Here is a 57671-nt window from a genome sequence, read left to right as displayed (position 1 = left end):
TTTTGTCGTGGATTTACAATTAAAATCAAAGAAGTTGAAGAAAAAGGAGACTGAAATATTAAAAATGTTGCAAACGATTCCTGAACTGGAAAGTATAAAATTTGATTAAGCAACAGAAAGAGAACAAATCGTTCAATATTTTTCACTTAATCTTTAAAATTATAAATTGTAAGTCAATTCATAATATATTATGATAATTCTATACTACTATAGTGAAATATTTGCCGATAAATATGGTGTTTGCCAAAAATTAAAAGGGAATCTGGTGAAATTCCAGAACTGTACCCGCAACTGTAAGTGTTGACGAAATAAGGATAACCACTGTCCAATTTTGGATGGGAAGGACTTAAAGTAGAATGATACACGAGTCAGGAGACCTGCCATATTTATAGCGACTTATTTTCCTCGGGAGTTGGGAAGATTCGTACACATTGGTAGATTAATAGACAATTAATGATTTGGTCTGTTCTGCTATCAGCGTATTTTTAGGACTGGCTAACAATATGTGATTTACCATTTAAGATAGGTAAAACATCTATTTTATGTTAGGGGAATCTGTCTTAAGAAAAATGGTCAGTACCTTTAATTTTAATTTCTTCTCTCCTGTACTTCATAGTGGTAAATATACATGAAAGTGGAGAAATGATGGAGAAAACAATTTCTGTAAATGTATCAAGAACCTATCAAACTAAACTAGTATTACCTCCAGATACGAACCATATGGAAACTATTTTTGGAGGAACCATCTTATCGTATATTGATGAAATTGCTGCTATTTCAGCAATGAAGCACTCTCGAAAAGTCGTAGTAACTGCGTCAATCGATGCTGTTCATTTTGTTTCCTCTGCAAAAGTTGGCGACATTTTGACTTTAGAGGCATTTGTCCTTTCAACTGGGAGGACATCAATGAAGGTTTATGTAAAGGTCGAGTGTGAGAATTTAGAGGAGGAAGAAAAACGATTAACAACTACATCCACCTTAACAATGGTAGCACTTGATGAATACGGAAAACCGACACCAGTGCCAAAAGTTATGCTGGAAGCTGATTGGGAAAAAGAGTTATTACTCAAAAAACAGCCTTAAAATATTTGTATAAAAAATGGAGTCGTTCTTTACATTTATATGACGACTCCATTTTATTTTTATCATAATGATAGGTTACTATAATAAGAATCTTTCCTGATCTTCCTTTGATGGGATCATACAGCTATCCCTTTTACCAAACCAGCGATAACGATTTTTCGCGATAATATCGTAGATCAAATTTCTTATTGGTAGTGGGATAATTCGAAAAGCATATCCCCATTTCCATAATCCATTAAGACTTCGGCAAACTCGTAATGCCGCTTCCGATTTTGTGTACAATTTGCCACCCTCAATAAGTACAAAGCTGTCAATTAAGCTGTTTACTCTATACTCCATTAATAATTTTTCCCCAACTTCGCTTTGAAGAGAAGCAAATTTAAAATATTTATTTTGGTCCCTTTTTATAATAAATTGTACGCTTCCATTACAAAAATTACATACTCCATCAAATAGTATAATTCCAGTCAATTGGTCACCTTCTTTTATAGGATGAAAGGAAATAATGAGAGTGAAAAATTTTATAACGTTTATATTTATTTTAACTTAGAAAAAAGCTTAATAAAAAGCAGTAGATTTTTACATGAAAACTACTGCTTGAAATATTTTCTATGTTTTATTTCAATATAAAAAGGGTATATTACCACGGAGCTTATATGTTAATTATTTTCCTCTCCATTCAGTGGTTTTCGGCACATGCTCGAATATTTCACCACTTTCAAAAAAGTCAACTAAACGAGTAAGCCATTGATAATAATCCGACCAAATTTTCATTTCCTTTAATAATTCATTGATTTGATCTTCTGCTTCCTGTGATAATTCTTCATTATCTTTTAACATCAGCAGCTCACGTGTTAATTTTTTTTCAAAAATTTTATTGCGGTTAATCGTTTTTCTCCAATTTGAGGTGAAAATTGAAATAAAGGTTTCGTAATAATCTGTTTCTACATCATAAATATCTTTACGAACCCCTTTTTCAAAAACTTTTTCAGCAATATTAATATCTAGCATCTCTCTAACAACTTGACTCATTCTTGTTTTACTCATTCCAGTTGCAGTGGATAGCTCATCTAATGTCATTGGTTTTCTATTCATATAAATAATACCAAGAATACGACCGACTGTAGGGGAAACTCCATACGTCTTCATATTATCAGCAATTTTTTCAATATATTGTTCCTTAGCTTGATCAATGACTCGCAAGTGCTTTTCTTCCATAGGTAGTTTGCTCCTTTAAATACCTCATATACAAAGTCAATGTATCATATATCCAATGAAAAATAAAATCTTTTCTGAATGAGGAAATGAAAGCAATAAGGAGGAATAGTAAGAAATGAGAGGATGATAGTCTTTAACTATTTATATTAATGTAAAATTGATGCAATATATGCAATCTATAAACTTTTTATTTTACAAACTTTACGTTATACTTAAATAGTGACATATACGAAAAAAATTGCATAGTATACCAAATGGTTAATTGTTCCAACTGTTTCATTGGTAAAATTACGGAGGTGTATCGATTTGTTAAAATTTGATCATGTTACAAAGATATATAAGGGAGGAAAAAAAGCGGTTGATGACTTAAATCTTGAATTTAAAGCAGGCGAATTTATCGTTTTTATCGGTCCAAGTGGTTGTGGGAAAACAACGACGATGAAAATGATTAACCGTTTAATAGAACCAACAAGTGGAAGTATTTATATTAATGGAAAAAATATTTTAGAAAAAGATCCCGTACAACTTAGACGTGAAATTGGCTACGTCATTCAACAAATAGGTTTATTCCCTCATATGACCATTCAACAAAATATATCACTCATTCCAAAACTATTAAAATGGCCGGAAGAAAAGCGCCGTGACCGAGCAAAAGAACTGCTCAAACTTGTAAATATGACAGAAGATTATTTAGATCGCTATCCACATGAACTAAGTGGTGGACAGCAGCAAAGGATCGGGGTACTAAGGGCTCTAGCTGCAGACCAGCCATTAATCTTAATGGATGAACCATTTGGTGCATTGGATCCTATTACAAGAGATTCATTGCAAGATGAATTCAAAAAATTACAGAAATCATTAGGAAAAACAATTGTTTTCGTTACGCATGATATGGACGAAGCATTAAAATTGGCAGATCAGATTGTTATTATGCGTGATGGGAAATTAGTCCAAGTAGGGTCTCCTGATGAAATATTACGTGAACCTGCGAATGATTTTGTTGAAGAATTCATTGGAAAGGAACGTTTACTTCAAGCGCGTCCAAATATTCAAACCGTTGAGCAAATAATGAATTCGAAACCAATAACCATAACAGAAGATAAGTCATTATCCGAAGCTATTCAAATTATGAAAGACCGTAGGGTCGATTCTCTTTTAGTCATTGATCGTTATCAACTATTAAAAGGTTATATAGATGTAGAGATGATCGATCAAAACCGTAAAAAAACGAATCTAGTTGCTGATGTACTTGAAACGGAAACCTTAGCTGTACAAAAAGATACATTGGTGAGAGATACGGTTCGAAAAATTTTAAAAAGAGGAATGAAATACGTACCGGTTGTAGATGAGCGGCATCGACTTGTTGGAATCGTAACTAGAGCAAGTCTGGTCGATATTGTCTATGATTCTATCTGGGGAGAAGCAGATGAAGAAATCCATTCAAAACATGTAGGATAGGAGGGAGTTTGATGGATAGCATTATTCAATTTATAAGTAGCAACTGGAGTGAATTACTGTTTAAAACATGGCAGCATTTCTATATATCAATCATTGCCGTTTTTCTTGGGATTATAGTTGCTGTACCACTTGGTATTGCTTTAACAAGAGTGCCAAAGGTAGCAGGTGTCGTAATGGGAATAGCCGGCGTTGTTCAAACCTTTCCTAGTCTCGCTATTTTAGCATTTTTTATTCCTATACTAGGTGTTGGAAAGGTTCCAGCCATTATTGCTCTATTTTTCTATTCAGTCCTACCCATCTTAAGAAATACCTATATTGGTGTAAAAGGAATAAAGGCCAACCTATTGGAGGCTGGTCGTGGGATGGGTATGACTGGATGGGAAAGAATTCGCTATGTAGAATTCCCTCTTGCCATTCCCGTGATAATGGCAGGTGTACGTTTATCAACGGTTTACTTAATTGGCTGGGCAACACTTGCATCATTTATTGGTGCGGGTGGTCTTGGGGATTATATTTTTAGTGGTTTGAATCTTTACCAAACTGAATTTATTATTGCAGGTGCAGTACCAGTTACGATCCTTGCACTATTAGTAGATGTTTTCTTAAGTAAATTAGAAAGTTGGGCAACGCCAAAAGGAATTCGAAACCTGAAGGAAGCTGCGTAGAAAGGGGTATGGAGAATGGGAAGAAAACGAAATTGGATAGTTGTGTTCGTTTTGTCAGTCTCATTGATCATAAGTGGATGCTCCTTACCAGGCTTAAGTGCATCTTCGGATCAATCGATAACGATTGGCATGCATAATACAACTGAATCACAAATATTAGGTTTTATGGAAAAATTAATGATTGAACATTATACAGATTTAAAAGTAGAACTAGTTAATAATCTAGGATCTTCGATTGTTATGCATAAAGCAATGGTGAATCATGATATTGATATATCCTCGGTTCGCTATACGGGAACAGACCTTCCTGGCTCATTAGGAATGGATCCTGTCAAAGATCCGAAAGAGGCACTAAGAATTGTTCAAAAAGAATTTAATCAAAGATTTGACCAAACATGGTTTGATTCATATGGATTTGCCAATTCTTATGCGTTTACCATCACAAAAGACTTCGCTGAAAAAAATCAGATTGAAAAGGTATCAGATTTGAAGCCATTAGTGAAAGATTTGAGCTTAGGTGTCGATAATTCATGGCTAAAAAGAAAAGGTGACGGTTATGAGGGATTTGTGAAGGAATATGGGTTTGAATTTGGACATACGTATCCCATGCAGATTGGATTAGTCTATAAAGCAGTACAAAATGGGAAAATGGATGTTGTCTTAGCCTATACAACAGATGGACGGATCAGTGCGTATAAGCTAAAAGTACTTGAAGATGATAAACATTTCTTTCCACCATATGATGCTTCACCGGTCGCTAGTAACAAGGTATTGAAAGCTCATCCTGAACTAAAAGGTATTTTGCAAAAATTAGTTGGGAAAATAAGTACGGAAAAAATGCAGGAATTAAACTATGAAAGTGATGGCAAAATGAAAGAACCTTTAGTTGTAGCGAAAAAGTTTTTAGAAGAAAATAATTACTTTGAAGAATGAGGAGGTGCTAAGATTGGATACTTTACAAGGTGTTTTAGACTACTATGTTCATAATGGCAGCTATGTTTGGGAACAATTTTATCGCCACTTTCTTATGTCTGCCTATGGTGTCTTATTTGCAGCTGTTGTAGCGATTCCACTTGGCATAATCATCGCACGTTATCGTAAACTAAGTTCATGGGTCATTTCACTAGCAAATATTATTCAAACCATCCCAGCTCTAGCCATGCTATCAGTATTAATGTTAGTAATGGGGTTAGGGACAAATACTGTGGTTTTATCCTTGTTTCTCTATTCACTTTTACCAATTCTTAAAAATACTTATACTGGTATTACCAATGTGGATAATTTTTTATTAGAATCAGGTAAGGCAATGGGAATGACGAAATTTCAGGTACTAAGAATGGTAGAACTACCTTTAGCCTTATCAGTAATCATGGCTGGTCTTCGTACAGCATTGGTCATTGCCATTGGAATTGCAACTATTGGAACCTTTGTTGGTGCAGGGGGCCTTGGTGATATCATTGTTAGAGGAACCAATGTTACGAATGGCTCATCTATCATTTTAGCAGGTGCAATTCCAACCGCTTTAATGGCTGTAGGTGCTGACCTCATCATGGGTTGGTTAGAACGGAGCTTATCACCAGTGAAAAAGAAAAAAGGGTTGAAAATTGAATATAAGGAAGCAGCATAATTGAATTAATAAAAAAAAGATGTACCATCCGGTGCATCTTTTTTTATTAACGATCATCAAGTATATACCGTTGGTTTTTTATTCCTATAATGTAGAGGATATTTTTCAACCTTTGAAGAAGTATGATATAAGGGTAATATGAAAATTTTGGAGGATAAGATGATTAAAGATGCTTGGTTTACTGTTCAACAAATAGATGAATACACATTTGCCATTAGTGAATATGGGCACTGGGAAAAAGTACACTCATTTCTTTTATTGGGTCAAAAAAAAGCAGTATTAATTGATACTGGACTTGGAATTGATCGAATAAAAAGAGTGACAGATCAACTGACCGTTTTACCTATTGATGTTGTTACTACTCATGTACATGCTGATCATATTGGAAGCCATGGGGAATATGAGAGAATTTTTGTTCATAAAGATGATAAGGATTGGTTAATAAATGGAATCCAAGGCTTAACCATTGATCAAATAAGAAGAAATTTGTGTAGAGATATTACAATTCCGATACCAAAAACGTTTGATCCTGATACATATCAACCGTACCAGGGAGAGCCGACAGGCATATTGGATGATGGTGATATTATTGAGTTAGGTAATCGAAAATTAGTGATTTATCATACACCTGGACATTCTCCAGGGCATCTAGCCATTTTTGATGAAACCAATGGTTATTTATTTACAGGGGATCTACTCTATGATCAAACGCCAATATATGCTTTTTATCCTTCTACCAATCCTGTCGATTTAGTTTACTCATTAGATAAAATATTAGAAATTCCAAATGTGACTAGAGTTTTTGGTTCACATAATACTTTGGGACTTGAGGCAAATATTTTATTTGAAGTAAAGAAGGCGGTTCAAATTCTTCGAGAAAATGACCTTATTAAATTTGGAACAGGCACCCATTGCTTCAATGGCTTTAGCATAAAATTTTAGTAGAAGGTGATTTTAATAATCAAAGCTTTAAAATATATAGGAGTAATTGCTGCGATTTTAAATATATTATTATGGCTTATATTGAATTTTTTTAATCCTTATACTAATCACAGTGAATTTGGCCTATTGATCATTACTTTTATGATGCTATTTCTTCCTGCTTGTTTAGCCATTTTTGCTTTTCTATTGTCTAAACCATTTTTGTTATGCATATCATTTTTATGGTCACTACCAATTAGTTTATATTTAGTCTTGACACCTAGCATTTTTGCAATAGCTGGAGTTACATGTTTGCTTTATTTAATAAGTTATCTCTTAATTGGTAAATCATGATAAGCGATGCTAAAAAGGGGAAGATGTAAGATGAAATTAGCTAAATTTATTGTACTGTTATGTCTAACTAACTTATTACTAGGAGCTTGTTCCTCTAAACCTATGGAAAAAAAAGAAGAGCCAAGTCTTCTAAGAAGAGCGGGTTTGTATTAAATAATAAAATGGTAGATGGGTTAAAGCAAGGAAAGATCCTCGATACTCCACTAGATTTAAGTAAAGTGTCCACAATGGCTGATATTGAAAAAGTGTGGGGTAAACCAGATGAAGCAATCGATCATCAAGATCTTCAAGACTATATTTATATTAAAAATGGTCAAAGTATGATGATCACAGAAAATATAGAAGAAGAACAAGTTCAATACAAATTTTCTTTCTCAATATCAATAGCAACCACTAGGGATGAAATACTGAAAAAAATGGGTAAACCGAAAGATGTTCATGCAACAACTATTTTACAATATTACTATAATGGCTACAAAATTCAATTTGAAAAAAATGATAAAAACAATTGGTTGGTATACTTAGCAAAAAGTATTTAAAGGGAGTTGAAGGAAGTATTTATTGTATTCTGTGACTTAACATTAAAGTTAAGTGAATTAAATTGTAGATATCTAGTCCCTGAACCTATAGAAAAAAATGTTGTTAAAAGCATAAACATATTATGTAGGTGAGGCAGCGGATCTTCATACGATAGATGGTTTTATTGTGAACTTATCCTCATGTATCTTAATTCGAAAAGAGGCTTTGAATCAATGAATAGTAATATTATTTTAGGGATAGTATTATTAGCGCTGAGTTTGTTTCTTAAGCCATTATTGGCGATTGTGGGGCTGAATGAAAGGTTGTTCGGATTACACTGGCAAGGTGAAACTGTGTTTTCATTGAGTCCATTTTTAGTTCGGATTATTCTAGCAGTAATTGGGATTATCTTGCTTATCATCGGAGGTATGCAAGTTTCAAAGCAGAAGAATAAATAGTTAAAAGGGTGGAGAGAACAACAATTAATTTTGCTATAATATTGAAAATTTATAACCAAGGTATTGAAGACCGTGCTGTAACCATCTTCGTAGGATTGAACTTTATAAGACCATTTGAGCTTTTATACAAACAACATACTTTAGGAAACAGTTTGTTAATTATTCTCTTTTGACTGTCTCCTTTTAATAATTATGACAATTATAATTATTAAAATTAGGTCAATACATAATTTAGGGATAGAAAATACATTCATTACGTGAAAAGGTGCTCTGTTAACATATACAGCCTTTACCCATTCTTGTTTGTTAATTTCAACTGCAATTGCAGAGGTGGGAGAAATACCATTAATTTCATAATATTTAGTACCAATAGGAAAATAATTTGAAGCATTCCCATAATATTTACCAGTCATATCATTAGGCTGCGTTTTCACTTTTCCTATGTTTCTTCCCAACTCATTTTTATTTACTGGATCCTCATGTTTAACTTCATAGACTTTACCTTTCCAGACAACAAAAGGGTATGCCCACGATAAAGCATGTGCCATCGATGAAAAAAGAAAAAGTAATATTATAATTAAAGGAACAAACTTTTTCATAATGACCTCCTATGATAAATTTATTACACATTTTACTTGAAAATATATATATTAATTAGTTTTATTTTTCGAATTTTATAAAATTAGAAATTTGGAGGTAGTGGGAGATGAAAGAATATAAAATTAAGACCTATGATGAGGCAGTTCATATAATAGAGGAGATTGGAATTTTGCCTTTAGCTCCTTTAATACCAGATTATCCTTCGCTTAGTAGCATGACACAAAAGGAAAGTTGGCATTCAGATACTGATTTTGACCCATGGATTTGGCGAACTAAATTTTCTGCTGACGGGGTTGCAGCATATGGAAAGTTTATAAAAAAGAAAAATGTATTCATTTCTCGTGAGTGGTTTCCTGTAGTAAGGGCAATCCTTGGCTCGAAATACACCGTAAATGAAAGATATAATGACGGATATTTCTCTAAGGAAGCCTACAATCTATACAATATAATTGAACAAGAGGAAGGTATCGATACAAGATTATTAAGACAAAAATCAGATATGAAAGAAAAGGAAAAAAAGAAATTATTTGATCAAGCATTAGTTGAATTACAAGAAACTTTAGATATTGGTATTTCCGGTATTAAAGAAAAACAAAATATAAATGGTGAAAAGAATGGATGGAGCAGCACCTCTTTTGAAACGATTGATTATTGGATGAAGAAAAATGGACTTGAACAAGATCATTGGGAACGTGAGGATGCTAAGGAAAAGCTTAAACATCATTTTTTGAATATTGGATGCTCAGAAGTGGCAATGAAACGAATTGAAAAGATATTTTCACTTGAATAGAAAATAATATGATATTTGGTACATAGAATCTATTTGAGTGTATAGTGGTTAGTGTTGAATTTATTGTAGGTCGGTGTAATATGCAGTTAAATTTTGAAACAGAGAGATTAAACATACAGCCATTTAAAAATGAAGATGCATATAAAATAAAAGAATTAGCAAATGACGAAGTTTTATCTAATATACTGGGTCTTCCATATCCATATAAGTTAGAACATGCACAAGAATGGATACTTACGCAGCCAGACGTAATAGCTGCGGGTAGTGAATACCCTTTAAAGATAGTTCATAAACAATGGAATGAAATAATAGGTACGGTCACTTTAAGAATAGATAAGAAGAACAATAAAGGTGAGCTTGGATACTGGATAGGAACTGATTATTGGGGCAATGGTTTTGCTACTGAATTCGTTAGTAACTTTGGATTTAACGAATTAAACTTAAATAAAATTTATGCGTCTGTATTATCAAAAAATAAGGCATCAAAAAAAGTATTAGAGAAATCAGGATGACAAAAAGAAGTCACTTTAAAGCAAAATAGATTTTTGTTAAATAAATATGAAGATGTAGATCTATATGGGTTATTGAAAGTAGAGTATATAACGGAAAATCCCTAGAAAAAGCTATAATAGGTATTTTAAGAAAAGTCAATAAAATGAATAAACAGGTTAATGAAAAAGATATTTTGGGGATAGGGTATCAATGTATGGCGAGTTCTTATCCTTATAAATACTAATATAGGAATACGTAAAATGAATAGGATAATTGTGAAATCTATCATTCTTTGATTTGATAGAGACGGAATTTAGCTTACTTGTACAATATGAAACTTTACATGGTGGTGATTATGTTGGAACCTAAATGGCTAAAATGGGCAAAGCAACTCCAATCCATTTCCCAGGCTGGACTTACCTATTCAAAAGACGTGTATGACTTAGAGAGATTCGAAATGATTAAAAAGTTGAGTATTGAAATTGTCTCACAATACACGGATATAGAAGAGTCAGTTTTAAAGAATGTATTTGTAAATGAATCTGGATATGCTACACCTAAGGTAGATATTCGCGCGGTAATTTTTAAAGAGGATAAAATACTAATGGTTAGGGAAAAGACTGATGGGAAATGGGCACTACCAGGAGGTTGGGCAGATATTGGTTTAACCCCAAGTGAAGTTGTAGTAAAGGAAGTAGAAGAAGAATCTGGATATGATGTACGAGCAATAAAAATGATCGGTGTGTTTGATAAGAAATGTCATCCACATCCACCATCACTTCATCATACGTATAAGCTTTTTATCCAATGTGAAATTACTGGTGGTAATCCAAAAACAGGAATAGAAACTAGTGATATAGATTTTTTTGCAGAGAATAACCTGCCTCCGTTATCAATGGAAAGAAATACGGAAAATCAATTAAAGATAGCATTTAGACATTTGTATAATCCCTATGAACCTATTTATTTTGATTAAATCAAAATTATTTACATAAAAAAAGCGGGTGTATGACGATGGTCCAAGAGAAAGGCAGGAATGACTTAAGGGTTGCAATTATCGGAGGTGGCTTCGGATTAAGGGTTCAGGCTCCTATTATTCATTGTCATCCAAAAATGAAGGTTTCTTCTATTAGCACAATGAAACGTCATCAAATACCAAATGAATTAATGAGTGGAGAGCATAGACCAGCCCATTATCATAATTGGATGGAGATGTTAGATCAGGAGGAGATTGATCTTTTATTCGTTAGTTCTATTCCGATTCATCATTTTGATATGGTAAAATATGCAATAAAAAAAGGTATTCATGTTGTATGTGAAAAACCATTTATGATAAATAGTGAGGAATCGAAACAATTATTAACATTATCTAGCTATTATAATATAAAAGTTGTCGTTGACTTTGAATGGAGGTATCTTCCTATACGTCAGAAGGTCAAAAAAATTATTCAGAACGGTGGCATTGGAAAGATTCTTCACTTTGACTACCATATTTCTAGTCCTGGATATCAGAATATTCGGTCAATGAAAAAAGGCTGGATGGGTGAAAGAAATAAATTTGGAGGTATGCTAGGTGCTTTAGGCAGTCATATGATTGACTGTATGAAATGGCTAACAAATGATGAAATTGAAACGATGAATAGTTATCTATTTACCCATGTTCCCGAAGGTGGTGGAGAAATGAGGGATGCAGATGATGCTTTTTTTCTACATGGAAAGTTGAAAAATCATACGAGTTTTTCCCTGCAGCTACTATCGGGAATAAATCATGGGTTTGGATCAGAGTTAAAAATATATGGACACTTAGGTACCATTAGGTTATCAAATGATAATAATCTATTTTGGGGAAAAGTAAATGAAGAATTAAAACAGGTATTTATTCAAACGGATGAGAAAATACCTTCACAATTATCAAATGAAGCAAGTGCATATTATCCGGCATTCTATCCTTTTATAGAAAAGGTATATGAATATATTACATTGAATACATTTGATGAGGATTTACCAACCATAATAGATGGACATGAAAATCAAACTGTATTAGATAGAATACTATTCAAATAATTTCTCAAACAAGTTGAACTTAGAATATTATAAATGAGGTGAATGATTTTATGTCACTTATGAATAAAAATAAACCGCGAATTGTTGTAAGTGAATCAATTTCATTAATCGACTCACCTGTAAAAATAACGATTCAAGATGTGAAGCCTGGAAAGAAAGTAACAATTAAAGCAAAAAGGATTGCAACTGGATTAAAAAGGCTTGAACTAGAATCATATGCAATATTTATTGTTGATCGAAGTGGAAAAGTAGAACTTGATAGTGAGGAGCCAATAAGCGGTAGCTATTCAGGCGTTGATGGAATGGGTCTCTTTTGGTCACTTGAATTGACGAAAATAGAGGAGTTAAGTTTAAATAGTGAGTATAATGTAGCTCCCTTAGCCCCACAAATTTTTACATTATATCTAGAAATTAATCAGACAATTGTTCACGAAATCAAGATAACGAGGCTTTGGAAATCGGACAATATTGCTCGTCATGAAATAAGAGAAAATGGGCTAGTAGCAACTTTGTTTTGCATGAACGATCGAACTCCTTTGCCGGCTATTATTGTTTTAGGAGGTTCAGAGGGAGGGATCAATGAATATCTGCCAGCTCTATTATCCTCCCATGGTTTTACAGTTTTCGCTCTAGCCTATTTTGGTATGGAGGATTTACCTAAGCAGGTAGTGAGGATTCCACTGGAATACATGAAATCGGCTATAGATTGGATAAAGTCTCGACCTGAAGCCATTCCTAATTGGATCGGTATTCATGGAACTTCCAAAGGGAGTGAATTAGCACTTTTGACTGCGAGTTACTTTCAGGAGATTAAGGCAGTTGTATCATTAAATGGTTCTGCTATCTCATTCAGTGGTATTGTGCCATGGAGCGAGGATGAGAAACTTCCCCCGGCATGGACGTATAAAGGAATTCCAATCCCATATGCTTCACCAAAGAATCCTATAAATGTAGCACTTGAATGTATCGAAATGAGGCAGAAAGGTGTGGGTGATCCCTTAGAAAAATGGTACAATGCCCTTTGTTCCGATCCTGAGGTTGTTGAAAAAGCAGTGATTCCAGTTGAAAAAATAAATGGAAATATTCTATTAGTCTCTGGAAAAGAACGATTGAATTTTTTCATGAAAGTTTAGAAACTAACTAAAAAATGGGAGGATATGACGAATGTGTTTCCTCTCTTTTCAAGTTATTGCACTGTTGATTGATAAGTAATCCAAGTCGGAGAAGGTTCAAAAGGAAAAGAATTTAATATCTCCATGGCGTATTCATCGGTCGTATCAAACTCTCCCTCAATAAATTGAAAACCTTGTTCAACAGCAAAGACTACTTGTTTTAAAACAAGCGTTTGAAGTAATTTCTTATCCTGCTTATTTTTACAACCGCACCATCCTAGCTCCAAGCTAGTATCTTTGTTAGATTCATGTAAAAAAGAATAAGCTAGTATATCCTTAGAGTCCCAACTAAGACAAATATAACTTCCATCTAGAATAACATCATCATTTAAAAGTATGTTTTCCCATTCATTGAGGTCCATTTTTGCGACTGGATTACATATATGGGTTTGTTCATAAATGTATCTTACTAAGTGTAATAATTTATCCATTAATTCGCGATTTTTTATTAATTCGTGCAATGTTGTTATATTAAGCTTGTCTTTCTTAACATGAAAAGGGGCTAATTTCTTAATCTCCTGAACATTGATATTTGGCATATAGGTTCTTCTAATTTCGTGAAAATCATTTGTTTCAAATAATGTCTTTAAATGTATAGCTGTTTCCCATATCGAGGTTTGAAAAGGATATGTACCTATATTTAGTGTTTTAAGCTCGGAAAGTAATTTGTGCTCAATATTCCATCCACGATAAAATGGGTGTAATAAAATTCTAAAATACATACAAAAAGGATGGAATGAACTGGTCCAAACAATTAAAATCCCGACCAATTGATTATTTACATGCGCAGAAACGGTAAAAATTAGCCTTGTACTTTTTAACAAATTAAGTAGAGAATTTTCTTCATGACATAAAGAGATCAATTCTCTTAATTGTACTTCATCAACTTCTTCATTTTGCTTTATGGTTAAGTCCATTTTTAATCTCCAAAACTTTGCATATCATAAACTTTTTTGAGTTTTAATTCCAAAGGCAAGCCATCTTCCATCAATATCTTCTATAACAAATTCTTTATTATTGTAATCAGTATCTATTAGTGGTCGAATGATTTTTACATTTAAATCATTAAATTCTTGTTGAAGCTGTGTTTGGTTTTCTGTAATAAAATAAGCATCGTACCCATAACCGTACAGTTTTCGATTCGGCACTACCGCTTGCCCATTTGACTTAGTTAAAATGATCTCGGTGGCATCACGATATAAACATATGTGAGGCTCCACCGTATCCAAATAATGAACAGCTTGAAAGCCAAGCTTTTGTTCGTAAAACTTTGCAGTTCTTAAAATATCTGGAGTCGGAAATACACAATGCGACATCAATAACCCTTTGTTCATGATAATATCTCCTAGCTTTTTCAATATGGTACACTAAGTAATATCTATACTTTTGAAAAAATGTAAAAACTTATAATTTTATATTAGTTTATTTTCTATTAAAATTGAAGTGCTTTTATAGTGGCTACTCTTGGTTTGGTATTGATTTTAAAGAACCGATGTTGGGTGGATATCAGTAAATTACAGGAAAGAAAATAAAGGATTTAGAATTATTTGAGGCATTACTAAGCTTTGATTCTTTTACAAAAATAATACCTTTAATCGAAAGATCAGATGATTCACATATAAGGGATCGGTCATTTAAATGGTTGTTGAGACGCTATGAACTGTTTGTTAAATACCACGGTAAAAGGTTTAAAAAAGCCGAAGAATTCTTATACTCTAAAGGCTTATATTTTCATGTAATATAGTTACATCATTCATAAGCTATTAACGATTAAATAGCATATTTGATAAATCTCCAAAATAGGGAAGTGATTGGGTGATTGACAATAAAAGTACTTGGTCGGTCATTTTTAGCATCTTGGGAATCATGTAATATATCATGAGTTATCGAATATTTGATAACCCGACTTTTAGTGAAAAAATGATAATAGCAATAATCATTTGTGGTAGTTTAGTATCAATGTTTTTAAGTATTGTATATGGAATAATAGGTATGAAAAAGAAAGAAAGAGGTCCTTTTAAATATTTAGGCATAACCATCATATTTCTTTTCTTTGTAGGTATAGCATTATCACCGATTTTTATGGGGTTATTTGGATTTAGGGAACCTTAAATTTGAATTTGTTCATACACCACTGCATTACTTGTGTTTAGTTCTACTTAAAAACAATATTCACTTCAGTCAATAGTTTCGCATATCCAAAATCGAGTATGGTTACCAATTCTCGATTTTGGATGTTTGTTATTAATTAATTGCTAGTCGAAGATGAGGCGGCTACACTAGCAGCAGAAATTGCCGCAATCGAAGCAGCTTGTTGTGCTTGTATAATTGCTTGAATATTAGTAGCTGTTCCAATGGACAGAAGATCTTTGTCTTGGATTTTATCCTTCACGAGCATTTGAATAGAGAATAGTAAGCTCATCTCTTTATACCAACGGAATAGTTTTTTTTCATTTAGAATTGAATCAATCGAAATTATTTCATAAATGTATTTTTCAGGCTCGTCTAACAAAGCCAGTACACCAATGGTGGAAAAATGAATTCCTTTAATTTTTAAGTTATGCTTGCGGAATTGCTCATATAGATTTACGCAGTTTTCTGCTAATCTTTCACGGTTATTATTTTCTCCATAAGTAAGTATATGGGATAAAAATTGCAAATCATTTCCTTTACGGAATACTCGGTCTCCTAAATAGTGATAGAAAAATTCAATGTTTTCCATTTGATGTTCAATGGAATAGTTTATATTGGAAAGTAATACGGCTAAAGGATAATCATCATTCGATGTAAGAAAGAAATGCTTGCTTTTCATCGCCTTATATAGCTTCATCGCTAGACCTGCTTGTTCACTTCTATCCATGCCTTCCTTTGGGTGAGTTAATAATGTATATGCAGCTAAATAAGTATATGGTCCCTTGTGAAACCCTTTTTTAGTTAGAGCGTTATAACATTCTTTTAAATCACTGAATGCCTGAATCGGATCGGGAAATTGATTAATTAATAAAGATGCTAATGTATATCTCATCTCTGGATTTATACCTGAATACCACTTTATGTCTTTTTTTAGAAAATCAGATACCTTTAGAAATTCTTTAGGTTCTAGTTCCTTGCCAGATATCATAAACTGTGAAGCAATACTCATGCGAATTCGTTTATCAATACCCCAACTAATTGCATTTGTTAAGGCATCGAAAGAAAATACGAATTTTTCTGCTTGCTTTGCTATGTCCTGAAACATGAAAGCTCCTCCAATTTGTTAATTTGTACTTTTATTTACGTAGGTAGGTGGAAAAAAGTTTCAAATGAGTGATTGATCAAATCTGTTATAACCTATAAAAATACTTGGAATAATTCTTGACAAATTTATCCTCTGAATATATGATATTCACAATGAAATAATTCTTATCAAGAGAAGCCGAGGGACTGGTCCGATGACGCTTCAGCAACCTCTACATCAAGTAGAAAGGTGCTAATTCCAGCAAGCATAGTCTTGAGAGATAAGAGAGATCACATGAACAGTAAAGTCCTCTTTTCTTTTGAATGGAGGGCTTTTTTATTGCTAATTTTTCATTAAACCTCTAAAGGAAGGGATAACTTATGAATAAAATTGTCATTCTTTGTGGGAGTCCTCAAGAAAAGTCAAAAATTGAAGTAGTTCTTCGGCATATTCAAGCTATACTTGAAAGCGAAGGTTTTTCTATAACATTTTTATCTGTTTTAGATTTTTCTCCGGTAAACTTAATAAAGGGGTATTATAATAGTATAGAAATAAAAAAATTTACAGAAGTGATGGAGGAAGCAGATGGAGTTCTAATTGGTTCTCCAGTTTATAAAGCTTCCTATACAGGAGCTTTAAAGTCACTCATTGATTTATTACCAGAGGGTGCATTAAAAGGAACACCTGTATTTCCATTAATGGTAGGAGGAACAGGTGCCCATCTTTTAGCAATAGAATATGCACTAAAACCACTAATCAATAGTTTAAAAGGAAAGCCGACGCATGGGATATATATTTTAGATAGCCAAATTGATCGAATGAGTAAAGATAATCCAATTATTGATGTGGAGATCATAAATCGACTATATGTACAGTTAAATGATTTTGTTCGATCCATTCAAATTAAAAATCCGTTTATTGCATAATTGAAGACGTTACTGTGTTATTAGTAAAAAAGTACTCATCTGAATCATTTATTTTATAAGTAATGACAAATAAAGGGGGGATTTTATTGAAAAAAAGAATTAGTGAAGAATTAATGAAGATCGAAGAAACATATCAAGTGAAGATATTATATGCTTGTGAATCTGGTAGTCGTGCATGGGGGTTTCCTTCTAAGGACAGTGATTATGATGTTCGGTTCATTTATATTCATTCAAAAGATTGGTATTTATCTATCGATCAGAAACGGGATGTGATAGAATTACCTATTAATGATTTACTTGATATGAATGGATGGGAATTAACAAAAGCTCTGAGGCTTTTTCGAAAATCAAATCCTTCGCTTCTTGAGTGGTTGAATTCTAGTATAGTTTATTATCAAGCTTATTCAACAATTGAGAAAATGAAAAGTCTATCCAGTCAAGTTTTTGTTCCTACCGCTTCCATGTACCATTATTTAAATATGGGTAAACGAAACTTTCACAATTTTATGGAGAAAGAATATGTGAAAATTAAAAAATATTTTTATGTACTTCGCCCTATTTTAGCATGTAAATGGATTGAAACATACAACACTTTCCCACCAATAGAATTTGCTGTGTTGCTTGAACAAATGATTCAAGAGGATGAAATCAAAACATCCATTAGTCAATTGCTTGAAAGAAAGCAACATGGCGATGAAAGCGACCAGGAACTCAGAAACGATCTTCTTTACCATTATTTAAAGAAGGAAATGGCTCATTTAACTGATTTCGCTCACACATTAAATAGTAAGGTGGTTGACCCAACGGACAAATTAAATCACTTATTTAGAGAAACATTAGATGAGGTTTGGGGATGAGGCTATGCTCCATTCATCCTCTTTACCTATTTTTTTGTGAAAGCCGGGTTTTATAAGTTTTGTACATTTTTTGTAGCGAGGTAAAATATTGCTCATTTCGGTAAACTATCTCTTCAATGAAGTGCTCCTTTATTTGTAGCAGCCACAAAGTTAACAGTTGTTGATGACCACCTGTAATACTTCCATAAAAATTACAAGTTTCTCGAAAATATTGTCTGTAAAAATAAAGATAATTAGACCATTTTCTGTACCCTGGGAATTAACTCTTATTTATTTGTTCCCAAGTCCATACTAGAGACACGTTATCTCCAATATTTGTGCAAAATGTGTTTCCATCGCCATTCTTGAGACACGTTATCTCCAATATTTGTGCAAAATGTGTTTCCATCGCCATTCTTGAGACACATAATCTCCAATATTTGTGCAAAATGTGTTTCCATCGCCATTCTTGAGACACGTTATCTCCAATATTTGTGTATAATGTGTTTCCATCGCCATTCTTGAGACACATAATCTCCAATATTTATGCAAAATGTGTATCCATCGCCATCCTTGAGACACGTTATCTCCAATATTTGTGTAAAATGTGTATCCATCCCCGTCCCTGAGACATATAATCTCCAATATTTGTGTAAAATGTGTATCCATCGCCATTCTTGAAACACATAATCTCCAATATTTAAGTCAAGTCCTGGTTTTTGTGTAAAATCACTGGCAAGTACTTTCAACCTTAACCCTTTTATTTTTTTTGCGAAACTTCCATGGATTTTGAACTTCATATCCGGTAAGGGATGTCAAATGGTTTTCAATTTGACATCCCTTACCGGATATGTGATCATCCATGATGGAAGTTTAGCTGAAAATAATCTGTTCTATCTTCCACCCATAAGTGCTTTTCTCTTAGCGTAAACCGTATCCTGATATTGCATTAGAACAGCTCCAATCAAGCGAAAAGCCGATTGGGTGTTTGGAAAAATACGTATGACCCTTTCTCTTCTACGGACTTCTTGGTTCAACCGTTCAAGGGAATTGGTACTACGGATGTGGCATCGGATACTTTCGGGAAAGATCATATACTGGATGGTATCTTCGAACCCCTCATCTAATATAGAGAGTGCTTTTTCAAACTTTGGCTCTGTCCCGAACCTACTCATTAGCTCATCTTTAAACAGACGGATATCATCAATGGTTACTGCTTCAAATACGCGTTTGATCATTGTCTTGATTTCAGCCGAGCTCTTTTTGGGAAGTTTATCAAAGATATTTCGCTTAAAATGGACATTACATCTTTGCCAAGCTGTCCCAATAAATTCACGCTGTATCGCTTTTTGGAGACCTTGATGGGCATCAGAGATGATTAGTTTGGGAGATTGAAGGCCCCGTGATTTTAGCTGTTGGAAGAACTGCCCCCAACTCTCATAACTTTCCGCATGGTCAACACTCAAGCCAATTATTTCACGTGTATTCTTCTCAGTAATGGCAGTGGCAATATAAACAGCCTTGGAAACAACGCTTTGGTGCTCGCGCACCTTTATATACATAGCGTCAACGAATACGAAAGGGTAGTATGTTGTATTTAAGGGTCTCTTAGCCCACTCGTTCACAATGGGATCAAGCTTTTGTGTAAGTGATGATACAAACGACTTGGAAATGTTCTTGCCGCAAAGCTGTTCGACAATATTGGTAACATTCCTAGTTGAAACACCATTGATGACCATTTCCAGCATAGAGAGGACCAATGCCTGGTCACAACGGGCATATTTTTCAAAAACGGTAGTTGAGAATTCCCCGTTGCGTGTCCGTGGTACCTTAAGTGTTAAGGTACCGATGCTCATCATAAGATCACGTTCATAATAACCGTTGCGATAGTCACGGCGTTCAACAGCTCGTTCATAAGGTGCAGCCTTTAAATAGTCATCCCTTTCTTTTTCCATAAATTCGTTTAGTACTAAGACAACCGCTGATTTTATAACCATATCAAGGTTGGAATTTACAATGGCTTCTTTTAAAACATCCAAATTTAGGTTAAACTGTACTTGAGTCATTTTTATTCCTCTTTTCATTGTTTATCGTGGTTGAAAACAGTGTTGCCAAGAGTGAATAAAATGACTCATTTTTTTTGCATTTTCTTTTTACACAATTATACGGACTTAATCAATATTTATGCAAAATGTGTATCCATCCCCGTCCCTGAGACATATAATCTCCAATATTTGTGTAAAATGTGTATCCATCGCCATTCTTGAGACACGTTATCTCCAATATTTGTGTAAAATGTGTATCCATCGCCATTCTTGAGACACATAATCTCCAATATTCTCGCAAAATGTGTATCCATCGCCATTCTTGAGACACGTTATCTCCAATATTTGTGCAAAATGTGTTTCAAACTCCAACCTTGATACACATTATCTGCAATATTCTCGCAAAATGTGTTTCCATCCCCATCCCTGAGACACATTATCCCTGCTATTCTCGCATAATGTGTTCCAATCCCAATACTGAGAATATATTTTCCCTATCACTCTCGTTTTATCTATATCAAAATCATTCTTAATTATAGACTTCCCCCAAGTCTAAACCTTCTCCATATAACTGTCTCAAATCAAAGAAGTATTTCTAATGTACCTCTATCATTATTTATAACATTGATTCTTGGTTTCAAAGAGTATCCGTCTCCTTAGGATGCGTATATTCCATTAGCCATGCATCCCTGTATTCTCCTTCATGTAGCTCATGTTTTGGTAATAGCTTTATTTTCTTTAAATTGCATTTTTCATAACAGGCTATCGCACGTTTATTCCAGGTTTGGGGATCCATCACTACTCGTATAGCCTTTTTCTGATTAGTTAAATAATCAATCATTGAACTCACAATGAGCTTTCCTAAGCCTTTGTTCCAATAATTTACTTCTCCTATAAATTGGTCAGTGCCATAAATAAATTCAGATTCAACCGCATACCCGTATTTGATTTTTGTCTCAGCGTCTAGTGGATAATACTGAATATATCCGATTGGAATTCCTCGATGTTCTATAATGCACCCAATTACATCTTGATTCTTCCGATCATAAAAATGTTTATCTACCATTTCTAAATCATGTGGTCGATCCCGTCCCTCGTAAAATTGTAGTACCATTGGGTCCGATCGCCATTTTATTAGTAAATGTTTATCATTTTCACTTAGTCTTCGGACTAGTATTTCTCCTTTTTGATAAATCATATAAATTCTTCTTTATCATAAAATAATAAGTATGAATTCTATTCTTCTTATAAAATATCCTGCCAAATTAGGTGAATATACAGCTAGGGTATTCATCTTCAGTATGATCGGAAAAGCTGCAATCGCGAAAAATGTAATTTTATCTGAATAATGATAAAATAATAAGTGGAGTTTTTAATTGTTCTGCAAACAGTTTTTTTAATATGTTAAGTGAAATATTTTTATACTATTTATTATGGCTGTTCACTATTTTTAAAAAACTTATATTTACATGAATGAAATACATGGCAGTTTAATAATTAACTAAAAATACTTATGTAGAGGGGTGATATCATGGAACAAGGATATAGGAAAAGTTTTAAAATTGCGCCAGGTGTTAGATTAAATGTTACTAATGAGGAAAGTGAAGCAAATGTTGGTGAAAAGGGGTTACGTTATCGTGTTCATTCAAATGTGCAAGGACGAACTGAAGGTGTTCCAGGAACAAAAATCTTTTATACTGGCTTAATTTCTAATAGAAGGGGAATGTATAATTCAGCTTATAATAAACTGTTGGACATTACACGTCAATTACGTGGACAGGATAATCTTCAAGAATTAGAGAGAAATCGATTAGAAGTTGAATACTTTGAACATAAATTAGAAATGATTCAATCTATTCCAAAAGAAGTTGTTAAACCGATTGATTGGGTAGAGGTGGAAAGTATTCCTGAGCCTTTTGAAATGGGTAAAACTGGTCCACTGGAAAAAATAGCACAGGAAAATGCATATCACTATAAACCAAATCTTTTTGCAAAGCTTTTCAATAAAGATGAAAAAAAGAGGGAAAACCTTCAAAATCAAATTAAACTAGCTAGGGAAAATGATTTAAGGGACTATCAAAGCTGGAAAAGGATGATTAATACTTCTCAGAATGTATTGAAAGGGAATGTAGATTCTTACTTTGACGTTATTCATGAATTTGCACCGTTAGAAGATATTTAAAGTGGACCCCTTCGTCAAGACACTAATTTAAATTTTTTAAGGTGGGTCAGAATCCATTATGGATATCTGCTTTATAGGAGCTAGAGGTGCTCACTGGGGCTAGGGGGGTGGTAGGTGCACATTTTTTTGCGAGTGATTCATCCTACTCTATTTTTCCTTCTCAGGGGAGGTTCTGTCAAGGGCGAGCGGAGCGAGGGCTAGCCATACCCTTGACAGGTTCTTCCCTGAGAAGTATCATCCCTTATGGATGAATCACTCCGAGGCCATAAACGGAGGCGGGGGGTTTATAGCCAATCGATTGGTGAGGGCGTTCATAGTTATAGAAGTGGATAAAATTGTTAATCTCTTTCCTTGCTTCTCTTGGACTCTCGTAATCTTTTAAGTAAACCTCCTCATATTTAATCGTTCTCCATAACCTCTCTGTAACAATATTATCAAGGGCTCTTCCTTTGCCGTCCATGCTAATTCGGATGTCCTTATCCAGCAGTAATCCGGTATATTGGGGACTGGTAAAATGGCTACCCTGATCACTATTTAAGATCTCTGGCTGTCCTACCGACAGAGCCCGTTTCACTGCCTCCAAGACAAAGTCAATCTCTAGTGTTTGGTCTAGCTCCCAGCTAACGACAAAGCGAGAATACCAGTCTATCAGAGCTACAAGATACATCCAGCCTCGTTGGAGGCGAATGTAGGTAATATCGATTCCCCAGACGTGGTTAGGGTGGCTAATGGCCAAATTTCTAAGAAGATACGGATAGATCCGGTGCTCAAGATTGCGTTTACTAAGGTTAGGGCCGGGAGAAATCCCTGCAATGCCCATTTCCCGCATATGACGTTGTACAGCCTTGCGATTAATATTTATTCCATTGTTGTTTAGAACAACAGTAATTCGCCTAGACCCAAAATAGGGATGCTTGGTATAAATTTCATCAATCTTGTGCTTGATAAATATTTCCTCAGGAGAAGGCTCGACTGGCTTATAATACAAGCTAGTACGATTGAGCCCAAGCAGCTGAGCCTGGGTAGTGATTGGCAGCTCTTTATCATCCCAATCAATCATTTGAATACGCTCGGCCCTACTCCTTGATTCCAGATTTTTTTTTAAGCCACGACAATTGCGTGGTTAAACGGCCAACCTCAGCGTAGAGGTTTTCAATTTGATTTTCATATTCCGCCTTCATTTGATCCGCTTTTTTATTTTCTTTAGCGAAGATCGAAGGCATTTGATCAAGAAATGCATTCCTCCATTGTCTAATTTGATTGACGTGAATTCCATGAGATGAAGCGATTTCATTCATGGTCTTTTCTTCCTTTAGGACCTCTAGCACGATTTGAGCTTTAAACTCTGGTGTGTATCGATTTCTTTTCATAAACCTACTTTAACATCTCCTCATTTCGTGTCTAGTTTCTTGGGTCCATTATAATTAGTGGACTCGGAAGTGGATTCGAATTTATGATTCATAATTCACATGAAATGGAAGTTAACTTTGATGTTAATAGTGATTCGGTGGTACCAAAAGAGGTACTATCATTAACAAAAAATGGGGATATATCTAAGGAACAAATGCCCAAGGAACAATACTTTCAAATTCTTCAAGACTATGTCTTTAGCTGCACACTAAGAATTGCAAGAGACATGTTTTCACTACTTCCTCTAAAGACTATCTGTATCCATGCATTGGATGAACAGCGTAATACTACAACTGGACGCATAGAGAAGTTCATCATCCTTTCAGTCAAGATTGATAAACATAGTTTACAGAGCTTAAACTTTGACCTCCTAGATTATTCAAATTCCATAAAAACCTTTGAGCACCATTTGAATTTTAACCAGACATCAGGATTTCGTCCTGTACAAAAAGTTGAATGGACATCTTTAAATGTCTCATCATAAAAATTGTTTCAAAGTAAAAAGGTTTAATATTACTAAGCAATATGCTCACATTTGTTATTTTGACAAATGTGGGCATTTTTGCATAAGAAATAAATTATTCACCATGATAAGGATGAATAACTTGAAAAAATAGGAGGAAGTTTATGAAACTTGCTGCACATGAATTAAACGATTTAAATGAATTAACGATGAGTTGTGTGAATTCTATTACTAACATGGCGTATATGTTGGAACATGTTCAATGTCAAGAGTTTAAAACTATATTAGAAACTCATTTTCCATTACATGTAAGAGACTATAATATGAAGGTCGAATTTCTGCATAAGGGGACCGGAGCCACAAAGGAATTACCTTTATTAAAGGAGAACGGAACACTTCAGGATTTTACTAACTCAAATATGAATCAGTATCCTCCTATACAACCACGAACAATGATTGAAAATATGAATGATCGAGAAATGGCCACTGCGTATTTACTAACTTTAAAACGAGCAGGTCGTGAATATGCTTGGTCAGCAATGGAAATGGCAAATCCAGAAGTTCGTTCATTCTGTCAAACTGCATTTATGATGAGTTGTTCTCATGCGTATGATATGTGGCAATATATGGTTAAGAAAGGTTATTATCCATTAGAACTAGCAGATCCCGCAGTAATTGGAAAAATAGGTGCGATGTATCAAGTTGTTCCGGAGGATCAATCACAAATTCAACAATATATGACTCAAAATCAAAATCCTATTGCGGGAAGTAGTGATCAAATGTATCAATAATAGCAAGGAAAAAAGGTGTCTCAAATATAAGAGATGCCTTTAATATTATATCTATTGTAAGTTTATGGTCAAAAACTAATAGATAATAATTTTATTATGTAAACTAAATAGTCCGATTAAATCGAGTAAATTTAAATCACTTATCATCACACTAGCTGTATGGAGACTAGGTTGTTTTTTGTGAAAATTTGTTACATTCTCGTCACTTTTGGAGTATCATTAAATATGTAGTTATTTCAGTTTTTTCAAAACAAATACCCAGCTTTCCAAAAGCAGGGCATTTGTTAATAATTGACTGTATTAATTAATCTTCTGTTTTCCACTCATATAAGTCTTCTATCTGACAATTCAATTCCTTAGAGATAGTCATTGCCGAATTCAAGTTCATCACTTTTTTTGTTAGGAATTGTTCGAGCTGAACTTTAGGGATTTTCGTTTTTTGCTCTAACACTTCCAAATCCATGTTGTTTTTCTTTAAAAGTGTATGAAGTTTACTTTTTTTTGCTTTATAAATGGCCAAAATGGACACCTCACTTTAAATAAGCATAACATATTGCACTGGTAAATCAAAGTGATATTTCCAGCCAAAAGGAATCGTAGAAGTATGGTATAATAATGTGAGGAGGCTGTTAATATGAAAGATAATAGTAAGTTTAAAAAGAATGATTTAGCTAAAATAATCGAAACTGATGAACGGGTCACTATTTTAAAGTCAAAATATATAAGTAATATGAAACGATACTCATATATTGTAAAGGAGCATCCAGCTACTTTTTACTTTGAAGAAGAACTAGAGAAGTTATAAATAACTCAAATTTTACCAATTTTCTTCGTTATACATGATTAAGCATAGAATGACAAAATAAAAAGAGTGGAGAAATATTTCCACTCAAGAATAGGAGTTTTACTTGCTACAACTCCTAATCGATTTTTTGCTTTCACTATTCGATAAAGGAGATTTGTCTGGACTTGGTTTCCAATTTTTTAAACGGTTTTTTATATAATCCTTCAGAAAGTCACGTTTCCTCTTTTTTCTTTTATCACGATTTTTCATGGAAAGTCACCCTCCTATTTCCTTTATTATAACTCTAATTCCCTTAATTAATGCGAAATAATTTATGTACTTTTGATTATAAATAGAATTTCAAAAAATGTAATTTAGAGTTTACTTTGCGACTGAAAGTGAAATGCTCCTTCACAAAGAAGGGGTATTGATTTTGAAACACTCTGTATTTGAACTAGGATCAATTAAGATAAACGAAATCGTTAACCTAAAAGCACAAATGTCATATATCACCAATTAATTTAAAGGTTTGAGCTTCCTTAAAAGCAGCTTAGGATAGCTTTTAGGGGATATTGCTTTAGGAAAGTCAATGATATTTAGGATAAAAGAGCCCTTCAAGTACGAAGGGCTTTTTCATATTGAATTAAAGGTCAGTAGAGAAAAAATGACTTATTTCCTTTAGATATTTAGGTGTTTTTCGATTTTCCTAATTTTAATCCATTAGTAATAATGCCAAGGATGCCTGTAATAATGAATATATAAGCTACAAACAAAGGGGTTGAGGAAAGCGATTCAGTAAATAATCTTAATAAGCCAGCAGCAAAAATTAGAAAGCTACCTATTAGTGCAACAACTATTTTATTGTCCATTTTGAATCCTCCCAAAATACAAATAATTTATCATCTTATAATGTTAACATATTTATCTAAATAGTTAACATTATTTTTGCATTTCATGATTCATCCTAAACTTAGGTCATAGACTGGACTCAATATTTCCAAATAGTTAATAGTTATTTTAACCCAGTCAAAAGGTATTAAGTGTTTTTACGGCCACAATTAGCGTAACAAGCGTTAGAGAATATCAATTTCCTTAATTTACCTCCACCATAAAGTATAACTTGTAATTCCAAATTTTTTTTTATTGTAATAAAATTATTTTTGGATTTCTTAAACTATAGTGGGGGAGTAATAACGTTGAAAAAAAAGAGTTTCACTATTCTTATTGATACTTGTATTATCATTTGTTATATTTACACTTAATGCAAATGCTAGTCCAGGTGGGTTAGACAAAAATGGAGGGCATTATTGTCGTACGAATTGTGCAAAGTATGGTTTAAAAACTGGCCAATATCATTATCATAATGCTGATGGTTCTATAACTTTAACAAAGCCAGTGACTAAACCAACAGTCAAGCCTGCTGCACCTGCCATAGCCATTTATATCAATGGTAAAAAGCAATCATATGACCAACCACCAGTAATCGATAATGGAAGAACATTGGTTCCTTTAAGAGGAATTTTTGAAAGTTTAGGAGCAACGGTTCAGTGGGATCAAAGGAAGCAGCAAGTAACTGCAACTAATTCAAAAATTAAAATTCTATTAAAAATTGGCTCGAAATCACCAACAGTAAATGGTAAAGTGGTACCGATTGATGTACCAGGAAAAATTATCAACGGCCGTACTCTTGTGCCTCTACGTTTTGTTGGTGAAGCACTTGGGGCAAATGTTGATTACAATGCAACAAGCCGAACAATTAAAATTACATCCAAAGCGACAATTTCAAGCGATACTACAATTGATTATGGGAAGCTGGATGCTACTGTTATTAATGTAATCGATGGAGACACAGTTAAAGTGAATGTAAGAGGTACGGAAGAAACGATTCGTTTACTTCTTGTAGATACACCAGAAACTGTACATCCAACAAAACCAGTCCAACCATTCGGTAAAGAAGCAAGTGATTTTTCCAAAAGTATAATGCCAGCTGGCAAAGCAATAAAGGTAGAGCTTGACGTTAGTGAGCGTGATAAATATGGACGTTTACTTGCATATATATATGTAGATGGAAAAATGGTAAACGAAACACTTCTTGAAAAAGGGCTTGCAAGAGTGGCCTATGTATATGCACCAAACACTCGTTATGTAGATGAATTTCGTGAAATCCAAAGTAAGACTCAAAAACAAGCGATAGGAATTTGGAGTATCGAAAACTATGTACAAGAGGATGGATTTCACTCCTAATTAATATAAATGCCCTTCTCATTTGAGAGGGGCAATTGTTCTTTAAAACGTAATAAATTTTGTTGTTGTCAAGGAGTAGTATGCAATAATCCCTACTATTCCGAAAAACTGGAGAATGATTCCTATAATACTACATATCAACCCCAAAATGGCAAATCCTCTGCCATCCTCACTATTTCTTTCAATTTCTTTTATTGCCTTTTTCTTGATATGAAATACTAATTACACCGAGAATTAAACTAATTATCAAATGATTATTGATATACTTTTTTTCCATCCTTCTACATTTAGTTTATGAATTAAAAGAATGGGTTTTATATGTTTCTAGTTAATTTGAAGTTCATTTGATAAAATGGAATACCCGATTTGCATGTTGCATAACCAACGATGATCAACTGTAAATATCTTTCTAAGGAAAATAGGAAAAAAAAACACTTATTATTAATAGATTTATAACCTATTTTCCCAATACAAATTACGTTCCTAGTCTATTACAATAAAAGTAGAATTATCAAAACCTGATAGATGGGGAGTGATAAAACTTGCTGATTTCTGAAGCAACAGAAGATATATTAGAAGATTGGAATACAAAAATTACTCAAAGGAATATTAAAGAGGCTAAAAATTTAAAAAAAGAAGTAGATGTTATGTTTCAAAGATTAGATGATATCGAAAGTGAAAAAAATTATTTGATTCTTTCAGGTTATTATTATTTACTGCAAAATGATTCTCTAGAACTTAAAATGATCATTGAAAGAATGGGAAATATTCCAGAATTAAGTTTCTATCATCATTTTTTTCAAGGGATACGCGCCTATAATTTAAGGCGTTACGATGATGCATTGGATTGTTACCGTATTGCAGAAAAATACCTTAATAAAAACAATCCAATTGAAACGGCAGAATTCTACTATAGAGTGGCAGCTGTCTATTACCAAGTTCAGGAAACGTTAATGTCGGTAAATCTTATCCAAAAGGCATTAGAAGTTTTCGAAAAAAATGGAAAGTACAGAAATCGTCTCGGAGATTGTAGAATGCTGCTAGGTCTTAATTATATTGATATGAGACAATTTGTAGAAGCAGAGGACCAATTTCATATTGCCAGAGACATTGCCCAACGAATTAATGATTCTGGATTACTAGCACGTATCAATCATAACTTAGGTTTTATGTATGCAGAGCAAGGATTGTCAGAAGCTGCTGTTCGTTATCTTTCAAATGTTTTAAGAGATGAGGATTACGATTATTCAGAAAGTTACATAAAAACTATCTTTTTATTAACTCGTGAGTATTTTAAATTAAATCAGATTGATGCAGGTAAAGAATGGTACGAAAAAGGAATCGCATTAGCACATGAATTAAATAATGTTGAATATAAAGTTAAATTTACTTTATTAAATGCATTGTATTTAGATAATAAAGATTTTGAAAGTACGTTTAAAAGTGGAATTGCATATCTTCAGCAAGAAAAGTTGTGGTTGGATATCGAAGAATATGCTCAAATTTTTGCTAGGTTTTATCTTGATTGTAAGGGCTACCAAAAGGCCGCGGAATACTACGAAATTGCTATTGAAGCAAAAAATGAAATCAAAAAAATGGAGGGGTTAAAATGAGAAAAAAATTATTTGTAGGTATCATTTCAGCAACTGCATTATTAGGAATAATGGTAAATGGAATAGGAGCAAAACAAACTAATGTAGTAGCAGAGCGAGGAATCGTGTCTCCAGCACCAGTAAATAGTATAACAAATGTAGTAGCGGAGCGAGGAATCGTGTCTCCAGCACCAGTAAATAGTATAACAAATGTAGTAGCGGAGCGAGGAATCGTGTCTCCAGCACCAGTAAATAGTATAACAAATGTAGTAGCGGAGCGAGGAGTCGTATCGCCAGCACCAGTAAATAGTATAACAAATGTAGTAGCAGAACGAGGAATCGTGTCCCCAGCACCAGTAAATAGTATAACAAATGTAGTAGCAGAACGAGGAATCGTGTCCCCAGCACCAGTAAATAGTAAAACAAATATAGTAGCAGAACGAGGAATCGTGTCCCCGGCACCAGTAAATAGTTTAACAAATGTAGTAGCGGAGCGAGGAGTCGTATCCCCAGCACCAGTAAATAGTATAACAAATATAGTAGCAGAACGAGGAATCGTGTCCCCAGCACCAGTAAATAGTGTAACAAATGTAGTAGCGGAGCGAGGAGTCGTATCCCCAGCACCGGTAAATAATCAATCAAATGTATTTGCTTAATGCAACAACTTGAATATTAAATTGTTTTATTAATTTTTGTATGTTCCCCCTTTAACATATAAAATATTTTTATAAATAGAAGGCACTTGGTAGTTGATATACTGCCAAGTGTCTTCTATTTATATTAAAGAGAAGTCTAAGAATTTACTTTCTCCTCTTCATCAATATAATTCGGAGAAGAATTTAATATATCAAATGCTTTTTCATAGATGTATTGAACAACATACATGTATAAAGATTTTAATAAAAACAATATAGAGAGTTTGAATTTTGATAACTTAACAAGAGTGACATAGTGTGTTTTTTCCATCAAAGGAATAAAAAGATATGTAAAAAAGGAATCGATTATTGTATTTAAGATGAAATAAAGCTTGAACTTACCAAATGTGTATTTTAAAATCCAAATTGATCCAACAAAAAAAGGGCCTAATATTAATGGAAGCTCCCCAATTACATTAGGTTTTATCTTGTAGTTGAATCTCCACCATTTTTTCTTTTCTGCATGAATTCCTTCAATTACTAAATATATTGATGTCATGATTGTACCAGGAAGAAATCGTTTAATCGTTTTTTTTTCAATAAAAGGAATAGTTAACCATGGTAATACAACCATAGAAATTACAAACAAATTTTTATTCCTCATAAAATAAACATCCTTTACCAGATCTCAATAAGTATATTCTGCCTATTTTATCTTGAGTTATGTAGGTTTTTCTAGAAAATGTGACATAGCATTATATCTTCTACGTATTTGATAAAAGGTAAATTAACATAGGTTGTTATCACTCGGAAAAGTGAAGGTAAAAATAGGAAGGAGAAAATATAGTAATATAGGTTAGAAAAAATCTAAAAAGTTCTAATTATAATTCATTTATTACTGCAGTTTTTCGTAATTATAAAGAGAAGAAGGAGGAGGTGATATATTTGACAAAACAGATGATATCTATTTGGGAAGAACACTTCTTTTGGTTAGAAATTTTACAAGATCATGCCTACTTTGTAAGGGACTATTTATCACCTAGTGAACTAGAACATGTTCATGTAGCTCAACAATATATTCATCTATTCGGTAATTTACTAGCAATGTTGAACGAAATAAACATAACAACTAAGTCAACTGATAAAGCTTCTATTCAATTTTCAGAACGAGTGTGGCCTGTTGCAAAAGGTTATTTTGAATTTGAAGGAAAATTACAAGCTCTTCGCATAGAAAATAAGGTAAATTTGAATTTATCACCAACCTATCTAAATGGAACACTTGCGGAAAACCAAGAATATTTGCGATTATTAAGCTACTGGGTCAAAGGGAAAGACCCAGCACCACTACCGCTTGTCGATTTAATGGATCTGTGGTTAGAAGACCAATTAGGTCATGTGCTGTTATTTGAAAATATACTAGACCCCATTGAAATTAGTACAATGAGGCAGACAGAAGAATATATAAGTAAATATCAAATGTTTATTGTTCAAAATCGACATTTAAGAGGTTACTTGCGTTTCAAAGAACCAGGATTTGCTCGGCAAAAACAATTTGCCCATGAAGTTGGATTAACGACAATAGAAATGAATCAGTTTATTTATGAAATGGTAATTAAATATAAAGAAAATAGGATTCTTAATAAAACGAATCTACGATTTTTAGAGCATCATTTTCCTGAAACTTGTTATTTTATAAAAAAACTGAGTGATTATGCACCGGAATTACAAGAAGCTGCTTCAAAATGTCCGCTAAAAAAACCTTCCTATACTTAAAATATATTTAGCTCCATCTTAAGTTTAATCTTAGTTTATCAGTTTGGCTAAATACTTATTATCAAAATATTGAGGATGAAGATAACGGAAAAAATTATTTTATTATTGGTGCTATCCAAAGGATTTTTCAACGGATAGCACCACTTTGTTTTTTCATAAGGTTGTTTCGTACAATATGTTGCTAGTGTAAAAGTCTGACTGCTGAAATTTACAATTGGCACTTAATCAATGTAATGAAAGGTAGAAAACTTCAGACGATAGTTATATTAAAACTTTGGTTAAATAGTAACAATGTTGGGGAAAAGAGCCTAAAGAAAACATAAACATTATACATCCTTATCGAGTGGTTTATGTGACATGTAAATCAGAATTGGATTTATGACGAAAAGCAATGAAAAACCAAATAAGATTAATGATTAAAGATGCAATGCATAGACTTATGACTATAAAAATTGAAGCTGGAAATTTACCAGTAAATATACTCACAACACCTACGGTTACTGCAGTAGAAAAAAATATAAACATACCTAAACCGCATAGAATGCCCATCAGAAGTTTCATTCCCTTAACTCCTATAATAAATAGAAAAAGTGGAACTAAATAACAAATGAGAATCATACCGATAGCTGACCACATTCCAGTACTACCAAATTTATTTGCATTTGGTCCTAATTCTGATAGAGGTGAGAGGGATATTGCAACAGTTATCAGGCAAAAGAATATGGCTGAAATAAATGTGAATATTATAACCGGTTGTTTTTTAGTATTAATGATAGTAGTCATTCCTTTCGGTTGTAAAATTTATCCTATTTAACATTTTAACTGATTTTTGTAAAATTGGTAATAGAATGTCTAAAAATTCATTAAAAACTAAAGGAGATTATATGAACATATTTTTTGGAATTATTTTTATTTTAGGCGTTTTGTGATCTATGATTTAATTCGCAGAGTTAATCAAAATATATTAATTCAAACAGAAGAAATAAAAAAATTGCAGGAGGAATTAAAACTAAGAAGATAAAATATCATGCGGAGAAAAAAATTTATACATCATTGGATAGATTAAAGCTAATAGTTAATGAATTAAAATTGAATATATAATAAGGGATTAATAGCTCAAACGTAAAAATCTTTAAATTAGAAAATGACTGATTGAGTATTAATCCTATAAACAATTTTTTACTATTATCCTATTGTCTTAACTGTCTATTCAATCTAGTACGTTTTCATACCAAAAAATTCAGTTAAGAAATAAGTGAATATCACAACTTTTACGATTAAGTAATTATGATTGCTGAGAAGTTTATATAAATCCCTATTAATTAATGCATTATGTTATTACCTCAAATAGTATAGCAACTCCAATTCCACCAGCGCTGCCTATTGCGGCAAGAACAAATTTTACATTTTCCTTACGTTGAACTTCAAAAAATAGACGCGTCACAAGGATAGCACCTGATGCTGCATAGGGATGTCCTAATGTTAAGGCACCACCACGAATATTTAATTTATTCATAGGAATTTGTAATTGATGTGCACAAGCTAGTACCTTTGATGCGAATGCTTCATTAATTTCAACTAAATCAATCTCTGCCATTGTAAGATTATTTCTTTTTAGTAAATCTAAAATAGCTGGGACAGGAGAAATACCGGGGTATTGTGGATGTACCCCTGCCAATTGACTATCGACAAAACGTAAAATTGGCTTAAATCCTAAACTATGGGCTAAGTTTTCTTCCATGAGGACAACAGCAGATGCTCCATCATGTATACCACAACTATTTGCTGCGGTGACTGTACCTTTTTCTTTATCGAATAAAGGAATAGCCCGTTTAACAAGTTTATCCATTTTTCTTTTCCTTAAAAACTCTTCATCTTGATATATCCCTTTAATAGGAATGATTTCTTCTTCATACATCCCTGATTGATAAGCCTGCCAGCTTCGCTGATAACTTAACAAAGCATATTCGTCTTGCATTTCACGAGTAATTTGATATTTTAAAGCGACATTTTCAGCTGCTACTCCCATATCTGGATCACCTAATTGATGTGGAGCAAATTTTGCCCTTTTTTTAAAAGGGGATGTACTAACACTCTCAACACCACCAGCAATATAGCATTGTCCAACTTCTCCTTGAATGAGATAGCAAGCCGTTCGAATAGCATCAAGACCTGCGCTGCATTGTCTATCGATGGTCATTCCTGTGACGGTAAGTGGAAATCCCGCCTCTAAAGCGGAAAATCGAGCCAAATTCCCGCCTGGGCCAACTACATTTCCTAATAATACATCATCTATTAGGTTTTCGATATCTTTCCCTAACGATTTCAAAAGGGGGGATATAAGTTGATGGGGTTCTAAATATTGGAATATTCCTTTTTCTCTTCCTATAGGTGTTCGATTTGCACGGATGATTACTGCGCTTTTTTTCATCAGTAGTTTCCTCCAATGATCATTTTTTTAACTAAGTCCCTTGCAATCTTACCGCTAGAAGTAAGTGGTAATTTGTCAACAATAATCCATTTGCGTGGAACTTTATAAGAGGAAAGTTTTGTTTTACATAAATCTTTTAATTCCTGTACTTTGACATTACCCTTTACTACTGCTGTTACAATTTCACCCCAGTATCTATCTTTTAACCCAATCACTGCTACTTGCTTAACATTGGGATGTATTGATAATACAGTTTCAATTTCTTCCGGGAATATATTTATCCCTCCATACAGAATCATATTATTTTCACGGCCATGAATATATAAATAACCATTAGAATCCAAGTAGCCTATATCATGAACAGTCATCCAACCTTCTTTATCAATAATAGGAATAATGGATGATTCTCCTGTAAATTTGTAACCAAGAAATGACATGTTGCTTCTAACGAAAATTTTTCCTGTTTCACCAATTAAGGCAAGCTCACCATCCTTTTTGCGGATTTGAATTTCCACATTATGACAAGGTTTTCCTACTGAGTTTGGAAAGTGCTGATTGTCCTCATGAGAGAGGACAGTGATGAAACTTAATTCACTAGCCCCATAATATTCATAAAGCTTTAGTAAAGGAAATGCCTTTTTTAATCTTAATTTAGAATGATGCTCCCATTTTGCACCAGATGATACAATAGTTAATGGTTTTTCAATTGTTTGACTCGTCTTTATCAAGCTTTCAATCATCGTGGGAACCATAAAGGCTACCTTAATCGGATATATCTGTATCATCTTCTTCAGTTGGGATACAGAATATTTTTCTAATAGATAAATAGTTCCGCCAAAATATAAAGTACTAATAGCCCCATACAAAAAATGAGAATGGACCAGTCCACCTGGTATAAGTACATCTTCAGATCCTTTTAAATGAAGGTCAATAACATTGCATTTGAAGCTTTCAACCCAAGAGCTATGGGAACGGACAAATGCTTTCGGCTTTCCTGTTGAACCTGATGTAAACCCCATATAAAAAGGAACATCCTCTAATAGTACGGATGGGGGAAAAGGCTTGCTATCTACATCAGCTAACAGTTGTTCCAAAAGTACTACTTTTCTGTGACAAAAGGATAATCTATGTGAATACTTTTCAAGTGTAATAATCATGGAAGGGTTGCAAAGATCGATTCTACTTTTTAAATCCTCTACATTCCATTTCAAATCTTGTGGACATACTATCCATCCTGCACTTGAAGCACCCGCAAAGATTTGCAAGAAAGGAATTCCATTAGGTAGAAGGATAGCTATAACTTTATTACTAGATTTCTTTTTTGATAAAAAGAAATTTGCAAGTTGAGATACGGAGGTAAATAACTGGTTATATGTAATTTTATGATTGATAGTTTGAATCGCTATCCGTTCTGGATGATTTTTTCGATGTTGAATATATGTGGAAGTAATTGTGTTCATATTGTTCTCCTTTTAAAAAGAAAGAGACACATTACTGTGCCCTTCTAATATTTGGTAATCGGCTAGATATCCCAGGTGAATTTTTTAGTTTATAAACTAAAAATGAAGCAACAACGGCTTTAATCAAATCTCCAGGAATATAGACTAAACTAATCTTAATCGTTTTTATAATAGGAATATCCATTATGAATGACTGGACAGGTATTCCGAAAACGTAAAGCAATAAAACGCCAACTAATACATTTATTATAAATATTTTAAAAAAACCTATGGAGTTTATTCTTGAAATAAAATATCCGACTAAGAAGGAGATGATAATATAACCAAATAAATATCCTGCACTAGGACCTACAAATACACCAATCCCTCCTCGACCTCCAGATAGTAGGGGGATTCCTGTAGCAACAATAGCTAAAAATACAATTTGACTCCAAGCTCCTAATCTTGCTCCTAGAATTCCCCCAGATAATAGAACACCAATGGTTTGAATCGTAATAGGGACGGGAGTAAAAGATAAAGTAATAGGTGGAATTAGTCCTAATGCTCCCATTACAGCTGCAAATAACGAAATATATGTAATGTCTCGAACTTTCATATGTAATCTCCTTACAAAATATCTATCTAGTATAATTAAAAGTAAAAAATTACTATTTTCCCTTCATTGCTAAACTTGCTTTCATTTCTTCGACCGTCTCTATTTCAAAGCCAAGATCCTGAAGCATTTGTAGATCCTCATTTTCTTCTTGTCCTGCCGTTGTTAAGTAATCTCCGACAAAAATAGAATTTGCTGCGTACAATCCTAAAGGTTGTAGGGAGCGAAGATTTACTTCTCTGCCTCCAGATATTCGTATTTCCTTCGAAGGGTTAATAAATCGAAATAAAGCCAAAACCTTTAAACAATAGATAGGTGATAATTCATTTGTGCCTTCTAAAGGCGTACCATCAATTGCATGTAAGAAGTTAACGGGGATGGAATCGGCATCCAGAGCTTTTAAACTTCTAGCCATGTCGATAACATCCTGTTTGGTTTCCTTCATTCCTATAATGACACCTGAGCATGGGGAAATGCCTGCTTCCTTTACTACATTCACGGTAGTGACACGATCGTCATATGTATGGGATGTTGTGATCGTTGAATGGTGATTACTTGATGTGTTTAGGTTGTGATTGTATCGATCAACACCTGCTTCTTTTAACCTTTGCGCCTGTTCTGGTTTTAATAGACCTAGACAAGCACAAACTTTCAAGCCATATAATTTTTTTATTTCCTTTACTGAATCAGCAACACTATTTAACTCGCGATTGGAAGGGCCTCTCCCACTAGCAACAATGCAATAGGTACCAATATTTTGCTCATACGCCCGTTTAGCTCCTTGTAGGATGGTATCTTTATTGACCATTCGATAGGAATCTATTGTGGCAGTGGAAATGGAAGATTGTGCACAATAACCGCAGTTTTCTGGACACAAGCCAGATTTTGCATTCATTATCATATTAAGTTTTACTTTTTTTCCAAAATGGTGTTTTCTTATTTGAAAAGCGGCATCCATTAGTAGTAGCAATTCGTCACTAGGACAATTTAGTATAGATAAAGCCTCAGTTTCTGTTATTTCTTCACCAGCCAGTACTTTATCCGCAAGAATTTTCCATTTGTTCATCTTTATTCTCCTTTTTGCGTTAATCGTCTAAAAATTCAATACTTGATTTTAAAATAAGAAACATAGATATTTCTTATACTTGTAGTTTGCAATAAATAGATAATATATGTCAACTTTATTTTGTATTAAGTTAACATATATTTGAATGTTTTAGTTAGGGTTTATTTCTCAAGACAAATAAAATCAAGCTACATTATTAATGAAAAGATTGCAAAAAAGAGGAAATTTATTATTTTCATTGAAAAAGTATAGAAAAGAAAATATAGGTTGGTGAAGATATGGGAAATAAAATAGCTATTCTTGCTGATATTCATGGAAATAGTGCTGCATTAAAAGCGGTATTAAATAATATTGATAATGATACTGAACATATTTATTGTTTAGGTGATTTAGTTGGTATCGGTCACGAAACAGATGAAGTATTAGAAATATTATCTTCAAGGAATGATGTATCTTGTATTATAGGAAATCATGATCAAGCAATTATAAAAATTATCCATGGAGAAGAACCAGACAGTTATGGTGAAGAGAGAGAACATCATCAATGGATTGCTTCTAGATTAAATGAAAAGTATGTACCTTTTTTATCGAATCTTCCTTTAAAAATAGAAAAGAAAATCTGTAATAAACATTTTTTATTCGTTCACTACCATTTAAATGATAATCAAACCTTTCAATCAATCGATTGTCGACCTACCCTAGAAAAACTTGATGAATGTTATAGGAAACAGAGTATAGATATTATTTGTTTTGGTCACCATCACAAGATTCATCATTTTAAATCTAATAAACGTCTTTATTTAAATCCTGGATCATTAGGATGCAATCATAATCCAGTTGCTACCTACTGTACGATTCATGTAAATGATTCGAATCAATTAAGTATTACATTTAATGAAGTTCCTTATGATAATAGGCAGTTTCTTCTTGCTTATGAAAAGCTGAATGTCCCTGCAAAAGATCTTATTTTGAATGTTATTCATGGTGATCAACATAAACAATTGAAATGATGAAAAAATATCAAAGCTGATAAAATGAGTAATAGTTTATATTTTTTTGACTTATATAAATAAATACAATATAATCGTGAATATATTTACTAAATTAAGGAGGATTATTAAAAAATGACGCATGCAATGAGACTTCGATTCCCAACTTTGAATAAGTAATTGAATATGTTCAAAGACTCTGTTTGTACATTCAGAGTAAACGGAAGTAGTCTGTCCTTTTTTAATGATCTTCATTTCACTTTATATGCAAAATATGAGGAAAGGCTGAAAATTCTGCCTTTCTTTTTTTAGGTAAGTGCCTATTCTAAACAAGACTTGACTACAATCTATAGGAAAGGCATTTCCGTTTTACTCCCAATCACAGGCAGAATGTCTGTGATTTATTTAATTTAGATTGGGGGAGGAAAGATGCATTTCTTATTGTTCTTTTGATACGAGCTTGAACTAGCAGCTCGTATCGATCCTAGCTATCGATACGAAATGATTATAAATTTCGGAGGTAGCGATCATGGAACAAATATGTTTTGAAATTGAAAATTTAGAAGTGACCTTTTTAGATAAAAAAATAGTAGAAATCGATCGGTTAGCTGTGTATCAATTTGACCGTATCGGTATTGTAGGGAAAAATGGTGCGGGAAAAAGTACATTATTACATTTACTTGCAGGTAAACTTTATCCAAGTAGTGGTGTAGTAAAGTCTTATGTAGAGCCAGGATATTTTGAGCAAATAGAAGTATCTTTGATAGAAGCGGATGAGGCACTATTAAGTAAATTAGAAGTGCCAAGAAACACTGAACAATTAAGCGGGGGAGAGCAAACTAGAAGAAAGCTCGCTCAATTGTTTACCCATTATTATGAGGCATTATTGATTGATGAGCCAACAACACACTTAGACCAAAGCGGAATATCATTTTTAATTGAGGAATTACGTTATTACTATGGGGTACTTATAATAATTAGCCACGATAGAACAGTACTAGATGAACTAGTCACAACCATTTGGGAAGTGGATGGTGGGAAGGTTCGTGTATATTCAGGGAATTACAGCGACTACATGAAACAAAAAAAAGTAGAGATTGAGCAACAACGTCAAGCACATGAACAATATATTAAAGAAAAGACACGCTTGGAAAAAGCAGCAATGGAAAAAATGAAAAAGGCAGAAAAAATTGCCCAAGAAGGCAGTATGTCCAAAAAAGAAGCAAATGCTAAACCGAATAAGATGTTTATGACGAAATCAAAAGGAACAAGCCAAAAAGCTGTTCAACGTGCTGCAAAGGCTATTGAACAAAGAATGAACAAGCTACAAGAAATTGAGGAAGTACATGAAGAAAGGCAGATATTTTTTCGACAGTCTCAACAATTAGCATTGCATAATAAATTTCCAATTATGGCAGATCGAATTACACTTCAAGTGAAGAATAAAGTGCTATTGGAAGAGGTGAGTTTTCAACTTCCCCTTGGTAAGAATATTGCAATTAGTGGTGATAATGGCAGCGGAAAAAGTACATTGCTTCAATATATTGTAAATCATGGTGATGGAATAACTATTTCACCGAAAGCAAAAATTGGTTTTTTTAAGCAAATGAGCTATCGTTTTGTAATGGATGAAAATGTACTGCAATTTTTGAAGAATCGTTCTGAATATGATGAAGGATTTTTGCGAAGTGTTTTGCATGCTATGCAATTCAGTGGTACAGATTTACGAAAAAGTGTGATGTCTTTAAGCGGTGGGGAATCCATACGTCTACAACTATGTCAATTGTTTTTAGGAGATTATAATATTTTAGTATTAGATGAACCAACCAATTTTTTAGATATTCATACAATCAATGCATTGGAACGCTTTTTTTCTGCCTATGAAGGTACAATTTTATTCGTATCCCATGATCAAACCTTCATCAATAATGTTGCTGATGTAAACTATCATATTATCGGGAAAAAGTTGAAATTAATGTAATTCATAGCGAGCCGCCAAGATAAAAATTGGGCGCTAATTCTATGGATTATTAGCTTGCTAAAAGCAAAATAATTTAATCGATACTGCAGGCAAAGTATGGTGAATCCAAGTAATTTTATAGTAATTTTAAGGGAATAACGTTATTGCTTTTTAGTGAATAATTATCATAAATATGAATAATTTTAAAGGGGAGATGTTAGAGAAGAACCTTCCCCTTTATATCAATCTAATTGCATTACATCTTTATTAATACTAAATCAAATCACGACTGTAAACTTCTGATTCAAGTATCATTAATAGAGTTTCTGTTTCTTGGTGATTAGTATTTTTACTGGATGCGCGATATCTAAGAATACTTCTATACATGTTAAGAACGACAATATCTGAAAATTCTTTGATATGTTCACTAGTCTTCACCCTCGTATTCCCCCTTTCATGCGGGGAAGATTCCTCGAAGTTCATTATAAAGGTAGTGAAGGATTTGCAAAAAAGAACGAAAAAATAAAGAATATTTAGATTTTAGTCGAATAGTTCCTAAATTATTATTTAGATAAAATCAGCCTCGAATTTTAAGAAATATATAAATGAGGATTGATCTACATGTAGGCATTTTTTTTCAAAAAACCTTGTGGAACTGGATATTTAATAGCATTCGATAGATAGTGAATGCTTTTTCTTTTTGGCACTTTTTTTTAACATTGTTGTTAGTTAAGTAAAGCTTTAACTAATAATTATCGGATGAAGATTGCTACACCTTTCAATTCACTAGAAAAGAGCTAATTTTCTAAAGGGTGTAAACGCCGGCAGTGTTGCTTTTACAAAAACAACAAACTATACGAAAACGCCTTCTTTTTTAATGTGTATTTGCCTTAAGATAAATGTAATGTACCAACATTATTTGTTTACATAACATGTAGTCTGAAAGGGGAAGTGTTAATTGAAATCTAAAATTTACAAATCAAACAAGGTTAATATCTGGCAAACCTCATTAATCATTTTCTTTTTTTTGCCTTATTTGTTTATCCTTTTAATGAAATATATACTTAATTGGAATAAAACATTAAAGAGACCTTTTTTGAACATTTTTAAACGAAAAAGACCTAAGACCATCTCAATCGTAACCTTGCCTAGAAAATAAGTAATAATTTAAAAAAGGCAGAAGAGCATCCTAAGGGGTGCTTTTTATTATGATTAAAATAGGTTTTTTCTCAAACAATGTTGCTATTTAAGTAAAGTTTTAATTGGTAAATATCGTTTGAAACCAGTTTCTACTTTCAATTCATTGAGGAAAGGAGTTGTAAACCTCGTTAGCACGCTATACCTACAACAGAATAACACTATACTAAATCGGTCAAACCATTAACATATTGAGGTATATGATACATGTATGAAGAAAATAGGTACCATGCGAGTTACAACTTATAATATAGGAATATTGAATAGTTAAGCGAAAATAAAAAATATTGCTAGAGGTTGAGCCTATTAGAAACATACGATACGATTATGATGAGAAACTATTAATTATAAAAATATCCATTTTATTAGGAGGGGGAAAGATGGATATCCGTTCAGTGGAGAGTTCGGACTACTATATAATATCGCCATTAATAAATGAATGGTGGGGTGGTAGAAACATGTCACATATGTTGCCAAAACTATTTTTTGACCATTTTAAACAAACAAGTTTTATTGCAGAAGAGGATGGAAAGATTATTGGGTTTCTTATTGGATTTTTATCGCAATCGCATCCTAAAGAATCTTATATACACTTTGTAGGTGTGCACCCTCATTGGCGAAAAAAGAATATTGGAAAACTCCTTTATGTTCAATTTTTCAATAAGGTTAAACAATATGATCGAAATATAGTCCGTTGTATTACTTCTCCAATAAACAAAGTCTCAATTGCCTATCATACAAAGATGGGATTTGAAATGGAAGAAGGTGATAAAATAATCGATGGAGTTCCGGTCATATCAAATTATGATGGACCAAGTCAAGATAGAGTTTTATTTGTTAAACATTTAATTTGATAGCTGTTTGTTTTACGTCTTTTTTATAACTTCTCAATCTTCCTGTGTTGAATTAGTCTCCTGCTTAATATTAGATAATTATTGAAGGGATTTTAATATAATTAGAGAAAATAATGTAATAAAGAAGGGAGGGAACAGAAATGTCTAATCAGGAAGGAATAGTGTTAGGTATTGCTTATAATGTAATACCAGTTGCTAACTTGGAACAGTCCGGTGAATGGTTTGTCGAGCATTTCGGCTTTAATATAAGGCATAAAACAGAAGATTCCTTAAGCTTATTTATTGGAAATAGACCAATATTGCATCTGCTTAAAAGTGATCATGAATCAAGAGCGGTTTTTCAAATAGGAGAAAGGAAAAAATGGGTCACTACTTTTTTTACTAACGATATAGAAAGTCTTCATACGAAGCTAGTATCTAAACAATTAAAAGTTGGTGAAATTAGCTATGAAGGTGAAAATGGAAACTTTTTCACTTTAGAAGATATCGACGGGAATCTTTATGATATATGGGAGCATCATGACTGTGAATTAAATTTTTAGTGGAAAGATTAAAAGGTTGCTATCATGTCATACAATTCATTAGCAACCTTCTAATTAATTTATACGATAAGTTTTTGAATATGATCAGATTGTACGCTATATGCAACTATTTTCTTTTTATATTGTTTTACCACATCTACATGATTTCCGTATGGAAAAATAAATAGCCTTAAGTCTTTCTTGCCTTTTTTTGTGACAATAACAAAGGGAGTCTTATTGTTTTCTGGATGTAAAAATAATTTTTCGTTACCAGGGAAAATATAATATTTTTCTAGAAATGTCGCTTCATTATAATAGTTAACAAATTCTCGTTTATCATCCCCTTCTATCAGTTTTTCATTGAATGTTAAAGTAATGTCCTGAAAATTTAGTTTTGTATGAAGTTCAAATTTCTTTATAAACCATTCAACTACAAAAGTAGGAGGACAGGTTACTATAATTTTTATAGCACTTAAGAGAACTGCCAACACCACTATAAACCATGTCATATTCTTTCATCTCCGTTTTTTCTCAATTAAATAGTATTAAATTTATTAACCATACCATTCGTCCATTTATATTCCCTTTTGTTTAAATGATAGTAATCGTTCTTAATACATTATTATCTATACCTCATCTGCTTATCATTTTCATCATACATGCTTATATTATTATAATAAAATAATGTCCTGAGTAATAAACCATCCAATTATTGATAAGTTTCTCCAACCACTTTTTATATTTCAATAGGTGAGGAGTAAAGTATATCAAAAATGTGGTCTAATGTACTAAATGTAATAAAAAGGTCAAAAATGATGATGATTTATAAATGGAATATCAGTTACAATGATTGTTAAACTAACGATTAGGTAGATTGTTATTTATATTTGGGTAAAGGAATGTTTACTATGGAATGGAAGCCAGATCGAAAAATTAAAAAACCACTTTATACACAAATTGCAGAGTATATAGAGAATGGAATTATTGAAGGTAGATTTCCTGTTGATAAACCGCTTCCTTCAGAAAGAAGTTTGGCAGATTTATGTGGAGTTAATCGTAGTACTGTCGTTGCTGCTTATTCAGAGTTAGAAGCTAATGGGCTGATTGAGCGCAAAAAGGGAAGTGGAACGATTATTAGCAGGGATATTTGGGATCTGACCAAAAAACGTATACCAAGTTGGAATCGATACATTGAAGCAGGAACCTTTTTACCGAATATACCTGTAATGCAACGAATTCGAAAACAAACAGACGAGAGTGATTTAATTAATCTCGCGAGTGGTGAATTATCATCTGATTTATTTCCAAATGAATTTTTACGGGATATATTAGCAGCGAATCAGTTTACAAGTAATTTAGGCTATGATCATCAACAGGGAAATCTTGAATTGCGGAAAACGATTGTGGATCATGTCAGAAAATATCGTGAAATAGTAACTGAACCGGCATCTGTTCTTATTACATCAGGTGCACAACAAGCCATTCATTTAGTGATTGAATGCTTATTAAAGCCAGGAGATGCAGTGGTGGTTGAAGACCCTTCATATAGCTACAGTTTACCAATCTTTAAGTCTGCTGGTTTAAAAGTGTTTCCTCTTACAGTAACTAAAAACGGCATTAACCCTGCTGGGATTATTGATCTACATAAAAAGCATCAAATAAAAATGATTTTTTTAAATCCAATTTTTCAAAATCCGACTGGGACATTACTTCCATATAAACAAAGAAAAGAAATTCTAGATATTTCTTCTAAATTCGGAATTCCGATCATAGAGGATGACCCCTATAGTTTACTTTCTTTTTCTGATGATCATCCTGCCACACTAAAATCAATGGATTCAAATGGGAATGTTCTATATATCAGTTCATTATCAAAAATTGCTGCACCTGGATTGAGAATTGGATGGATTATTGGACCGACTTCTGTTATAGAAAGATTGGCAGATGCAAAACAACAATTTGACTTTGGCCATTCTAGTATTTCACAATGGGTTGGTAGTCAATTTCTAAGTTCAGATTATTTTGATGTTCATATTCATTTATTGAGGGAAGAATTACGCAAAAGAAGAGATACATTAATTAACCATCTTAATGATTATTTTGGGAACAAAATTAAATATTATATTCCCATGGGTGGTATTCACATGTGGTGTGAATTTAAAAGGGACATCGATGAAATTCTTTTACTTGAGGAGTCTATTAAAGAAAGAGTTATTTTTGCTCCAGGAAGTATTTTGGGTACAAGGAAAAGATGTATACGCATCACCTATGGGAGAGCAACTGAAGAACAAATTCACCAAGGTGTAAGGCATTTATTTCATGCATACGAAAAAATAAAATGAGAGGATAGCCTCTCATTTTTTTTATGAATTATATAGCTTAGGTAAGTGGTAACTATACCGTCTTTTTTAATGAGTGAGTATTCGTAGTAAGTGTAGGATCGGGATCGATTGTTCTAGAAGACTCAGTAGGTAATGCCCGTAGAAATTCATACATCAGCATAAAGTGGACCCCTTCGTCAAGACACTAATTTAAATTTTTTAAGGTGGGTCAGAATCCATTATGGATATCTGCTTTATAGGAGCTAGAGGTGCTCACTGGGGCTAGGGGGGTGGTAGGTGCACATTTTTTTGCGAGTGATTCATCCTACTCTATTTTTCCTTCTCAGGGGAGGTTCTGTCAAGGGCGAGCGGAGCGAGGGCTAGCCATACCCTTGACAGGTTCTTCCCTGAGAAGTATCATCCCTTATGGATGAATCACTCCGAGGCCATAAACGGAGGCGGGGGGTTTATAGCCAATCGATTGGTGAGGGCGTTCATAGTTATAGAAGTGGATAAAATTGTTAATCTCTTTCCTTGCTTCTCTTGGACTCTCGTAATCTTTTAAGTAAACCTCCTCATATTTAATCGTTCTCCATAACCTCTCTGTAACAATATTATCAAGGGCTCTTCCTTTGCCGTCCATGCTAATTCGGATGTCCTTATCCAGCAGTAATCCGGTATATTGGGGACTGGTAAAATGGCTACCCTGATCACTATTTAAGATCTCTGGCTGTCCTACCGACAGAGCCCGTTTCACTGCCTCCAAGACAAAGTCAATCTCTAGTGTTTGGTCTAGCTCCCAGCTAACGACAAAGCGAGAATACCAGTCTATCAGAGCTACAAGATACATCCAGCCTCGTTGGAGGCGAATGTAGGTAATATCGATTCCCCAGACGTGGTTAGGGTGGCTAATGGCCAAATTTCTAAGAAGATACGGATAGATCCGGTGCTCAAGATTGCGTTTACTAAGGTTAGGGCCGGGAGAAATCCCTGCAATGCCCATTTCCCGCATATGACGTTGTACAGCCTTGCGATTAATATTTATTCCATTGTTGTTTAGAACAACAGTAATTCGCCTAGACCCAAAATAGGGATGCTTGGTATAAATTTCATCAATCTTGTGCTTGATAAATATTTCCTCAGGAGAAGGCTCGACTGGCTTATAATACAAGCTAGTACGATTGAGCCCAAGCAGCTGAGCCTGGGTAGTGATTGGCAGCTCTTTATCATCCCAATCAATCATTTGAATACGCTCGGCCCTACTCCTTGATTCCAGATTTTTTTTTAAGCCACGACAATTGCGTGGTTAAACGGCCAACCTCAGCGTAGAGGTTTTCAATTTGATTTTCATATTCCGCCTTCATTTGATCCGCTTTTTTATTTTCTTTAGCGAAGATCGAAGGCATTTGATCAAGAAATGCATTCCTCCATTGTCTAATTTGATTGACGTGAATTCCATGAGATGAAGCGATTTCATTCATGGTCTTTTCTTCCTTTAGGACCTCTAGCACGATTTGAGCTTTAAACTCTGGTGTGTATCGATTTCTTTTCATAAACCTACTTTAACATCTCCTCATTTCGTGTCTAGTTTCTTGGGTCCATTATAGCACTGCACCTGCGCATATAACTAAAAGGAAAATAACACCAATTACTTGAATCAAAAATAGAGCCATTTGAATGTACCTCCCAATCTTTATTTCAATTTTATTTTAATTCTATCTTTACACTTCAATATTAAAGAATGATTGATCCACTTGGAACATCCACTTAAATAGTAAATTTTCCATCCACTTTGAAACTTAAGATAGTTAAATTGGAAAACAATATAAGAAATGCTTATATGAGGTGATAAAGAAATTATCATTCACTTATATGTATCTTGTGCGATAGCATACAAGTAGGAAGTTCTTGATCAAGAATTCAGGAGGAGATACTGTTGAATAAAGAAATAATCATTCGGGTAGCAATTGAACAGGATTTAGATAGTATAGTTGAAATGCTTGCTGATGATGAATTAGGGAGACAGAGAGAGAATTATCAGCTACCGCTGCCAGAAGCATACAAAAAGGCATTTTATACAATAGCATCTGATCCTAATAATGAATTAGTAGTAGCTTGTAAGGGTAATGAGATAATTGGCGTGCAACAAATTACATATACTCCCTATTTAACATATAGAGGTGGGTGGAGAGCTACTATAGAGGGGGTTAGAATATCGTCATCGTCTCGTGGAGAAGGGGTAGGTACGGAACTTATACAATGGGCCATTGAGCGTGCAAAGACCCGTGGTTGTCATCTTGTTCAGCTAACAACAGATAAAAAAAGAGAGGATGCTTTGCGCTTTTATGAACGATTAGGGTTTAAAGCCACACACGAAGGATTAAAATTACATTTTTAATTCACGTGTGCGCCTGATAGAAATTTATAAGGAGGATCATTTATGCAAAAATTCCTTATCCTATTAAAGGATAAAAGAAAAGGTGAACTAACACATGAATTATTAAAACAGCATGTTGAACATTTGCAAAAGCTTAGTAATATATCAAAACTATTCATTTGTGGTCCTTTAAAAGATAATGAAAAGGCTATGCAGATTTTAAAATGCGAAACAAAGGACGAAGCACAAAAACTAGTAGAAAGTGATCCATTTATCAAAAAAGGTTATTACGCTAGTTATGAAGTTCATGAAATAATTGAAGCAAATGAAGGAAACAATTGGTTATTTGAAGATCCACAAACAAAGAGTAACTTATTGAATCAATAAAAATCTTTATACTATTAAACTAGTGATTGAATGAAACGAAAGGGTGCTGCTGATACGTGCACCCAGTATTTTTTTCTGACTAATAGGTTGTTTTCGTTTGTTGCTTTTGTAAAGACCAAAGTGTTGGCTTTAATGGTGAAGGATTAGACAAAAGGTATAAAAATGATTTGATATATGGCGTATCGTTTGATTACAGGATTATAAATAAGGGAAATTGTTTATTCCAATTATAGGAATCAAAGTTGGTCATTAGTAGGTTTATAAAGCCATGTAGAGTTTTGATGTAGATACTTTTTGGGATGAAAACTATATTAGGGAGAATACGTATGAAATTTAAAATAGAGATTTTGCTAGAGAATAACGACGAGTTTGCTACCTTCTTAAATACTAAAATCAAAGAATTTAATAATGAAAATTCGAAGTTTCATAGAGAAGTACGAAAAAAAGGAGCGGCAACCTATAAATATCATTGTACTAGATGAAAATAAACAATGGATCGGTGGTATACATGCAGAAGTCTATTGGAATTGGTTAGAAATTAATGATTTTTGGTTAAAAAAAGAATATAGAGGGGAAGGGATTGGCAAAGAGCTTCTCGAACTAACAGAAAAAATTGCTAAGGAAAAGGGAGCCGAAAAGGCGTTATTGACTACTTTTGAATTTCAAGCTCGTACATTTTATGAAATGAAGGGTTATAAAGTAGTTGGTGAAATTAAAGATTATCCACCTGGTAGTAGTTATTTTACAATGGTGAAATCACTATCTATGGGAAAACAATAGTATAGGTGAAGAAAATGAAAAAAATTTTTTCCTCTTCCATTTAGCATTTTAAAATTAATCATCCCTCCTGTTTGAAGAGGAGGGATAAAACAAATAAATGAACGATTGTATCAAAGAAAATGGTCTTTTCCATTTAGTTAATCTTGGCTAAAGGTAACAACCCCGTTACGAGTCCGCCACCATTGGAATGATTATCTACAGCAAGGTCTCCTCCGTGAAGCTTTATGATCCTTTTTGATATTGTAAGCCCTAATCCAACCCCACCAGTTGAACGATTTCTTGATTTTTCACTGCGGTATAACGGTTCAAAAACTCGTTGAAGATCCTGTAAATCAAAACCACCTCCTGAATCATGAATAGTAAATATAGCTTTATTATTTTCTTTATAACATTTGACAAAAATTTTACCATGTCGGGGTGTATGTCTAACGGCATTATCTAAAAAATTGGTCATCGCTCGTTCTAATAAATGAACATCACCTAAAATTATGCAATCCTCGGGCGAAAAGTTTATGTTAAAAGATATATGTTTTTCATTCGCAATTGGATATAGGCTGTCAATGGATTTTTGCATTACGTCTACCAGATCAATCCTATTTTTTTCAATCTCCATTTTTAAATATTCCATCTTTGTAAAAGTGAATAAATCCTCGACCAATCGGTCCAGTTGTGCTGATTTTTCCTTGCAAACCCCAATATATTTTGCCATTTTTTCAGGTGAATGTGCGATACCTTGTTCAAGACCATCCAAATACCCTCGTAAAGCAAATAAAGGTGTTCGTAAATCGTGTGCAACTGCGGAAATTACGAATCTTCGTTCTTCTTCTAATGCAACTTGTTTCCGAAAGGATTCGTTGAGTCCCCCAACCATAATTTTAAATCCGTCACGTACATCGGCAATTTCTGTGATCCGTGAGTTTGGCAATTGAACATCCAAATCTCCTTTAGCAATTTGTCGAGCGGCTAAGCTCATCTTCTCTAGAGGCTTAAGAATATGTTTACGCATCTCATATGCAATGATAAAAAAAGCTAGTAATAGTCCGGTAAACGCGGCAATAATCTGGATGTCTCTTGAATTCGGAAGGTAGATAAACACTTTTCCAAGCACTTTTCCATCCTGGATAATAGTAAATTGCTCTGTCTTCTTTAATGCACGGGTATCCTTAGAGGTAGAGCGATAAATTTCCTGATCTGTTGCGGAAAGAATTTTCACATCCATGTTCATAATTTTTAATCTGCTTTGGATTTGATGTTGCCAATCTTGGTTCGTCCAGTTTTCTGTATTTGTTTCTATTAGGTGGACCGTTTCGGATAAATTTTTTTTCTGTGTATCATTTAGTTGAAAGCTAACTGTTTTTGTTCCAATTAGATGTGCTGCTACAAGAAATATCCACGGCAATAAGAGGAGAAGTAAGAAGAACAGTATGATAAATTTTCGTATACGTATGGTCTTCATTTTATTCTCCCTTGAAACGGTAGCCAATGCCCCATACATTAATAATATATTGAGGATCATTTGGATCGAATTCAATTTTCTCCCGTAATCGGCTAAGATGGACTCGAATGGTATGCTTGTCACCAATTCCCTCCCAAAATTTGTCGAGTAATTGGTCATAGGTGAAAACGTATTTTGGGTGCTCAGCAAATAATTGTAGCAAGTCATATTCCTTCGGTGTAAGTGAGATACTCTTACCATTAATCAATACTTCTCTTGTAGCTAAATTTATAGCTAGTCGACCATAATCTAATAGTTTACTATTGATGGCTTCCTGAGAATTGGATCTTCTTAATACAGCCTTTACTCTTGCTACTATTTCACCAGGTGAAGCATTTTTAACTATATAGTCATCCCCACCGAGACCTAAACCTCTAATTTTGTCTACATCATCACTCCGTGCACTTAAGAAAAGTATAGGTACATTACTATCTTTACGAATTCTCCGACAAAACTCAAAGCCGTTTTCTCCAGGCATCATTATATCAAGTAGGATACAATGAATTGGATTTTGTTCAAATACAGTGAGTGCATGAGCAGTATCATAAGCGGTTTTTACATGAAATCCGTCATTTTCAAAAAAATCCCTCATTAGCTCAACAATACTTTTGTCATCGTCTATTACTAGAATTGTATTTATATTATTCATCAGAATTCCACCTTTCACTGTTTCCGCTCAATCAATAATAATATAAGTTTATCATCTTTCTATCTAGCACCAAGCGATGCGAAACGTTTTGTGATGCTTTCTTGATTATTTTGTGACTATTTTACTCATCTTTTTGAGATATTCGATTGTTATGCTTTCATTGTCAGTCGAGAAGTGAAGACTCACAACGAGATTAACCCATATTTAATTCAATTATAATCTAGAAAAGAGGTTTAATTATGCATATTCAGATAGTTTTGTTTGATGGATTTGATTTGTTAGACGCAATTGCCCCTTATGAGGTATTTACAGCTGCTGCAATGTACTCAAACGAAGAAGTAACGGTTGAATTTGTATCTGCGGAAGGAAAGCGAATCGTTGAAAGTGGTGTCAATCACGTAAAGCTCCAAGCGACCGGTAAACTCGACTTATTACATAAAGGAATCATTCTAGTACCAGGTGCAGCTGGATCAGTTGATAATGATGGATCAGATTCTATTCCTGTTAAATTGAAGCAAGCTTCTGAAACGGAATTAAGTCATCTACTAAAAGAAGCGATAAAGAAACCTACGATTGTACTTTCTACTGTTTGTGGTGGGGCACTTATTTTAGCAATGGATGGTTTATTAGAAGGCCGCCACGCAGTAACCCATCATATGGGAATGGAGCTATTACGTGCAACTGGGGCAATTCCTATTCATTCCCGTGTTGTTGATGACGGAAACTTAGTTACCGCAGGAGGAGTTACTTCAGGACTGGATGTTGCTCTTTATTTAGTCGAACGAGAACTAGGCCCACGTATTGCACTTGCAGTTGAACAGTTATTTGAATATGAACGTAGAGGTACTACATGGAAAGCAATAGGAGATATGCCTAAAGAAATACCACAAGATCATTCACCTGAGCAAGAAACTAAAAACCTGACCTCTAAATTGGTTCATGATGAAATGAATATTGACGGGAAATGGAATACCACTATTTCTACTCCGATCGGAAAAATCGTTGCACTAATCGATATTGTGTTTAAAGATGGACGAATCGAAGGTACGGCAAAGCAAGGAGAGGAAATCGTTCCTTTAGAAAACCCTGTCCTAGAAGGAAATCAATTAAAGTGGATTCTTAAAGTATCAAAACCTATGCGTCTTACATTAAAATTTTCCGTTTCAGTTGAGGGCAACAAAATGTATGGTGAAGCAAAAGCAGGGATGTTACCTGCCTCCAAATTAACTGGATATCGTATGACACAATAGAAGGAGAGAGTCATGTATTCATTTATTATATTTGTACATGTTTTGAGCGCTGTATCTTTGGGTGGCTTTCTTGCTTACCCTTTCATATGGAATAGCTTTGTATCTCAATTAAATAAAGACATTTTAGTCGTTCCTAAAGTGATCATGAGCTATATTCGATTCGGTCATTATGCGTTAGTTTTACTCCTGTTTTCTGGAGCATGTTTAATTTTATATTACTCAACATCCCCCTCTGTTTTGTGGGTTGTCATTGCAATTGCTCTATTAGTTCTAATTGGTGGACTTCTAGGAATGATTCATAAAAAATTGAAAGGTATTAATCTTGGAGTATTTTCAGATAAAGAGTTGATCGTCAGATTATTAAGCCTAAAAAGGGATAGCATTATCATGTCCTTATTAATACTAGTAGCTATCTTTATTATGACAAATCGGAGTTTATTTTCCTAACTTTTTGGAGGACTATCATGAGAAAATATATTATTGTAACCATTGTAATTATCCCTATGATGTGGATTTTTCATACTTTTTCAAAGAATTTTTTGGTAGATCCTACTTTCCAAAAATTTATCTCATATAAAGATCAAATGATAACTAATAAAGGACTATGGGTCATTATGATTCGAATTCATATTATTCTAGCCATTATTTCTCTACTTACTGGTCCTTTAGGAATTCTCAAGAGATTAAGAGTTCAATCTAACCATTTTCATAGATGGAATGGACGAGTATATGTTGTGTCAATTATTTTAAATTTCATTCCTGGGGTATACGTTTCATTTTTTGCAACGGGTGGATGGTTTAGTACAATCGGTTTTTTATTATTAAATCTACTTTGGTTAGTAACAACCTTCCTTGGTTATCTATATATCAAAGATAAAAAAGTAAGCTTACATAGTCGTTGGATGATTCGAAGTTTTTTTCTTTCCTTTGCCAATATGACGATTTATATCATCGTGACTATCACACATTATATTTTACATTTTTCTTATGGAACATCATATTCAATAGCTGTATGGGCATGTTGGATTATAAACCTACTCATTGCAGAAATAATCATTAGAAAAAAAGTATTATTTTAAACTATTATTGTATATAAACATCATAATATATATGTAAAACAACATAAGATTAGTAATTTTATTGATAGCAGTGTATGATTTGGTTAGGATTTTGATATAAGGATTGATGTAATGAAGAGAATTTATTTTATAATGCTTGCGGTCATTGCAATGATAGTGCTATTAGTTGTGTTGAATAATACAAATACAAAAAACGCTCAGGCTATATTTGTAGCTCCAACGGGAAATGATCATAATGAAGGATCAAAATCAAAGCCATTTCGTACACTAAAAAAAGCTGCTTCAGAAGCAAAACCTGGTACGACTGTCTACATCCGAAAAGGTACATATCATGAAAGTCTTGTCATTAGACACAGTGGTACGAAATCAAAACCGATCAAGTTTAAAGCCTATAAAAATGAAAAAGTAGTTCTTAGTGGAAAAGGGGTAGACCATCTTTCAGGAGATACGGCTTTGGTGACAATAAAAAATAAAAATTATGTCACGATAATGGGACTATCTATTCAAGATTTGACGACGAATTTAGCCGACGAAACGGTAATGGGGATTTATGTAACTGGCTCTAGTAGCCATATTACATTAGAAAATAACCATGTACAACGAATTAAAACTTTTGCAGATGATGGAAATGCACATGGGATTGCTATTTACGGTACCGGTCAGATGAATGACATAAATATTTTAAATAATACTGTTGAAAAATTAAAACTTGGTGCTAGTGAATCTATTGTTCTTAATGGGAATATTGATGGGTTTAGAGTGGAAAATAACCTAGTTCGTTATACAGATAATATCGGGATTGATCTAATAGGTTATGAAGGTGTTTCTCATGATAAAGATGCAGATTATGTGAGAAACGGTGTTGTCCAAGAGAATAAAGTGTATGAAGTATCCTCTTTTGGTAATCCAGCATATGGAGAGGAATACTCCGCTGGTGGTATATACGTAGATGGTGGAAAAAAGATTACGATTAAAAAGAATACTATATTTAATAGCGATATTGGTATTGAAGCAACTTCTGAGCATGCAAATAAATACGCTGAAAATATAATAATTATAGATAATATTGTTTATAACAACTATTATACGGGAATATCGATTGGTGGATATGATGAGAATCGGGGAGGTACGGTTCACTCTACTATTTCAAAAAATATTGTTTATCGAAATGACATAAAAGGTCTTGATGGCGGACAGATTTTATTACAGCATGATATAAAAAATAATATCATTGAAAAAAACGTACTTTCTGCTGGACCATCGCGTTTGTTTATCGTCAACGATTTTACTACGAATCAAAAAAATATTCTTAAAAGGAATGTGTTTCATAAGGAAAAAGGAAAAGCTGGTTTATGGGTATGGAAAGAGAAGGAATATACTTCATTTTCGGATTTTAAAGCTGCATCTAAAAGTGATGCGAAATCTAGTTATATAAACCCAAAATATAAAAATGAAGATAAATATGATTTTACAATGGAAAAGGATTCACTTGCAAAAAAAATTGTAAAATAAAAACGGCCTAATGCAAATGATATTTTTTTGTGGAAGAATAGTTTGAAATATGAAAGAGAAGAGGATTTCTGTTATTGACATAAATCCTCTTCCTTTTTTTTTTGGTGGGAATGATTGTATTTTTAATAAAGGTATTATAGCCATTGAACTCGAATAAGCAATGAAAAGATGAAAGGGAGTTGTTCATAAGTATGGATGTAATACAGCGAAAGGAATGGAATGCTAACCATAAGAAGTTAACCGAAATCATTTTAAAATCAGAGGAACATTCTCAAGCCATTCAATTATTTCTTTCACAGCATGCATTATTGCACTCGTCTTCGGTGGGGAATAGTGGAAATCCAACTTTAGAAGATGAAGTATTAATTGATTTAGAAGAAAAATTATATAGAGAGTATCCAGTAGCAAATCGTGATACAAAGAATTCAATTGTATGGCATTTGTGGCATATAGCACGTATAGAAGACATGACTATGAATATCCTTATAGCAAATGACGAACAAGTTTCAGTGAAAGGAAACTGGACTGAAAAAATGAACATAGGATTTTGTCACTCTGGAAATGACATGAGTGATGAAGAGATTACTGAACTAAGTAAAAGCATTGATTTTGATTCATTAATTGCATATAGACAAGCGGTAGGTAGAAGAACACGTGATATCATCTCTTTGCTGGATCCAGGCCAATTCAATGAAAAAGTAAATAAAAATAGAATTAATCGACTGTTTGATGAAAATGCAGTCACTCAAGAATCAGCGTGGTTAGCTGACTACTGGAGTAAAAAAACCATTGCTGGGCTAATTTTAATGCCAGCAACAAGACATAATTATTTGCATTTGAATAAATGTATTCGTATTAAGGAAAAAATTCAAAAGCGAATGAAGAAGTCAATAGGGTATTGATTAGTATGATTCATTGTAGAAAACAATATGCTTAATAAAGATACAGCAAATAACTTTGAATTAATTTTTATAATAATAAAAAGGCTCTTTTCTCAAACATTGTCACTATTTAAGTAAAGATATAACTATTAAGTATCGACTGAGGATCACTACACGTATCATTTTACTGAGAAAGAAATCTCCATAAGAACCGCTAAAATCCTTTATCGGGAGTAATAGTTGGCAGTTGGGCTTTTACAAAAGCACAAACTATACGAAAAAAGCCAATAAAAATTACTTAGAAAAATAGTAAATAAACAGGTTGACAAACTAAACTGAATAATTTATAAATAAAATATCATAATTTTTAAAACTGTTTGATAAATGGCCGGAGATAAAAGAGAAGCCATAGTCATTAAAAACATGAAATTTATGTTTTTTTGACTATGGCTTTTGTTATTCTTTCATTTATTTTCAGTCAAATAAGGAAGGGGAGATTGAGATGAGTTTTGAGGGATTAGATTCACCGAAGTTAAAGCGCTTTCAAAGGAAAATAACGCTTTTGTCTGCAGCGGGAACATTTCTTGATGGTTTTGATTTAACGGTAATTGCTGTAGCAATGCCACTAATTTTAAATCAATGGGATATAGGGCCAGGATTGCAGGGGTTGATTACTTCATCTGCTGTTATCGGTTCATTTATCGGAGCATTATGGCTGGGTAATTTAACGGACAAATTTGGCCGGAAAGCCATGTATGTTATTGATTTGTTAGCCTTTGTAGTGTTTGCTGCTTTAACTGCATTCGCTCAAGCACCTTGGCAACTTATATTATTCCGATTCTTACTTGGGATTGGCATTGGTGCGGATTATCCTATATCCGCTACGCTCGTTTCCGAGTTTAGCTCAACGAAAAGTCGAGGGAAGCATAGTACATCACTAGGAGCAATGTGGTTTGTGGGAGCGGTAGTTGCCTATATTTGCGGAATATTATTAGCACCTTTAGGTCCAAGTGCATGGCGATATATGCTTTTAGTCGGCGCTGTGTTTGCGCTTATTGTTTTCTACTTTAGGGTAACACTCCCAGAGTCTCCAAGATGGCTTGCTTCTAGAGGACGAGAAAAAGAAGCAGAGGAAATTATGCTGAAAATTACTGGTAAAAAGGTTGTTATTAAACCGAATACAAACAAAAAGCAAAAATTAAGTGATGTTTTTTCTAAATCATTATTTCGCCGCACTTTCTTTGTTTGTGGATTTTGGTTCTGTTATGCTGTAGCGTATTATGGCATTTCTATGTATACACCTACTATTTTAAAACCATTTACTAATGGTTCGCAAATGATGGCATATATTGGGTCTGGAACGGTTAGTGTGTTAGGTCTGTTAGGAGCAATTATTGGAATGAATGTTGTAGAGAGGATGGGGAGAAGACCTTTAATTATTACATCTTTTTCAGGGCTATCAATCGCATTAATCATTTTAGCTCTTAATCCACATCCAACAATGGTATTTTTAGTTATTTTATTCAGTCTTGCGGTTCTTTTTGCGAATAT

General features: G+C 33.5%; 62 protein-coding genes and 2 riboswitches (2 of these 64 cut by a window edge). Of the genes, 40 read left to right on the top strand and 22 right to left on the bottom strand.

What is annotated here, in order from left to right; genetic code table 11:
* A protein-coding gene (locus MHI39_RS14930) for an MgtC/SapB family protein (RefSeq protein ID WP_071975693.1) crosses the window boundary here: on the top strand, positions 1 to 109 show its end. Its footprint begins 563 nt before the window's first position; only the last 109 of its 672 coding nucleotides appear in the window; the start codon falls outside the window, past its left edge; its stop codon occupies positions 107 to 109.
* 108 nt (positions 110 to 217) lie between these two features.
* Positions 218 to 400, top strand: a riboswitch (cobalamin riboswitch).
* A 245-nt stretch (positions 401 to 645) separates the two neighbouring features.
* Positions 646 to 1083, top strand: a complete 438-nt coding sequence (locus MHI39_RS14925; protein WP_259545674.1) for an acyl-CoA thioesterase — start codon at positions 646 to 648, stop codon at positions 1081 to 1083.
* Positions 1084 to 1161: 78 nt separating this feature from the next.
* Here the strand turns inward: MHI39_RS14925 and MHI39_RS14920 are convergent, their stop codons facing one another.
* Together MHI39_RS14920 and MHI39_RS14915 are read right to left on the bottom strand one after the other, a co-directional pair.
* Positions 1162 to 1554 (bottom strand): thiol-disulfide oxidoreductase DCC family protein, encoded by a 393-nt coding sequence (locus tag MHI39_RS14920; protein ID WP_342539593.1) that lies wholly within the window; start codon positions 1552 to 1554, stop codon positions 1162 to 1164.
* 192 nt (positions 1555 to 1746) lie between these two features.
* Positions 1747 to 2301 (bottom strand): GbsR/MarR family transcriptional regulator, encoded by a 555-nt coding sequence (locus MHI39_RS14915; RefSeq protein ID WP_058003901.1) that lies wholly within the window; start codon positions 2299 to 2301, stop codon positions 1747 to 1749.
* Between the two features lie 306 nt (positions 2302 to 2607).
* Here MHI39_RS14915 and MHI39_RS14910 point away from each other — a divergent pair, with 306 nt between their 5' ends.
* The 7 genes from MHI39_RS14910 to MHI39_RS14880 all read left to right on the top strand — a co-directional run bounded on the left by MHI39_RS14910 (position 2608) and on the right by MHI39_RS14880 (position 8303).
* The gene (locus tag MHI39_RS14910) at positions 2608 to 3759 is read left to right on the top strand and encodes a betaine/proline/choline family ABC transporter ATP-binding protein (protein ID WP_342539590.1); all 1152 of its coding nucleotides are present in this window, start codon (positions 2608 to 2610) and stop codon (positions 3757 to 3759) included.
* A gap of 11 nt (positions 3760 to 3770) precedes the next feature.
* Entirely contained in the window at positions 3771 to 4424 is a 654-nt protein-coding gene (locus MHI39_RS14905; protein WP_280617540.1) for an ABC transporter permease, read from the top strand.
* Positions 4425 to 4439: 15 nt separating this feature from the next.
* Positions 4440 to 5357, top strand: a complete 918-nt coding sequence (locus MHI39_RS14900; protein ID WP_342539589.1) for an osmoprotectant ABC transporter substrate-binding protein — start codon at positions 4440 to 4442, stop codon at positions 5355 to 5357.
* A gap of 13 nt (positions 5358 to 5370) precedes the next feature.
* Positions 5371 to 6051, top strand: coding sequence for an ABC transporter permease (locus MHI39_RS14895; RefSeq protein WP_342539588.1), 681 nt, complete (start codon positions 5371 to 5373; stop codon positions 6049 to 6051).
* A 159-nt stretch (positions 6052 to 6210) separates the two neighbouring features.
* Positions 6211 to 6993 (top strand): MBL fold metallo-hydrolase, encoded by a 783-nt coding sequence (locus MHI39_RS14890; RefSeq protein WP_342539587.1) that lies wholly within the window; start codon positions 6211 to 6213, stop codon positions 6991 to 6993.
* A gap of 494 nt (positions 6994 to 7487) precedes the next feature.
* Positions 7488 to 7865: a DUF4309 domain-containing protein gene (locus MHI39_RS14885; RefSeq protein ID WP_342539586.1), complete on the top strand. Its 378-nt coding sequence runs from the start codon at positions 7488 to 7490 to the stop codon at positions 7863 to 7865.
* A gap of 213 nt (positions 7866 to 8078) precedes the next feature.
* The gene (locus tag MHI39_RS14880) at positions 8079 to 8303 is read left to right on the top strand and encodes a hypothetical protein (protein ID WP_058003910.1); all 225 of its coding nucleotides are present in this window, start codon (positions 8079 to 8081) and stop codon (positions 8301 to 8303) included.
* Between the two features lie 155 nt (positions 8304 to 8458).
* On the opposite strand, the gene MHI39_RS14875 is transcribed toward MHI39_RS14880, so the two are convergent.
* Complete coding sequence (locus MHI39_RS14875) at positions 8459 to 8902, bottom strand: hypothetical protein (RefSeq protein ID WP_342539583.1); 444 nt, start codon at positions 8900 to 8902, stop codon at positions 8459 to 8461.
* A 107-nt stretch (positions 8903 to 9009) separates the two neighbouring features.
* Here MHI39_RS14875 and MHI39_RS14870 point away from each other — a divergent pair, with 107 nt between their 5' ends.
* The 5 genes from MHI39_RS14870 (at position 9010) to MHI39_RS14850 (ending at position 13382) form a co-directional block, all read left to right on the top strand.
* Positions 9010 to 9693 carry a hypothetical protein gene (locus MHI39_RS14870; RefSeq protein ID WP_342539582.1) on the top strand — a complete coding sequence of 228 codons (684 nt, stop codon included), beginning with the start codon at positions 9010 to 9012 and terminating at the stop codon, positions 9691 to 9693.
* A gap of 80 nt (positions 9694 to 9773) precedes the next feature.
* On the top strand, positions 9774 to 10205 hold the full coding sequence (locus tag MHI39_RS14865; protein ID WP_236036352.1) for a GNAT family N-acetyltransferase: 432 nt from the start codon (positions 9774 to 9776) through the stop codon (positions 10203 to 10205).
* A gap of 338 nt (positions 10206 to 10543) precedes the next feature.
* Positions 10544 to 11161 (top strand): NUDIX hydrolase, encoded by a 618-nt coding sequence (locus tag MHI39_RS14860; protein ID WP_342541451.1) that lies wholly within the window; start codon positions 10544 to 10546, stop codon positions 11159 to 11161.
* Positions 11162 to 11199: 38 nt separating this feature from the next.
* Positions 11200 to 12249, top strand: a complete 1050-nt coding sequence (locus MHI39_RS14855; protein WP_342539580.1) for a Gfo/Idh/MocA family oxidoreductase — start codon at positions 11200 to 11202, stop codon at positions 12247 to 12249.
* A gap of 50 nt (positions 12250 to 12299) precedes the next feature.
* Positions 12300 to 13382: an acyl-CoA thioesterase/bile acid-CoA:amino acid N-acyltransferase family protein gene (locus MHI39_RS14850; RefSeq protein WP_342539578.1), complete on the top strand. Its 1083-nt coding sequence runs from the start codon at positions 12300 to 12302 to the stop codon at positions 13380 to 13382.
* A gap of 53 nt (positions 13383 to 13435) precedes the next feature.
* Here the strand turns inward: MHI39_RS14850 and MHI39_RS14845 are convergent, their stop codons facing one another.
* Positions 13436 to 14338: a hypothetical protein gene (locus MHI39_RS14845; RefSeq protein WP_342539577.1), complete on the bottom strand. Its 903-nt coding sequence runs from the start codon at positions 14336 to 14338 to the stop codon at positions 13436 to 13438.
* Positions 14339 to 14362: 24 nt separating this feature from the next.
* Positions 14363 to 14755 carry a VOC family protein gene (locus MHI39_RS14840; RefSeq protein ID WP_251337722.1) on the bottom strand — a complete coding sequence of 131 codons (393 nt, stop codon included), beginning with the start codon at positions 14753 to 14755 and terminating at the stop codon, positions 14363 to 14365.
* Positions 14756 to 15299: 544 nt separating this feature from the next.
* On the opposite strand from MHI39_RS14840, the gene MHI39_RS14835 reads away from it, so the two are divergent.
* On the top strand, positions 15300 to 15533 hold the full coding sequence (locus MHI39_RS14835) for a hypothetical protein (protein WP_342539575.1): 234 nt from the start codon (positions 15300 to 15302) through the stop codon (positions 15531 to 15533).
* 136 nt (positions 15534 to 15669) lie between these two features.
* Here the strand turns inward: MHI39_RS14835 and MHI39_RS14830 are convergent, their stop codons facing one another.
* Positions 15670 to 16659, bottom strand: coding sequence for a DUF4003 family protein (locus MHI39_RS14830; protein ID WP_342539574.1), 990 nt, complete (start codon positions 16657 to 16659; stop codon positions 15670 to 15672).
* A gap of 161 nt (positions 16660 to 16820) precedes the next feature.
* A riboswitch (SAM riboswitch) is annotated at positions 16821 to 16925 on the top strand.
* Between the two features lie 93 nt (positions 16926 to 17018).
* Between MHI39_RS14830 and ssuE the strand changes: the two genes are divergently transcribed.
* Together ssuE and MHI39_RS14820 are read left to right on the top strand one after the other, a co-directional pair.
* Entirely contained in the window at positions 17019 to 17564 is a 546-nt protein-coding gene (gene ssuE / locus MHI39_RS14825) for an NADPH-dependent FMN reductase (protein WP_342539573.1), read from the top strand.
* Between the two features lie 86 nt (positions 17565 to 17650).
* Complete coding sequence (locus tag MHI39_RS14820) at positions 17651 to 18421, top strand: nucleotidyltransferase domain-containing protein (RefSeq protein WP_342539572.1); 771 nt, start codon at positions 17651 to 17653, stop codon at positions 18419 to 18421.
* A gap of 872 nt (positions 18422 to 19293) precedes the next feature.
* On the opposite strand, the gene MHI39_RS14815 is transcribed toward MHI39_RS14820, so the two are convergent.
* Positions 19294 to 20466, bottom strand: coding sequence for an IS256 family transposase (locus MHI39_RS14815; RefSeq protein WP_071976245.1), 1173 nt, complete (start codon positions 20464 to 20466; stop codon positions 19294 to 19296).
* Positions 20467 to 21082: 616 nt separating this feature from the next.
* Complete coding sequence (locus MHI39_RS14810) at positions 21083 to 21643, bottom strand: acetyltransferase (protein ID WP_259545659.1); 561 nt, start codon at positions 21641 to 21643, stop codon at positions 21083 to 21085.
* 333 nt (positions 21644 to 21976) lie between these two features.
* On the opposite strand from MHI39_RS14810, the gene MHI39_RS14805 reads away from it, so the two are divergent.
* Positions 21977 to 22627 (top strand): DUF4236 domain-containing protein, encoded by a 651-nt coding sequence (locus tag MHI39_RS14805; RefSeq protein WP_342539570.1) that lies wholly within the window; start codon positions 21977 to 21979, stop codon positions 22625 to 22627.
* A 241-nt stretch (positions 22628 to 22868) separates the two neighbouring features.
* On the opposite strand, the gene MHI39_RS14800 is transcribed toward MHI39_RS14805, so the two are convergent.
* Positions 22869 to 23997, bottom strand: a protein-coding gene (locus MHI39_RS14800; RefSeq protein WP_152984831.1) for an IS3 family transposase whose coding sequence is annotated in 2 segments (ribosomal slippage) — positions 22869 to 23732 and positions 23734 to 23997 — 1128 coding nt in all. Because the reading frame shifts where the segments join, the coding sequence is not laid out codon by codon here.
* 83 nt (positions 23998 to 24080) lie between these two features.
* Here MHI39_RS14800 and MHI39_RS14795 point away from each other — a divergent pair.
* Both MHI39_RS14795 and MHI39_RS14790 read left to right on the top strand, forming a co-directional pair.
* A complete protein-coding gene (locus MHI39_RS14795; protein WP_342539568.1) occupies positions 24081 to 24521 on the top strand; it encodes a hypothetical protein in 441 nt (146 codons plus the stop codon).
* A 143-nt stretch (positions 24522 to 24664) separates the two neighbouring features.
* A complete protein-coding gene (locus MHI39_RS14790) occupies positions 24665 to 25291 on the top strand; it encodes a spore coat protein (RefSeq protein WP_342539567.1) in 627 nt (208 codons plus the stop codon).
* Between the two features lie 304 nt (positions 25292 to 25595).
* Here MHI39_RS14790 and MHI39_RS14785 read toward each other — a convergent pair whose 3' ends face one another.
* The gene (locus MHI39_RS14785; RefSeq protein ID WP_058003924.1) at positions 25596 to 25811 is read right to left on the bottom strand and encodes a helix-turn-helix transcriptional regulator; all 216 of its coding nucleotides are present in this window, start codon (positions 25809 to 25811) and stop codon (positions 25596 to 25598) included.
* Between the two features lie 114 nt (positions 25812 to 25925).
* On the opposite strand from MHI39_RS14785, the gene MHI39_RS14780 reads away from it, so the two are divergent.
* Positions 25926 to 26096 carry a hypothetical protein gene (locus tag MHI39_RS14780; RefSeq protein WP_169792985.1) on the top strand — a complete coding sequence of 57 codons (171 nt, stop codon included), beginning with the start codon at positions 25926 to 25928 and terminating at the stop codon, positions 26094 to 26096.
* A gap of 99 nt (positions 26097 to 26195) precedes the next feature.
* Here MHI39_RS14780 and MHI39_RS14775 read toward each other — a convergent pair whose 3' ends face one another.
* Both MHI39_RS14775 and MHI39_RS14770 read right to left on the bottom strand, forming a co-directional pair.
* The gene (locus MHI39_RS14775; RefSeq protein WP_169792986.1) at positions 26196 to 26345 is read right to left on the bottom strand and encodes a hypothetical protein; all 150 of its coding nucleotides are present in this window, start codon (positions 26343 to 26345) and stop codon (positions 26196 to 26198) included.
* 416 nt (positions 26346 to 26761) lie between these two features.
* Complete coding sequence (locus MHI39_RS14770; protein WP_058003925.1) at positions 26762 to 26944, bottom strand: hypothetical protein; 183 nt, start codon at positions 26942 to 26944, stop codon at positions 26762 to 26764.
* A 355-nt stretch (positions 26945 to 27299) separates the two neighbouring features.
* Between MHI39_RS14770 and MHI39_RS14765 the strand changes: the two genes are divergently transcribed.
* The 3 genes from MHI39_RS14765 (at position 27300) to MHI39_RS14755 (ending at position 30567) form a co-directional block, all read left to right on the top strand.
* Entirely contained in the window at positions 27300 to 28319 is a 1020-nt protein-coding gene (locus tag MHI39_RS14765) for a stalk domain-containing protein (protein ID WP_342539566.1), read from the top strand.
* 542 nt (positions 28320 to 28861) lie between these two features.
* Entirely contained in the window at positions 28862 to 29932 is a 1071-nt protein-coding gene (locus MHI39_RS14760) for a hypothetical protein (RefSeq protein ID WP_342539565.1), read from the top strand.
* Positions 29929 to 30567, top strand: coding sequence for a hypothetical protein (locus MHI39_RS14755; RefSeq protein ID WP_342539564.1), 639 nt, complete (start codon positions 29929 to 29931; stop codon positions 30565 to 30567). The genes MHI39_RS14760 and MHI39_RS14755 overlap by 4 nt, the downstream gene beginning before the upstream one ends.
* A 136-nt stretch (positions 30568 to 30703) precedes the next feature.
* Here the strand turns inward: MHI39_RS14755 and MHI39_RS14750 are convergent, their stop codons facing one another.
* Positions 30704 to 31210, bottom strand: coding sequence for a hypothetical protein (locus MHI39_RS14750; protein WP_342539563.1), 507 nt, complete (start codon positions 31208 to 31210; stop codon positions 30704 to 30706).
* Positions 31211 to 31491: 281 nt separating this feature from the next.
* Between MHI39_RS14750 and MHI39_RS14745 the strand changes: the two genes are divergently transcribed.
* Positions 31492 to 32319, top strand: a complete 828-nt coding sequence (locus tag MHI39_RS14745) for a DUF2935 domain-containing protein (RefSeq protein WP_236036354.1) — start codon at positions 31492 to 31494, stop codon at positions 32317 to 32319.
* Between the two features lie 348 nt (positions 32320 to 32667).
* On the opposite strand, the gene MHI39_RS14740 is transcribed toward MHI39_RS14745, so the two are convergent.
* Positions 32668 to 33027 carry a DUF5391 family protein gene (locus tag MHI39_RS14740; RefSeq protein WP_278892747.1) on the bottom strand — a complete coding sequence of 120 codons (360 nt, stop codon included), beginning with the start codon at positions 33025 to 33027 and terminating at the stop codon, positions 32668 to 32670.
* Here MHI39_RS14740 and MHI39_RS14735 point away from each other — a divergent pair.
* Entirely contained in the window at positions 32927 to 33133 is a 207-nt protein-coding gene (locus MHI39_RS14735; protein WP_278892748.1) for a hypothetical protein, read from the top strand. The genes MHI39_RS14740 and MHI39_RS14735 overlap by 101 nt on opposite strands.
* A gap of 516 nt (positions 33134 to 33649) precedes the next feature.
* On the opposite strand, the gene MHI39_RS14730 is transcribed toward MHI39_RS14735, so the two are convergent.
* The 4 genes from MHI39_RS14730 to bioB are packed head-to-tail and all read right to left on the bottom strand — an operon-like array spanning position 33650 to position 37868.
* Positions 33650 to 34750, bottom strand: coding sequence for an acetyl-CoA C-acyltransferase (locus MHI39_RS14730; protein ID WP_342539560.1), 1101 nt, complete (start codon positions 34748 to 34750; stop codon positions 33650 to 33652).
* Positions 34750 to 36210, bottom strand: coding sequence for an AMP-binding protein (locus MHI39_RS14725; protein WP_342539558.1), 1461 nt, complete (start codon positions 36208 to 36210; stop codon positions 34750 to 34752). Before MHI39_RS14725 ends, MHI39_RS14730 begins: the two co-directional genes overlap by 1 nt.
* A gap of 31 nt (positions 36211 to 36241) precedes the next feature.
* A complete protein-coding gene (locus MHI39_RS14720; RefSeq protein ID WP_078111497.1) occupies positions 36242 to 36805 on the bottom strand; it encodes a biotin transporter BioY in 564 nt (187 codons plus the stop codon).
* A gap of 52 nt (positions 36806 to 36857) precedes the next feature.
* Positions 36858 to 37868 (bottom strand): biotin synthase BioB, encoded by a 1011-nt coding sequence (gene bioB / locus MHI39_RS14715; protein WP_058003931.1) that lies wholly within the window; start codon positions 37866 to 37868, stop codon positions 36858 to 36860.
* A gap of 278 nt (positions 37869 to 38146) precedes the next feature.
* Here bioB and MHI39_RS14710 point away from each other — a divergent pair, with 278 nt between their 5' ends.
* The 4 genes from MHI39_RS14710 to MHI39_RS14695 all read left to right on the top strand — a co-directional run bounded on the left by MHI39_RS14710 (position 38147) and on the right by MHI39_RS14695 (position 43410).
* Positions 38147 to 38878 (top strand): metallophosphoesterase family protein, encoded by a 732-nt coding sequence (locus MHI39_RS14710; protein ID WP_342539554.1) that lies wholly within the window; start codon positions 38147 to 38149, stop codon positions 38876 to 38878.
* Positions 38879 to 39386: 508 nt separating this feature from the next.
* Positions 39387 to 40838, top strand: a complete 1452-nt coding sequence (locus tag MHI39_RS14705; RefSeq protein ID WP_342539553.1) for an Msr family ABC-F type ribosomal protection protein — start codon at positions 39387 to 39389, stop codon at positions 40836 to 40838.
* Positions 40839 to 42394: 1556 nt separating this feature from the next.
* Positions 42395 to 42868, top strand: coding sequence for a GNAT family N-acetyltransferase (locus MHI39_RS14700; RefSeq protein WP_259545643.1), 474 nt, complete (start codon positions 42395 to 42397; stop codon positions 42866 to 42868).
* A gap of 140 nt (positions 42869 to 43008) precedes the next feature.
* A complete protein-coding gene (locus MHI39_RS14695) occupies positions 43009 to 43410 on the top strand; it encodes a VOC family protein (RefSeq protein WP_259545642.1) in 402 nt (133 codons plus the stop codon).
* A 59-nt stretch (positions 43411 to 43469) separates the two neighbouring features.
* On the opposite strand, the gene MHI39_RS14690 is transcribed toward MHI39_RS14695, so the two are convergent.
* Positions 43470 to 43898, bottom strand: a complete 429-nt coding sequence (locus MHI39_RS14690; RefSeq protein ID WP_058003942.1) for a YfmQ family protein — start codon at positions 43896 to 43898, stop codon at positions 43470 to 43472.
* A 399-nt stretch (positions 43899 to 44297) separates the two neighbouring features.
* Here MHI39_RS14690 and MHI39_RS14685 point away from each other — a divergent pair, with 399 nt between their 5' ends.
* Positions 44298 to 45731: a PLP-dependent aminotransferase family protein gene (locus MHI39_RS14685; protein ID WP_342539548.1), complete on the top strand. Its 1434-nt coding sequence runs from the start codon at positions 44298 to 44300 to the stop codon at positions 45729 to 45731.
* Between the two features lie 403 nt (positions 45732 to 46134).
* On the opposite strand, the gene MHI39_RS14680 is transcribed toward MHI39_RS14685, so the two are convergent.
* Positions 46135 to 47263, bottom strand: a protein-coding gene (locus MHI39_RS14680; RefSeq protein ID WP_152984831.1) for an IS3 family transposase whose coding sequence is annotated in 2 segments (ribosomal slippage) — positions 46135 to 46998 and positions 47000 to 47263 — 1128 coding nt in all. Because the reading frame shifts where the segments join, the coding sequence is not laid out codon by codon here.
* A gap of 383 nt (positions 47264 to 47646) precedes the next feature.
* On the opposite strand from MHI39_RS14680, the gene MHI39_RS14675 reads away from it, so the two are divergent.
* From MHI39_RS14675 to MHI39_RS14665, 3 genes are all read left to right on the top strand, one after another.
* Positions 47647 to 48108 (top strand): GNAT family N-acetyltransferase, encoded by a 462-nt coding sequence (locus MHI39_RS14675; protein ID WP_071975726.1) that lies wholly within the window; start codon positions 47647 to 47649, stop codon positions 48106 to 48108.
* 42 nt (positions 48109 to 48150) lie between these two features.
* Positions 48151 to 48474, top strand: coding sequence for a YciI family protein (locus tag MHI39_RS14670; RefSeq protein WP_058003944.1), 324 nt, complete (start codon positions 48151 to 48153; stop codon positions 48472 to 48474).
* 408 nt (positions 48475 to 48882) lie between these two features.
* Positions 48883 to 49254 carry a GNAT family N-acetyltransferase gene (locus tag MHI39_RS14665; protein WP_342539547.1) on the top strand — a complete coding sequence of 124 codons (372 nt, stop codon included), beginning with the start codon at positions 48883 to 48885 and terminating at the stop codon, positions 49252 to 49254.
* A gap of 133 nt (positions 49255 to 49387) precedes the next feature.
* Here the strand turns inward: MHI39_RS14665 and MHI39_RS14660 are convergent, their stop codons facing one another.
* Both MHI39_RS14660 and MHI39_RS14655 read right to left on the bottom strand, forming a co-directional pair.
* Positions 49388 to 50710, bottom strand: a complete 1323-nt coding sequence (locus MHI39_RS14660; RefSeq protein ID WP_058003945.1) for a HAMP domain-containing sensor histidine kinase — start codon at positions 50708 to 50710, stop codon at positions 49388 to 49390.
* A gap of 1 nt (position 50711) precedes the next feature.
* A complete protein-coding gene (locus tag MHI39_RS14655) occupies positions 50712 to 51398 on the bottom strand; it encodes a response regulator transcription factor (protein WP_058003946.1) in 687 nt (228 codons plus the stop codon).
* A 239-nt stretch (positions 51399 to 51637) separates the two neighbouring features.
* On the opposite strand from MHI39_RS14655, the gene MHI39_RS14650 reads away from it, so the two are divergent.
* The 6 genes from MHI39_RS14650 to MHI39_RS14625 form a co-directional block, all read left to right on the top strand.
* Entirely contained in the window at positions 51638 to 52648 is a 1011-nt protein-coding gene (locus tag MHI39_RS14650) for a DJ-1/PfpI family protein (protein ID WP_201785813.1), read from the top strand.
* A gap of 12 nt (positions 52649 to 52660) precedes the next feature.
* Positions 52661 to 53095: a hypothetical protein gene (locus MHI39_RS14645; protein WP_058003948.1), complete on the top strand. Its 435-nt coding sequence runs from the start codon at positions 52661 to 52663 to the stop codon at positions 53093 to 53095.
* Positions 53096 to 53112: 17 nt separating this feature from the next.
* Complete coding sequence (locus MHI39_RS14640; RefSeq protein WP_342539544.1) at positions 53113 to 53727, top strand: DUF2306 domain-containing protein; 615 nt, start codon at positions 53113 to 53115, stop codon at positions 53725 to 53727.
* Positions 53728 to 53838: 111 nt separating this feature from the next.
* Complete coding sequence (locus tag MHI39_RS14635; protein WP_342539542.1) at positions 53839 to 55239, top strand: right-handed parallel beta-helix repeat-containing protein; 1401 nt, start codon at positions 53839 to 53841, stop codon at positions 55237 to 55239.
* A gap of 191 nt (positions 55240 to 55430) precedes the next feature.
* Positions 55431 to 56141, top strand: coding sequence for a DinB family protein (locus MHI39_RS14630; RefSeq protein ID WP_342539540.1), 711 nt, complete (start codon positions 55431 to 55433; stop codon positions 56139 to 56141).
* A 481-nt stretch (positions 56142 to 56622) separates the two neighbouring features.
* A protein-coding gene (locus tag MHI39_RS14625) for an MFS transporter (protein WP_071975731.1) crosses the window boundary here: on the top strand, positions 56623 to 57671 show its 5' portion. The gene runs 313 nt beyond the window's last position; the window shows 1049 of its 1362 coding nt (coding positions 1–1049); its start codon is at positions 56623 to 56625; the stop codon falls past the right edge of the window.

Source organism: Heyndrickxia sp. FSL K6-6286 (genome assembly GCF_038630395.1).
GTDB classification, from domain to species: domain Bacteria; phylum Bacillota; class Bacilli; order Bacillales; family Bacillaceae_C; genus Heyndrickxia; species Heyndrickxia oleronia.
Note: the sequence above shows the minus strand (reverse complement) of the source record. Positions and strands in the feature narration are given on the sequence as shown.

Bases quoted from the DNA above. Each gene is read 5' to 3' on its own strand.
- MHI39_RS14925 (WP_259545674.1), top strand. From the start codon at position 646: ATGGAGAAAACAATTTCTGTAAATGTATCAAGAACCTATCAAACTAAA.
- MHI39_RS14915 (WP_058003901.1), bottom strand. From the start codon at position 2,301: ATGGAAGAAAAGCACTTGCGAGTCATTGATCAAGCTAAGGAACAATAT.
- MHI39_RS14905 (WP_280617540.1), top strand. From the start codon at position 3,771: ATGGATAGCATTATTCAATTTATAAGTAGCAACTGGAGTGAATTACTG.
- MHI39_RS14900 (WP_342539589.1), top strand. From the start codon at position 4,440: ATGGGAAGAAAACGAAATTGGATAGTTGTGTTCGTTTTGTCAGTCTCA.
- MHI39_RS14890 (WP_342539587.1), top strand. From the start codon at position 6,211: ATGATTAAAGATGCTTGGTTTACTGTTCAACAAATAGATGAATACACA.
- MHI39_RS14885 (WP_342539586.1), top strand. From the start codon at position 7,488: ATGGTAGATGGGTTAAAGCAAGGAAAGATCCTCGATACTCCACTAGAT.
- MHI39_RS14880 (WP_058003910.1), top strand. From the start codon at position 8,079: ATGAATAGTAATATTATTTTAGGGATAGTATTATTAGCGCTGAGTTTG.
- MHI39_RS14875 (WP_342539583.1), bottom strand. From the start codon at position 8,902: ATGAAAAAGTTTGTTCCTTTAATTATAATATTACTTTTTCTTTTTTCA.
- MHI39_RS14870 (WP_342539582.1), top strand. From the start codon at position 9,010: ATGAAAGAATATAAAATTAAGACCTATGATGAGGCAGTTCATATAATA.
- MHI39_RS14865 (WP_236036352.1), top strand. From the start codon at position 9,774: ATGCAGTTAAATTTTGAAACAGAGAGATTAAACATACAGCCATTTAAA.
- MHI39_RS14855 (WP_342539580.1), top strand. From the start codon at position 11,200: ATGGTCCAAGAGAAAGGCAGGAATGACTTAAGGGTTGCAATTATCGGA.
- MHI39_RS14850 (WP_342539578.1), top strand. From the start codon at position 12,300: ATGTCACTTATGAATAAAAATAAACCGCGAATTGTTGTAAGTGAATCA.
- MHI39_RS14845 (WP_342539577.1), bottom strand. From the start codon at position 14,338: ATGGACTTAACCATAAAGCAAAATGAAGAAGTTGATGAAGTACAATTA.
- MHI39_RS14840 (WP_251337722.1), bottom strand. From the start codon at position 14,755: ATGAACAAAGGGTTATTGATGTCGCATTGTGTATTTCCGACTCCAGAT.
- MHI39_RS14835 (WP_342539575.1), top strand. From the start codon at position 15,300: ATGAGTTATCGAATATTTGATAACCCGACTTTTAGTGAAAAAATGATA.
- MHI39_RS14830 (WP_342539574.1), bottom strand. From the start codon at position 16,659: ATGTTTCAGGACATAGCAAAGCAAGCAGAAAAATTCGTATTTTCTTTC.
- ssuE (WP_342539573.1), top strand. From the start codon at position 17,019: ATGAATAAAATTGTCATTCTTTGTGGGAGTCCTCAAGAAAAGTCAAAA.
- MHI39_RS14815 (WP_071976245.1), bottom strand. From the start codon at position 20,466: ATGACTCAAGTACAGTTTAACCTAAATTTGGATGTTTTAAAAGAAGCC.
- MHI39_RS14810 (WP_259545659.1), bottom strand. From the start codon at position 21,643: ATGATTTATCAAAAAGGAGAAATACTAGTCCGAAGACTAAGTGAAAAT.
- MHI39_RS14805 (WP_342539570.1), top strand. From the start codon at position 21,977: ATGGAACAAGGATATAGGAAAAGTTTTAAAATTGCGCCAGGTGTTAGA.
- MHI39_RS14795 (WP_342539568.1), top strand. From the start codon at position 24,081: ATGATTCATAATTCACATGAAATGGAAGTTAACTTTGATGTTAATAGT.
- MHI39_RS14790 (WP_342539567.1), top strand. From the start codon at position 24,665: ATGAAACTTGCTGCACATGAATTAAACGATTTAAATGAATTAACGATG.
- MHI39_RS14780 (WP_169792985.1), top strand. From the start codon at position 25,926: ATGAAAGATAATAGTAAGTTTAAAAAGAATGATTTAGCTAAAATAATC.
- MHI39_RS14775 (WP_169792986.1), bottom strand. From the start codon at position 26,345: ATGAAAAATCGTGATAAAAGAAAAAAGAGGAAACGTGACTTTCTGAAG.
- MHI39_RS14770 (WP_058003925.1), bottom strand. From the start codon at position 26,944: ATGGACAATAAAATAGTTGTTGCACTAATAGGTAGCTTTCTAATTTTT.
- MHI39_RS14755 (WP_342539564.1), top strand. From the start codon at position 29,929: ATGAGAAAAAAATTATTTGTAGGTATCATTTCAGCAACTGCATTATTA.
- MHI39_RS14750 (WP_342539563.1), bottom strand. From the start codon at position 31,210: ATGAGGAATAAAAATTTGTTTGTAATTTCTATGGTTGTATTACCATGG.
- MHI39_RS14735 (WP_278892748.1), top strand. From the start codon at position 32,927: ATGAGAATCATACCGATAGCTGACCACATTCCAGTACTACCAAATTTA.
- MHI39_RS14730 (WP_342539560.1), bottom strand. From the start codon at position 34,750: ATGAAAAAAAGCGCAGTAATCATCCGTGCAAATCGAACACCTATAGGA.
- MHI39_RS14725 (WP_342539558.1), bottom strand. From the start codon at position 36,210: ATGAACACAATTACTTCCACATATATTCAACATCGAAAAAATCATCCA.
- MHI39_RS14720 (WP_078111497.1), bottom strand. From the start codon at position 36,805: ATGAAAGTTCGAGACATTACATATATTTCGTTATTTGCAGCTGTAATG.
- bioB (WP_058003931.1), bottom strand. From the start codon at position 37,868: ATGAACAAATGGAAAATTCTTGCGGATAAAGTACTGGCTGGTGAAGAA.
- MHI39_RS14710 (WP_342539554.1), top strand. From the start codon at position 38,147: ATGGGAAATAAAATAGCTATTCTTGCTGATATTCATGGAAATAGTGCT.
- MHI39_RS14705 (WP_342539553.1), top strand. From the start codon at position 39,387: ATGGAACAAATATGTTTTGAAATTGAAAATTTAGAAGTGACCTTTTTA.
- MHI39_RS14700 (WP_259545643.1), top strand. From the start codon at position 42,395: ATGGATATCCGTTCAGTGGAGAGTTCGGACTACTATATAATATCGCCA.
- MHI39_RS14695 (WP_259545642.1), top strand. From the start codon at position 43,009: ATGTCTAATCAGGAAGGAATAGTGTTAGGTATTGCTTATAATGTAATA.
- MHI39_RS14690 (WP_058003942.1), bottom strand. From the start codon at position 43,898: ATGACATGGTTTATAGTGGTGTTGGCAGTTCTCTTAAGTGCTATAAAA.
- MHI39_RS14685 (WP_342539548.1), top strand. From the start codon at position 44,298: ATGGAATGGAAGCCAGATCGAAAAATTAAAAAACCACTTTATACACAA.
- MHI39_RS14670 (WP_058003944.1), top strand. From the start codon at position 48,151: ATGCAAAAATTCCTTATCCTATTAAAGGATAAAAGAAAAGGTGAACTA.
- MHI39_RS14665 (WP_342539547.1), top strand. From the start codon at position 48,883: ATGAAAATTCGAAGTTTCATAGAGAAGTACGAAAAAAAGGAGCGGCAA.
- MHI39_RS14660 (WP_058003945.1), bottom strand. From the start codon at position 50,710: ATGAAGACCATACGTATACGAAAATTTATCATACTGTTCTTCTTACTT.
- MHI39_RS14655 (WP_058003946.1), bottom strand. From the start codon at position 51,398: ATGAATAATATAAATACAATTCTAGTAATAGACGATGACAAAAGTATT.
- MHI39_RS14650 (WP_201785813.1), top strand. From the start codon at position 51,638: ATGCATATTCAGATAGTTTTGTTTGATGGATTTGATTTGTTAGACGCA.
- MHI39_RS14645 (WP_058003948.1), top strand. From the start codon at position 52,661: ATGTATTCATTTATTATATTTGTACATGTTTTGAGCGCTGTATCTTTG.
- MHI39_RS14640 (WP_342539544.1), top strand. From the start codon at position 53,113: ATGAGAAAATATATTATTGTAACCATTGTAATTATCCCTATGATGTGG.
- MHI39_RS14635 (WP_342539542.1), top strand. From the start codon at position 53,839: ATGAAGAGAATTTATTTTATAATGCTTGCGGTCATTGCAATGATAGTG.
- MHI39_RS14630 (WP_342539540.1), top strand. From the start codon at position 55,431: ATGGATGTAATACAGCGAAAGGAATGGAATGCTAACCATAAGAAGTTA.